This window comes from Christiangramia sp. (assembly GCF_029937855.1).
Lineage (GTDB): Bacteria > Bacteroidota > Bacteroidia > Flavobacteriales > Flavobacteriaceae > Christiangramia.
In genome coordinates, this window is the sequence record NZ_JAPYPC010000006.1 from 1 (window position 1) to 56883 (window position 56883).

The following is a 56883-nucleotide window of genomic DNA, read 5'->3' on the forward strand; positions in this document are numbered from 1 at the left end:
AGGCTGTTTTGATATACAATAAAAATTTTTAGATCTAATTTTTTTGGTTTAACCTGGCAAAAAGATCTATACTTATATATTTTCCGTTTTTCACCTCGCAATCACACATTCTCCCTTCATGTTTAAATCCCATTTTTTTCAAAGCTCTGGAAGAGTTATTATTACCAGTTTCAACATAAGCTTCCAGGCGATGAATTTTTAAATGTTTGAGAAGGTATTCTATCACAGCATCAGCGGCTTCCTTTATATATCCATTTCCCCAGAATTCCGGTAAAAGCCAGAATCCAATTTCGGCTCTTTTGTATTCGTGGTGTAGATCGTTGATTCCTATGGCTCCCATAAATTCACTTTCCTTTTTTGATCGAATAGCCCACCAAATTCCTGAACCTGACTTTTCCAAATTGGAATACCAGTTCATCTGTTCTTCCGTAGCTTTATATGTAGAAAACTGTACGCCATAGTATTTAATAACCTGTGGATGGGATAGCCCAAGAAAGATATTATTTTGATCTTCAGATACTATTCTATTCATGATCAATCTTTCAGTACTTAATAAGGGAAAATTTTCGCTTTTCAAATTGATAAATTTAAAAGTTCATCTATAATTAACGATATATAGATCCTTTTTTCCCAATTCTAAAATTGGGTATTCTAGTTTTCTATTAGCCGTTGAGATATAGATTTATTATTTATGATGAGTATATTATAAGAAATCGATAAACAATTAAGTTTTTATGAAATCCATAAAATCGGCAAAGAATTCTTCTAATTTCATCATATTGGTGGCAAGAAAAGATTTTACTGCCGGCCAGTCTTTTCTATTGTTAATGCTTACATTATCCATTTCTACATAAATCCTGGAAATGATTTTTCCTTCAGGAAGTTCATAATTTTCCTTAAAAATAATGTCAGGCAAATATTCCGATCTTAGAATTTTTTGTAGCGATTGAAGTTTTTCATAATAGTAATCGCGGATCAATTCATCTTCATCGATTACGTCTAATGAGACCTGAGCCATTTTTCTGTCAAAGGTAAATTTAAGCTGAATTTCCTTCATTTTGGTATTGTAAAGTATCCATTTATGTGGATACTGCTTTCCGAAGCTGGTCCAGAATTCCTGTCTTATCTTTTTTGATTCTTCTTTAGAGAACATATCAGATGAAATAAGCTAGGAGAATTCCTAGAATGATCACTCCCAATTTTGACGCGTTGAAGGAATGGTTTTTAGACGATTCGAATAGAATAGTAGTTGAAACATGAAGAAATATTCCTATTACTACCGCATTTACATAGGGTGCATATTCACTGAAAAATGAAATATTATTTTTCAGCCAACTACCCAGCGGAGTCATCAAAGCAAAAAAAGCCAAAAAGAAGAACACTTTAGGTTTATTCATTTTGCTTTGAACAAGAAATACAGAAAGAATAGCGGCCACAGGTATCTTATGTACCACCACTCCGTGTAATAAATGATTGTCATTTTCTAAGGGAAACCCTTCCAGTAACGAGTGTAAACTTAAACTTACCAGTAGCAGTAAGGGGAAAGAATTAGATTTACCGTGAAAATGTAAATGCCCATGTTCTACTCCTTTAGATAGAAATTCCAGTACAATTTGTAGTAGTAGCCCCAGCATGATAAAAACTCCGATTCCGGAATCTGGTTCCCGGTAAACGTCTGGGAGCAATTCCAGAACGGTAACGGCTAAAAGGTAAGCGCCACTAAAAGCCAGAAGAAGTTTAAATCCCGATGAACTTCCAGGTTTTAGAAATAGAGAGATGATAAATCCTGCGACAACTGCAAGTATGGGTAAAATATAAATGTATAGGTCTGTAAGCAAAGTATTTTTGGTTGGTGATTAGTGAGTAGTCCAAAACTAATCCGGAACTATCCCTTAATAATTATACTTTCGGACAAAATTAACTTATTTTTGCGGTTCTATAAAGAAGGAATATGGATAACTATAGAATGATCGCAAAGACCCTCTATGGGTTTGAAACAATCCTTGCAAAAGAATTACTTGATCTAGGAGCGATGGACATTAAAGAAGGTAACCGAATGGTTAGCTTTGTAGGGGATCTGGGCTTTATGTATAAGGCCAATCTTTGTTTAAGAACAGCCATAAAAATCCTTAAACCCTATGAAAGTTTTCGGGTAAATTCTGAACAGGAACTATATGATAATATAAAACGTCTTCCCTGGGAAAAATTCCTTGCTGAAGATGGAAGCCTGGCGATAGATTCAGCAGTACATTCTGATATTTTTACGCATTCTCAATATGTAGCATTAAAAAGTAAGGATGCGATCGTAGACAGATTCAGGGAAAAATTTGGAAAGCGACCGGATGTAGATCTTGATTTTCCAGATTTGAGAATAAATATTCATATTGAAAAGAACTTCTGTAATGTGTCTTTCGATAGTTCTGGAGATTCTCTACACAAGCGTGGCTATCGGTCTGCTACGAATATTGCGCCTATTAATGAGGTTTTAGCCGCCGGCATGTTGCTTATGTCTGGATGGGATGGGCAGTGTGATTTTCTGGATCCTATGTGCGGTAGTGGAACCATTCCTATTGAAGCAGCGATGATCGCGTGTAATATTCCTCCAAATCTGAATAGAAAAGAGTTTGCTTTTGAAAGATGGCAGGACTGGGATGAAGATCTATTTGAAAAAATCGAAGAATCGGCTTTAAAAAAAGTAAGGGATTTTCATTATAAGATCAAAGGTTTCGATAAAGCACCTTCCGCAGTAATGAAAGCGAAAGAAAATGTGAAGAATGCGAATCTTTCAGATTTTATTGAAATAGAACAAAGAAGCTTTTTCGAAAGTGAAAAGCAGAATGAAGGTTACTTGCATATGTTATTTAATCCTCCATATGGAGAACGTTTGGAGATTGATATCGAAGATTTCTACGGGAAAATAGGAGACACCTTAAAGCAAAATTATCCCGGAACTCATGCCTGGTTTATAGCTACCAACTTTGATGCGATTAAAAGCGTTGGTTTAAGGGCATCCAGAAAAATAAAATTATATAATGGCCCGTTGGAAGCAAGACTGCTGAAGTACGTACTTTACGAAGGCTCTAAAAAGAAAAGTAAACAGATTTAATTCCTGGCTTTTTTATAGAAAGGGAGTAAATAGGAGATAGTATATCCAAAACCGGCTCCAAATTCACTACTGTCGTAAGTTCTACCAAATCCGGGGATGGCGAGGTTATCAAAATTCGTTGGGCTATTTTGTCCAATTCTTCTTTTAAGCTGAACATTGGCAGAAAGGAAGAGATTTTTAATCACTTCTACCTTTATTCCTATCATTACTTCAGCCCAACTGGCAGTTAATCCTGTGTTTTCTGTATTGTCCTCTCTAATATCTGGTCCAAAATAGTTTGAAGAAGTATATATTCTATATTGCTCCAGAGTTTGAGAGAAAGTAGCAAACCCATATCGAACGCCCACAAAAATGGCATTCTGCATATCCAGCCAGTTTTCATAAGCATTATAATCTCCTCCCAGCTTTATATAACTTCCGTTGGTGGTGGTAAGAATATTATCTCCTTCAAAAGTGATCTTCTCGGTGCCTAATTCCGCAGCGATATAATAGTTTTTATAAATGCGATAATCTCCAACGATCTGGAATCCGCTGAAATTATCGTCGAGGAGGGTACGAAGGGGTTTACTCAGGTCAATGCCGACTCTAATTCCGTATTTTTCATTATAATTTAGGGTGTCTTTGGCAGATGCCTGCTGTTGTGCGGAAAGAGATAAACCGGCTAGAAGTATAAAAATAAAGCTAGAAAAATATCGATACATGCGCCTGATTTTGATCTTCAACATTTGGTTCTTCAATCTGTACATCCTGTATCCAGTTAGGGCCATCTGCTCCACCTTCAACATTTGTTTTTAATCCCACATAACTCACTTTGTAAGCACAAGCCCTGTTTATATATTCTTCCTCTCTTCCGTAGGTAAAACTGATGGTATCTCTTAAGCCGGTATTGGTGGCTGTGGTATCCCCTTCTTCAGTATTTAAGGTAAATACATATTCGGTTAGATCATTATTGGTTCTTAAAGGGATTGCCAAGCTATCCCGGGTGTATCTAAAATATTCCACAGCATTACCACTTCCGGTATTTATTACGAAATCTGTACTATCACTATTTACAGATCTTATGCTGAGATTTTGAGGAGTTTTAAGCTCATTTGGATCTTCTATGTCGTAAAACCTTATGATAAGAAGAGGTGTGGTCTCGATAGATTCAGCGCAAATGTCATCGCGCTGACAGCCAAACATGGTCAACAGCATTAGAATAAGAAAAAAACTATATTTATTTATTCTCATTTATGTCTATTTTCTTCTTTCCAAACATACTACATTTTCCACGTGATGGGTTTGGGGAAACATATCTACCGCCTGAACAGAGGTTACTTGATAATGCTCATCCAATAATGCCAAATCCCTGGCCTGGGTTGCTGAATTACAGCTAACGTAGACAATACGCTGCGGCAATATACCAATAATTTGAGCCACTACATCTTTGTGCATCCCATCCCTTGGTGGATCTGTAATGATAACGTCTGGATGTCCATGTTTATTGATAAAGCTTTCTGTAAAGACTTTTTTCATATCACCCACATAGAATTCCACATTATCTATCTGGTTTCTTTCAGCGTTTTCTTTAGCATCTTTAATGGCTTCCGGGACTGCCTCTACACCAATAACCTTCTTCGCATTCTTAGCCACAAATTGTGCTATCGTGCCTGTTCCTGTATAAAGATCGTACACCAGTTCATCACCTTTTAAATTCGCGTAATTTCTGGTAATCTTGTATAAATTATAGGCCTGATCTGAATTGGTTTGATAAAAAGATTTGGCGTTGATCTTAAATTTAAGACCTTCCATCTCTTCAAAAATATGATCACGACCTTTAAAACAAATGATCTCCTGGTCGTAAATTGTATCATTTGCTTTACTATTTATTACATATTGCAAAGAGGTAATTTCAGGAAACTTTTCTGCTATTGCATTCAGTAACAATTCTCTTTTATCTTTATTCTCTTGGAAGAATTGAACAAGGATCATAATCTCACCCGTAGAAGTGGTTCTAATCATTAAGGTACGCAACAATCCTTCCTGATTTCGAGTATTAAAAAAAGCCAGGCCGTTTTCTACGGCGAATTCCTTTACAAAATTTCTAATAGCATTACTAGGGTCTGCCTGAAGATGACATTTTTTAATGTCCAAAATTTTGTCCCACATTCCAGGAATATGAAATCCTAAAGCATTTCTGTTCTGAATATCTTCCCCACTTTGAATTTCTTCCTGAGTTAACCAACGACTATCACTAAAGGAAAACTCCATTTTGTTGCGATAGAAGTAAATATCCTCACTTCCAAGAATAGGTGTGATTTCGGGAAGTTCAATCTTACCAAGTCTTCTTAGGTTGTTTTCAACTTCATTTTGCTTATAATTCAGTTGAAACTTATAGTCCATATTTTGCCATTTGCAACCACCGCAGGTTCCAAAATGCTGGCAAACAGGTTCAGTTCTTTTATCAGATAATTTGTGAAAATTGGTAGCTGTTCCCTGATAGTAAGATTTTCTTTTTCTTGTGGTTTGAACATCGGCCACATCTCCAGGAACGGCATTGTCTATAAATATAACCCTTCCGTCTGGCGATTTGGCGATAGCCTTGCCTTTGGCCCCGGCATCTATAACTTCAATTTCAGTAAAAAGCTTGTTTTTATTTCTTCTTGCCATAGCGCAAAAATAGGATAATTAACAAGATTTAAAGAGGAGGCAGTTGAAATTTTCAACAAACATTTAGTAATTTGCAACAATTCAAATTTTGGGGATGATTTCTCTCCCTTTTCGACGCTTTTCAACCGAAAAAAGAAGGAATTGCATAACACTAATTCAAAAACGAAAAACTAACATGCCATTACCTAAGATCAAATCTTCAGAAGAAGCTATAAAACTTGAAGACCAACATGGGGCACATAATTACCATCCTTTACCTGCAGTACTTAGCAGGGGTGAAGGGGTTCATGTTTGGGACGTGGAAGGTAATAAATATTACGATTTTCTTTCGGCGTATTCTGCAGTAAACCAGGGGCATTGTCACCCGAAAATTGTGGGTGCATTACATGAACAGGCTTCTAAACTGGCTTTAACTTCCCGTGCTTTTCATAATGATGTATTGGGTGCATATGAAAAATATGCTACAGAATATTTCGGCTTTGACAAGCTATTACCTATGAATACGGGGGCTGAAGCAGTTGAAACGGCTATTAAAATTGCCAGAAAATGGGCCTATGAAAGAAAAGGAGTTAAGGAAACGGAAGCGCAGATCATAGTTTGTGCAAATAATTTCCACGGAAGAACTACTACTATTATTTCATTTTCCAATGATGAAGAAGCTCGTAGAAACTTTGGACCATACACTCCAGGATTTATAAAAATTAACTATGATGATCCCGAAGCACTGGAAGCGGCTATTGAAGCGAATCCTAATGTTGCAGGTTTTCTGATAGAGCCAATCCAGGGAGAAGCAGGAGTTTATACTCCGGCAGATGATTTTATGATGAGAGCGAAGGAGATCTGTAATAAGCATAATGTGTTATTTATGGCAGATGAAATCCAGACGGGTATTGCAAGAACCGGTGGATTGTTGGCCGTTTGTGGCCATTGTACCTGTGAAGGTCATTGTGAACGTCAGGAAGAAACTTACAGTAAGCCTGATATTCTTATTCTTGGGAAAGCTCTTTCCGGAGGAAATTATCCAGTTTCAGCTGTGCTTGCAGATAATGAAATAATGGATGTGATCCAACCGGGTCAGCACGGATCTACATTTGGTGGAAATCCGGTAGCTGCAGCAGTAGCGGTGGCTGCGTTAGATGTTGTGAAAGATGAACATTTAATTCAGAATGCCAGAAAACTCGGGAAACTTTTCAGAAGGTTACTGGACGATTATATTAGAGAATCTAATATCGTAAATCTTGTTAGAGGACGCGGATTATTGAATGCGATCGTTATCAATGATTCTGAAGAAAGTTCTACTGCCTGGGATATTTGTATGGCACTTAAAGAGAATGGACTTTTAGCTAAACCCACCCATGGTAATATTATTCGTTTTGCACCACCATTGGTAATGAATGAAGAACAATTGAGAGATTGTGTAAATATTATTGTAAAGACTCTAAAGCAGTTTGAAAAATAAATTTCACAGTGAATAAATAAAAAAATCCCGCTTTTTGGCGGGATTTTTTTATTAGAAAAATGATTATCCACCATATTCTCTCAGGATTTCTTCCTGCATCTGCCTCATTTCATCTACGCCACCAAGCATTAGAATACTTATAATTCCAGCTATAATACTTAAACCAAGTAAGACCAATCCAATTATACTAAGGATCCTGCCTGCTTTTACATTTTGATAACCGGTATATAATTCAGGATTTGCACTGTATATTTCTGTGGCTCGTTTTGCCATTACCAGGGCGATAATGCCAAAAACTGCGCCCGGTATGCCATAACAACAACAGCCTATAATTGATAAAATTCCGAAAATTAGAATGAGGGTTGAATTAGGTAGTTCTTTTTTTTCCATAAAAAATGTTTGTTGGTTAGTTGAAAATATGAATCATTTTAAAAATATAAGCCCCTGCGATTACAACCGCATTAAAAATTATAAGTCCCATTTTTATCTGGAAGTCATATTTAAACCTGATAAATAGATTGATGAGCAGGAAGACCATTAAAACCCCTAAACTATAAATGGCGGGATACATAAAGAAAGCTTCCTGAAATTCACCCTGAAATAAAAGCAATGCCGCACGTTGTCCGCCGCAGCCCGTACAATCAATACCTAAAACCGTTTTGTTCAGGCAGGGAAACATGTATTCTTTCAGGTTATTCAATTCTTAACTCCAATTTTCTTCGTGAGCTCTCTATTGTCGGTTGTTTTTACCTTAACAATATAAACAGCATTACTTAAATTTCCAGTTGAAAAATTAAATTCTTTTTCTTTGGACCTAAAATTTTGGTTTAAAAAAAGCTTTCCATTAAGGTCGTAAATTCTAATATTGTTGAATTCCGTAGCGTATAGGATTTTTATTTCCAGTTGCTCTAACTTATTATTTTGAAAAATATCAATGGTATTGAGTAATATGTTAGGAAGCTTTTCAGTGTTTTCTTCTGAAACTGGAGCATCATTTGAAGTATTTTCAACCGTAATTTTTTCGATAAAACTTATATAGAATCTATCATTATAATCACCTGCCGGCAATTTTATTTTCAAAGAGCCTGTTTTTATTCCAAAATACAGATCGTCTTTAGCGTCATATACAAACAAACGGTCTGGATTGAAATTATTAAATTCTGAGACCGAAAATTCAATCGAGGTTTCTTTTGACAGCTTAATTTGAAGCGGAATCAATTCTTCATCCAGCTTAGGCCTAACATTTATAACGAAAGGATTTTCAGAAATTAACCAATTAATATCATCTTCAAAAACATCCATTTTTCGGGCATCAAAGGCATGATCTTCATTTACTGTAGATTTTTCCTGGAAAGCAAGAGCAAGTCGTCTAACGTGAGTTGAATCCATTTCTACATTTAATATAACAGAGGACGGGATAGATTCAGAAGATTTGAATACAGATATACCTGTTTCCTGTTTTTGGTATACTCTCTGAGAATTCTGGAAATGAAGCATTCCGTCTTTACTGCCCGTCACCATAAATCCCTGTGCGACCGGTAGTATTTTTCGGGGATATATAGCCCCGGTTTCCCCGGTTAAGCTTTGGTTATTATATTTTTTGAAAATAGCCGGAAGATAAATACCGGTTCCGGGGGAATAAGTTCCATAGCCGCCTTCATAATCGATTAAATAATGGGAAGCTCCGTCTTTCTTAGAATCCCAAAAATAGGCAATCCCTGTAGTGGCAGTATTTTCAAACAAAAAGGAATTCAGGTCCAATGCAGAAGGATAAGGATTTCCTACGAGTAAAACCTGCTCTTTTTTAATAGGAAGTTCTATTTTTCCGTCATTAGCGGTACCTCTGAAATCATAAGTTTGAGCGGCTCCCGGATTTACCTTTTCTGTCTCAATTTCGGTTAGATTAGTGCCATTGACACCTTTCATGCTAAAACCTTCGCCAGGTAAAAGGTCAAAGTGATCCCCTAAATATTGCCAGTTAGAATAAGAATTTCCGGAATAGGTATAGATCCAGCGGTTAGAAATGTGAAGAGGGGAACTTTTCCCTTCCAGGCTTGAAACCATAGATGCTTTCTGGCTTTCAGTATTTGAAAGAGGATCATTCAGGTAATCCCTTAGTTCTTGTTTGTCTGTAGAAACTTTCACCGGCAATCCCCAGTAATTATAGTCAAAGGCATTGGAAGTTCCTCTTTGAAAAATAGAAATAAAACCATTTCCAGCATTCAAATTCTCCTTTTTATCTCCCTGTAGTAGTTGTGCGTCTTTCCTAAGATATAGATTGGCTTCGGTTTGTTTATTTTTATTTTTTGAGAGGCTTATTCCATTTTTGACAAATACCAATCGATCCCGGGCATAGAGATAGCTATCAGAATTTTCCGAAGGTGTGATATATAGCTGTGCCTGGAGACCAACCGTACTAAAAATCAATAAAAAAAGGATTGTAAGCTTCATGAAAGCCATAAATTTGCATAAATGTAATCAATAAAGCTTTTCAAATCACCAAAGTAAAATATTTAACTTACTGAAAATGAATAATTCACAGCTAATAAATACTGTTCTTATAGTAATTGGTGGAGCGTTCCTTATTTATACAATCTCGGTAGGTGATGTAAGCCCATATTTTAAAATAATCGGCTTAGTTGTTATCATGCTTGGTTTGTACAGGGCGACCAATTTTTGGGTAGCTACAAAGGATGATCATGAAAAAGACAATGAAAATAAAAACTGATGAAAGATTTTAAACCTGGTGATAAAGTCGAATTACTGGATGATGATCTTGGCGGAATTGTTCAGAACATAAAGGGAGACCAAATCGAAATTAAAACCGAAGATGGTTTTATCATGGAATTTCCGTCAGAAGATCTGGTGAAAATTAAGAAGGATATTGAAGAATTAGAGGTTGCCGACTTTAACTTTGAAGAGGTGCTAAAAGATAAAACTCCTAAAAAGAAACCAAACTCCAGTAGGATTAAACCTAAAGAAAGAAATGCGCCTCCAATGGAAGTAGATTTGCATATAAATCAATTGGTGAGATCTGCTAAAAGTATGTCCAATCATGAAATGCTTAATCTCCAATTAGATACCGCACGGCATAAACTGGAATTTGCCATGAGAAAACGTATTCAAAAAATAGTTTTTATCCATGGTGTGGGCGAAGGAGTTTTAAAAATGGAACTGGAATATTTACTGGGAAGATATGCCAATGTAAAATTCTATGACGCCGATTATCAAAAATATGGTTTAGGAGCCACTGAAGTTTATATACTTCAAAATCCTTAATTAGTAGGTTCTTCGGTCTCTTCCTCTGGTTCTTCGGGTTCCCCACAATCAGGGTCCTGGGAAGGGCAGAGTGGAAAATCTATACCAGATTCGCTGTAGGTCCCAAAAGTATAAGATGCATACTGGATGGATTCTCCAGAACCATCCTGTTTAGTAAATTTAATATCTTCCACTACAATACGGAAACCATAATTTCTAGTGATATCATGATTAATATATTCCTCATGCTGAAGTTCTGCTGTTTGTGCAGGATTCAAATAATTGGAGATTCCCTCAGCTGTTTGGAAAGCCCCAGGATTATCCAAATCGTCACCTGATACTTCGAGCCTTGTCAATACTTCATCATTATCATCATCATTATCGAGATAATTTGGAATTCCATCTTCGTCACTATCCCTAAAGCCCGCCTCATTAACCGGGTCATTGCTAGAGTTTGCCAGTTCAGTTCTGGTCTCTACATTATCACCATCATCATCTACGTCCAGATAATTTGGAATTCCATCCTCGTCTGTATCCAGAAGATCTACTCCTTCAGCATTCCAGCCTTCCTCAATATTATCCAGCCCATCCCCATCTGCATCTGCGGTTGCCGTTTCATCTCTAAAATTCCTGGTGATACTAACCAATCCATCAGAACCGGTAATCCATTCTTCCACTACAATTGGCTGGCTTGGTGGAACTACGTTACAAAAGTAATCGTTGGGTATTTCAGATCTGAAGATTCTATACACTATCCTATTATCTCCACTATCACTACCTGTTAAATCGAAAGTTATGAGTTCATCTTCCGGCGGAACAATATTTCCATCTTCATCAATTTCCAGGATATTATTTCGAAACTCCAGAGAAATTGATTCAAAAACATCGCTATTATTTACTGCATAAAAGACATTTTTATTGGAGCCTTCGCAGAATTGAATAGTACTGTCCTCAAAATCGAAAGTAGTCACAATAATCTCCCCGTCATCACAGGAGCTGAGTAGCGCAAGGGAAAATATACCGAACAGTAAACGTTTCATAAGGCTGCTTTTTCAACAAAAATAAAGGAATCAAACTTATAAGGAAGAGAAGTAGGAAATTATTTTATTTCCCTTAATTTTGCGCCCTATGGAAAATGTCTATTTTGATTCAGCAGCTACTACCCGGTTAAGGGAGGAAGTGGTCGATAAAATGACCCGCGTTTTAAAAGAAAATTATGGCAATCCTTCTTCTACCCATAGTTTTGGAAGGTCTTCAAAATCACTGGTAGAACAGGCACGAAAGACTGTAGCAGCGATTTTAAATGTAAAAGCTTCAGAAATAGTATTTACTTCAGGAGGAACCGAAGCTGATAATTTAGCATTGAATTCTGCCGTGCGCGACCTTGGAGTGGAGAGAATCATTACTTCCAGAATTGAACATCATGCCGTTCTTTATACCGTAGAGCAGTTAAAAGAATGTTTTGATATTGAAGTGGAATACGTAAGGCTTGATGCTAAAGGTAATGTTGATCTTTCAGATCTTGAAAACCGATTAAAAAGTTCAGAAAAAAAGACTTTGGTGAGTTTGATGCATGTGAACAATGAGATTGGTAATATGCTTGATCTTAAGAAAACTGCTGAATTGGTTAAATCTTATAATGCATTATTTCATTCAGATACCGTGCAATCTATTGGCCACTTTTCTTTAGATCTCAATGAGATCCCTGTAGATTTTACAGCGGTGAGTGCACACAAATTTCATGGTCCTAAAGGAGTGGGCTTCGCTTTTATTAGAAAAAACTCAGGCTTAAAACCACTTATTTTTGGAGGAGAGCAGGAGAGAGGCCATCGTGCGGGAACCGAAGGGGTGCATAATATTGTGGGCCTTGAAGAGTCCTTAAAGCTGGCATATGAAAAGCTGGAAGAGGAAAAAGAATATACCCTTTCCTTAAAAAAACATTTTATTAAGGGCCTTAAAAAGGAAATTTCTGGAGTAAAATTCAATGGTGAATGTGAAGACCTGGAGAAGAGTACTTATACATTGATCAATATATGCCTGCCGGTAAGTGCAGAAAAAGCCCTGATGTTGTTGTTTCAACTGGACCTAAAAGGAATTGCCTGTTCCAAGGGAAGTGCCTGCCAGAGCGGGAGCGATAAAGGATCTCATGTTTTAAATGCTTTCTTAGCTGAAGAAGACCTGAAAAAACCATCTTTAAGATTCTCTTTTTCGAAATATAATACCAAAGAAGAAATAGATTATGTAGTTAAGACTCTTAAAGAGTTTATAGAAAGCTAAATATGAAATTAACGATCACTCACTATAGAGGTATAGAGGCTTTGCTGTTACTTTCTGCAATTTTATTTGCTTATTTTTCGGAAGGAATGTGGGTGAATTTTTTCGCGGGATTATTTTCTGGAGCCGGCGTACTTCTTATGATCAAGGGTAGTTTGAAGCCAGGGAAGAATTAATTCATTTAAATATTCATATATTTTCGTCAAGCTGAATTAGTTTTTTAGCCTATTCTAATAGTAATTTCTACCGAACAGAGAAATCTCGATCATTAACAGATTTCTCCCTGCGCTACGCTAGGGTTCGAAATGACAGCTCAAAAATGGAAATGTAAATTGCAGAAAATATTAGTGAATTCGTGGCTAGAATTAAATTCTAACAGATCTTCGAAACCTTACTATTAGCCTAATAAAATCTATTTTTTATTTCCTGAAGAATTTAGCAGTATAAGTATTAGTATTTCCTACATTATCGGTTACGATCAATTTTAAATCATTTTCAGTTTCAGTAAGCACATTATCTGAAAAATAGTGCGTGAGCGTATTATTTTTGTACTCATACTCCATCAAAATAAATTTTCCGTTCACCGTGGCTCTGTAAGCGTCAATTCCGGAAAGATCATCTGAAATTTTCACTTTTAAAGTTTCATTAGTTGAAATCCATTGCCCATCATAGAAATTCACTGGTCTAACTTGTGGCGCAGTAGTGTCTTTAACAAGAGTGTATTTTCCAAAAGTGCGAGTGCCGGTGGTAAATCTATTTCCTTTTTTATAAGTAGTGGAATAATTTGGCCTCCCATAATCTGAAAGTCGTGCGATAAATAAATATTCCCTTTCTTCGGCGGGATAATCACTTACATCAAAACCAATAGTGAAATTTTTATGAACCGGAATCTCATCTTTATGAACTTCAACCATATCATCTGTAAAATTTATATCGAGATACGCGTCTTCATATAAACTGCCTCCGGGAATATAAACATCTATCTTTTCTCCTTTAGCTGAAAGTCCGTCGCTGGCACTGGCCAAATAATCAGTTGCTTTCTGCTCTCTTTTTTTAATATTATCGCTGATCTGTCCTTTAATAGGAATTCTTACCGTTCTCTCGTTTCCTTTAAAATCGGTCACTTTAATGGTGTATTGATAATCAAGGCTGTCTTTAATATTTAGCTTTCCTTCTTCGCTTAGGTTTCCGTATATGCTCAGAGGATTATTAGGTGTTTTAAAAAGCTTCTGAACACGACTTCGGTTATTGGCATAATATTCATAATCTATCAACTGATTTAGATGTCGGGTTTCTGCAAAGGAAAATTTATCAAAATCGATTTCAAAAACCTGGTCGCCGTTTAAATTTGCTTCTATTCTGAAAACTCCATTATGATTGTAGGCGCCATCTAGCTGATCTACAGTAGAAATACCAAATCCTATCTCACCGCATGCTTCAACCTGGTTAACCGTATAGGTTCCATCATTTAGTGGTATTAAATTCAGTTTTTGACGTGCCTGGGAATTGTTAACATGAGCATCATCTCCAAGAGGATAGGCAAATAAACCTTGAATGATAGGTTTTCTACTGTCTGGAACTTCCAGCCCGAACATTTGTGCATTCATGGGTCGCTGACTTCCATCACGTATTTCAAAATGCAAATGGGGACCGCCGCTACCGCCAGTATTACCACTATAAGCGATCAATTCTCCCTGTTCAACGCTCAGTTCTCCAGGCTCGGGGAAAAGTTCTATTTCATAAGATTCCTTGGCGTATTGTTGTTTCCGCAGGTACTCCTTGATCTTAGGGGCTAGCTTTTGTAAATGTCCATAAACCGTGGTATAACCATTTGGATGTTGGATATACAAAGCTTTTCCGTAGCCATAATGCTGAAAATTGATTCGGCTAACATATCCTGCTGCGGAAGCTTTAACTTCCAGGCCTTCTCGTTGTTGGGTTTTAATATCCAGACCACTATGAAAATGGTTGGACCTTAATTCTCCAAAAGTTCCGGCGAGCACAATAGGAACGTCTAAAGGATTACTGAAGTAGTCCTGTGGCAGCGAGTTTTGAGCTTGTAATGTGGAAAATAAAATTAGGAATAGTAGGCTTGTGGCTTTCTTCATAAATCTTTGGGTATTCAATTTAAACCTGGCGTAAAGTTAAGGAAAGTTATGGCAAAATTAAACGGCTTGATAACAGAGAATTATCGAAATTGTTGATTATTATTTGAAAACAGCTGAAAAAGAATTGGGATATTTAAAAGCGTATGTTAACTTTGTAGGGGTTCACATCGGTTTTAGCGCTTATGAGTGAAATTACAGAAATAGTTGATAACCTTGAGAATAGAATCAGCAAACTGCTTCATAAATATGATATTATGAGACAGGCTAACGAATCTCTTCAGGAAGAATTGACCTCTGTAAAAGCTGAATATGAAAAACTGGAGGGAGATTTACAATCTTCACAGGAGCAGGTTCAGACTTTAAAAGCTGCGAATGCGATGCTTGGCAGTACCGACCATAAAAGAGAAACGAAGCTCAAGATAAATAGTTTGATCAGGGAGATAGATCAATGTATAGTTCAGTTATCTGAATAATTTAACGTCATGGAAGATAAACTGAAAATTAAAATATCGATTGCAGACCGCGTTTATCCGTTAACCATTCAGCCCAGCCAGGAAGAAGGTTTACGTAAAGCAGCGAAAAAGATCGAAGCGATGATCAAACAGTTTGAGCAAAACTATGCGGTGAGGGATAAACAGGATGTTCTGGCAATGTGCGCATTGCAGTTCGCTGCCCAAACCGAACAAAAGAATATTGATAAATCGAGCGAAATGATTGAAGCAGAAGAGAAGTTAAAGTCCCTTAACGATCTGCTGCAGCAACATTTAGCCTCTTAAGTTCTTTAAATAAAATAAAGGTTACTGCCTGTATTAGTGCTTTTTTGATAAACTCAACACGAATTCTTTAAAAAGGATGAGTCTAAGTTGTAAAAGCGTGCCGTGTCCCTTTTTGGGAGAGCGGATTCTTGATCAACTTGTTAGTCCTAAACTTGATTTTAAGGAGTTTAATGCAAAACACAACTAATACAGGCTTTTTTTATATATACTAAATAGAAACGAATGGAAATTTTAACTATAATCATAGCTGCAGTGGTAGGTCTGGCCCTGGGTTTTGCAATCGCAAAGATGCTGGAAAAAAAACAGGCTTCCAATACTATCGCTACCGCTAAAAAAGAAGCGAACAGTATTGTAAAAGAGGCCAAAGCTGAAGGTGAGAGCATTAAAAAAGATAAAATCCTTCAGGCAAAAGAGAAATTTATCGAATTGAAGTCTGAGCATGAAAAAGTGATCCTTTCCAGGGATAAAAAGATCAATGATGCCGAGAAGAGAATTAAAGATAAAGAATCTCATGTATCCAATGAATTGGGTAAGAATAAAAAGCTAAATAAGGACCTGGAAGAAAAAGTAGCAGACTATAACCACAGACTGGAATTTATTGAAAAGAAACAGGAAGAAATAGACAAGCTGCATAACAGTAAAGTACAGCAACTTGAAGTTATTTCTGGCCTTTCTGCGGAAGATGCCAAGGCGCAGCTTATAGAATCTCTTAAAGATGCCGCTAAGACCGATGCCATGTCCCTAATCCAGGATACGGTAGAGGAGGCCAAGCTTACAGCGCAACAGGAAGCAAGAAAGATCATTATCAATACTATTCAGAGAATTGGAACCGAAGAAGCGATTGAAAATTGTGTTTCGGTATTTAACCTTGAAAGTGATGATGTAAAAGGAAGAATAATTGGTCGTGAAGGTAGAAATATTCGTGCCCTTGAAGCTGCTACCGGTGTAGAGATCATCGTAGATGATACGCCGGAAGCAATTATTTTAAGCTGTTTCGACTCGGTGAGAAGAGAAGTAGCGCGATTATCCCTTCATAAATTAGTGACAGATGGAAGAATTCACCCGGCACGTATTGAAGAGGTAGTTAAAAAGACCAGAAAGCAGATAGAAGAAGAAATTATAGATATAGGTAAAAGAACCGTAATAGACCTTGGAATTCACGGTTTACAGCCGGAATTAATCAAAATGGTGGGTAGAATGAAATATCGTTCTTCTTATGGGCAGAACCTTTTACAACACTCCAGGGAAGTTGCCAAACTTTGCGGCGTAATGGCTGCTGAGTTAGGATTGAATCCTAAGCTGGCTAAAAGAGCAGGTCTACTACACGATATAGGTAAGGTGCCAGAAACTGAAACTGAGGTGCCTCACGCGATCCTCGGGATGCAATGGGCTGAAAAGCATGGAGAGAAACCAGAAGTTTGCAATGCCATTGGTGCTCACCACGATGAAATTGAAATGAATTCATTGCTATCGCCTATTGTCCAGGTTTGTGATGCAATTAGTGGAGCGAGACCAGGGGCAAGAAGACAGGTATTGGATTCGTATATTCAAAGGTTAAAAGATCTGGAAGAAATCGCTTTTGGCTTTGGTGGTGTGAAAAAAGCTTATGCCATCCAGGCAGGTAGGGAATTACGAGTAATTGTAGAAAGTGAAAAAGTTTCTGATGAAAAAGCTTCCAATCTTTCTTTCGAGATTTCCCAGAAAATCCAGACAGATATGACTTATCCCGGGCAGGTGAAGATCACGGTAATTCGTGAAACCAGAGCGGTAAATGTTGCAAAATAGAAATTTTACTATATAGATATTAAAAAGCCCGTTCAGTTTGAACGGGCTTTTTTGATTGCTAAAACTAACTGTGATTTGTGAGTCGGATAGGGTATCTTCTGATAGTAAATGTAGAAGCAAAAACCTCCCAGGTTTTCAAAACCTGGGAGGTTTATTACTACTCTGCTAAGCAAAGTCAAAAAATCTATTAATCGTCAAAAATATTCCTATAAGAATTTCCTTCCAGTTCAAAGAATTTACCATTTACATATCTAAAATGATAATCCAGCTCTGCAATTTCCTCCATATCTTCTTTATCAAGCTGATATCCGGCACTCATTAGATTATCTTTTATACGTCCTTCATTTGTAGACTTCGGAATTACTCCTGTCCCACGTTGTTCACTCCACTTTATCAGTATCTGACCAGGAGAGGCACCATGTTTTTTAGCAATTTTGTTTATTACAGAATTTTCCAGCAGGGAAGGTTCGTCTTCAGCTTTCATTTCATCAGGTCTGTCACCACTTCCTAATGGAGAATAGCCGGTTACATTGATCGCGTTTTTACTGCAAAACTCTAAAAGCTTGTTTTGCTGTAAATAGGGATGAAGTTCCACCTGGTTCATTTCCGGGGTATGATCTGTATCCTGCATGAGTGATTCCAGTTTAGGTATGCTAAAATTGGAAACTCCTATATGCTTTACCAGACCTTGTTTTTTAGCTTCGATCATTGCATTCCAGGTTTCAAATAAAGGGACCTCTTCCAGAGAAAGAAAATCTTCTGCATTATCAGGACCTTTTACATCAGGTTTAAAGGCAACAGGCCAGTGAATTAAATAGAGATCCAGGTAATCCAGCTGTAGATCTTTCAGGGTCTGCTTCAATGCCGGAATCACATCTTCCTTTTTATGAGCATTATTCCATAGCTTGGAGGTAATCCAAACATCCTCACGTTTTACTTTATCATTTTCAAAAACTTCTTTAAAAGCTTCTCCAACTTCAGCTTCATTACCATAGGTTGCTGCACAATCTATATGTTTATAGCCATTATTGAGGGCAATCTTAACTGCTTCGGTAACTTTTCCTTTTTCAGATTTCCAGGTTCCAAGACCTATGGCATCCATGGTATCGCCATTTTCAAATTTTAATTTTTTCATTTCTTACTTTTTTAGGAAGTTAAGGATAATGCCGCGTGGAAGAAAAAATAGGAAATGCTTTAGCAGAATTTTAATACCTATTTCCGGGGATGAAATTCATCCATTACCTGCCTTAGATGCGACCTGTCTACATGAACATAAACTTCGGTAGTAGTAATACTTTCGTGCCCCAGCATCTGCTGAATGGCTCTAAGATCGGCTCCATTCTCAAGCAAATGGGTAGCAAAAGAATGCCTGAAGGTATGCGGACTCACTTTCTTTTTTATTCCTGCCGCTTCAGTAAGATTTCTAACGATGGTAAAAATCATCGCCCTGGTAAGCCGGTTGCCTCTTCGGTTTAAAAAGAGTGTATCTGTGGCTTCAGGTTTTATATCCTGTTGACTCCTAACCTGGTCCTTATAAATACTGATAAATTTCACGGTGTATTCTGAAATAGGCACAAATCGTTGTTTATCGCCCTTACCGGTAACTTTGATGAATCCCTCGTTGAAAAAAAGATCAGAGATCTTGAGGTCAAGTAATTCTGAAACCCTTAATCCGCAGCCATACAGGGTTTCGATGATCGCTCTATTTCGCTCTCCTTCATTTTTACTCAAATCTATAGCGGCAATAATTTTATCTACTTCACCTATAGAAATGGTATCGGGTAATTTTCGGCCAATTTTTGGGGACTCTAAAAGATCTAACGGATTATCTTTTCTATAATCTTCAAATACTAGGAAGCCGAAAAAACTTCTTAAACCTGAAATAAGGCGCGACTGAGATCGGGCATTAAGACTTTTTGAGGCATTATAAACAAATTCCTGAATGCTTTTGTTTGAAATTTTCAACGGACTCACCTCAATTTCATTAACGTCCAGGTAATTTATTAATTTAATGACATCCATACTGTAATTTTCGATGGAGTTTACCGAAAGCCCGCGTTCAAGCCTTAAATAGTGCCGATAATCCTGTAGCGCATGTTGCCATTTCATATGTTAAAGATAATAATTATGCCACTCAGTCTTAGTAATAATTTAGGTTTGGCTAACTTTTTTTTAACAAGTTGTGCTTTACTTTTGGATCAAATAAAAACAAATATGATGAAAAACACATTTTTAATAGTAGCAATTGCGATTTTTGGATTTGGTGCATCTTCTAATGCACAGGAATACTGGAACTTCGGAATAAAAGGAGGAGCGAATTTTACTAATATGACTTCAGATGGTTTTGAAGACAATAACAGTAGAACTGGATTCCATCTTGGTGTTCTTGCTGAAATTCCAGTAAGCGAGCGTTTTTCTATTCAGCCAGAGGTGTTGTATTCTACGCAGGGAACAGAAGAGGAAGGATCAAATTTTACCAATGAATATAAACTGGATTATATTCAATTACCAGTTATCGCCAAATTTTATGTGATTGACGGATTAGCTTTGGAAGCAGGTCCAACCTTTAACTTTCTGGTAAATGAAGAATATGATTTTGAAAGTGGCCTTTTAGATATAATCAGACTCCGAGTTTGCCAGCACATTTGAATTTGGGGGAGCTGTTGGTGCTTCTTATAAATTCAATAATGGATTTTTTCTTAACGGAAGATATGTGGTAGGCTTTACCGATGCATTCGATAGCGATAATTTTGACGATGACGCTATCAAGAACAACGGATTCCAGCTTGGGTTAGGATTCCAATTTTAGAGATAGTAAACACCTATGAAAATAAAAAAGCGGGGAGAAATCTTCGCTTTTTTTATACCCTAGAGTTAGAAATTTATATTGCCATGCTAATTGATTTTTATACTGTTCCGGGTAAGGAAAGACAAAAATCGGCCCTCGCCTTTACTAAATTTTAATATTTTATGATGGGATACTGTATTGAAATGATCTTGCTTTAACATCTATCGTACTTTATTATTTTGATAGTAACTTTAGATCTTTACAGGAATTAATAAAAATTTTTAGGTTCATTTTGCTGATCAAAATCAACTAAATTTTCTGCTCACTCAAAATATATCTTTTTTCAGTGGTGTCCGATAAAAATCTTTTAAGAACGAATCTGAATCCAGTATTTTCACTAGATCAAAGCTTTCATACTCTCTAAACTCTGCTTTTACAAACTTTTGAATTTTGGTATTTTTTGAAAATCACAATTTTAAACTCACTTTGTTTATCAGGTAGTTATGATCAAGTCTGACATCTAATATCTAACAGCGAAACGGCCTAGTTTCTTAACCGAACATGAGTGATCTTTTTTAAAAAAATTATCTTCTGCTTTAGAAAGATAATCCCAGAAAAATGGAGTTAGAATAAGCAATTGCGTAAATTGTAGCTTATACCTACCCATGAATATTATTGAAATAAGGTCAATGTCTGTTAGCAATGTCATTTCTGATATGGCAAAAGCTTTGAATACCGAGTTTAAAGAAAATTGTGAAGAATATACGCTTCACCTTCCTGCTGAGGTGGGATCTGGTTATGTAACGGGTATAGATAGCGAAAGCGGCATGACTGTCCTATTGTACGACTGTACATTTAAAGAAGATATTCAGATATATTTTAATATTGAGGAGGTACATCCTTTGAAGTTTATTTATATACTAGAGGGAGACCTGGAGCACTTTTTTGAAAACAAGCCGGAAGAGGTCCACAATATAGAAGCTTACCAATCGGCCATTATCGCCAGTAAAGTAAAAAATGGTCATGTCCTTACTTTTAAGGCCGGTAACCGTATTAGAATACATAGCCTGGAAATTAATCGTAAAACATTTATGGGGAAAATGGAGTGCGATTTTAAAAAAATGAAAGGCAGCCTTAAATCTCTTTTTGAAGACACAGAGGCACAGAATCATTTTTATTTCATAGATCATTTTAGTTTAGAACTAGCAGATCTTTTTAAGAAGATGTATGAATTTAAGGAAATAGATTATCTGCGAAAAATATATCTTGAGGGTATGGCATACCAGATCCTAATAAAAGAGATCCTACTTTACCGGGATCATCAGGAAGATGAAGATAACCGCAAACTTTTACGAGCTTCTGAAGTGGAACAGATAAAAAAGGCGGTGAATTATATCGAAGAGAACATTACTGAAACTCCAGGAGTAGAAGAAGTAGCTATCGAGGTGGGACTGAATATGAATAAGCTACAATATGGTTTTAAGATGCTTTATGACACCACGGTGAACAAATTCGTGCATAAAACAAGGTTGGATATAGCAAGAAAACTTCTTATCCATACTGATTATAATGTTTCCGAAGTCGCCAATAGAGTAGGCTTATTTAATAAAAGCTATTTCTCAAAAGTTTTTAAGGAATCTTATCATATTACCCCTTCAGAATTTAAACAGAAGAATAAAAGCTGATCTAAACGATAAATAGGAGATATAGAATAAATAAGAAATAAGGTTTTAGTTTAGCAGCAAATTTTTTCAGCGAAAATAAGGGAAGCCTTAATCCTGCTGCCTTTCGGACCCCAGAATAAGAAAATCTGTAGTTCTACGATAAATTTCACTAAGCCTGGCAATGTGGTCTAAAACCAGGTAATTCTTTCCAGTTTCCAGAAGGGAGTATGCTGGCTGACTTATATAAAGCCGATCTGCTATATACTGCTGTGAATATTTTGATTGACATCTTAATGCCTTAATTCTTTCTGCAATTTTAATTTTATCGATCATGCTGCTACTTTTAGAAGTTCTACATAATAACTGTCTGGAAAAACAGCTGAAGCCTTATTTTAAATAAAAAGGGGGATTATCTAAAACAATCTATGAGAATTCCCTTTTTACTACTACCACAATGCCGTAAAAACCTAATACTTTACAAACTATCAAGCGATAAAAAGCTTTCTTGTGAAGAGAGATTATTGATAAAAGACAAATGAATGCAGGAACCTGTCAAAGTTTATATTACAAAGTAGAAGAAAATTCTTTTTAGCCCATGATCTTAAAGCATGGAAAAGCCTTAAGTGTAGGATTTAAAGCTGAATTTTGATTTTTATCCCTTATTATTTCTCCCCTAATTCTGCATTTTCCTATTTTTACAATATGAAGTTACTAATTCTTAACGGCCCCAACCTTAATCTTCTAGGTACACGTGAGCCAGAAAAATACGGAAACAGAAGTTTTGAAGATTACTTTTCAGATTTGCAATTCAAGTTTCGTAATGTGGAGTTATCCTATGACCAAACCAACATTGAAGGTGAATTGATAGATAAAATTCAGAATGCACGCCAGGATTTTGATGGAATCGTGCTTAATGCCGCGGCTTATACCCATACCTCAGTTGGAATCGGGGACGCCGTAGCGGCTATTGATATTCCTGTGGTTGAAGTTCATATTTCCAATACTTTTTCGAGAGAAGAATTTCGTCATAAATCTTTTATTTCTCCAGTTGCAAAAGGTATCATCGTTGGGTTCGGCTTACAAAGCTATGATCTGGCCATACAAAGTTTTTTAAAAGATTAGTATGAAAAAGGCATATCTCAACTGGAGTAGCGGGAAAGATGCAGCACTAGCTCTTTATCATGTGCAAAATAAAAAGGAATATAAAGTAGAAAAATTACTGACTACGGTTAATAGAGATATAGACCGAATTACGATGCACGGTGTTAGAAAAGAATTGCTGATTAGACAAGCAGAAAAACTCGGACTTCCTTTGATGACTTCAGAACTTGGTGCTGAAACCAGTATGGAAGATTATAATGCAGAAATGGAGAAAGCCACCAATGCATTAAAAAATGAAGGTTTTACCCACAGCATATTTGGTGATATTTTTTTGGAGGATTTGAAGAAATACAGGGAAGAACAATTGAATTCTGTTGGTCTGGAAGCTGTTTTTCCTTTATGGAAAAGGAATACTCAGGAGCTTATCCGGGAATTTATAGAATTTGGGTTTAAAGCAATTATTGTTTGTACTAATTCCAAGTACCTGGACGATTCTTTCTGCGGAAGGCTTATCGATAAAGATTTTGTAAAAGATTTACCTGAAAATGTGGATCCTTGTGGAGAAAATGGTGAATTTCATACGTTTGTATTTGATGGACCTATTTTTAATTCTCCAGTTAATTTTGAAATAGGAGAGAAGGTAAAAAGATCTTATAAGCCGGCTAAAGAAGAAAAAGATAACTGCTTTCAGGATGATAAAAATTCCTGGGATACCGAATTTTGTTTTTGTGATCTAATTCCGAAATTATAGAATTTATTTCGAGTTGTCTTCTCGAAGGAACACGGCGATTGAGAAATATCATTGCAGTTCAATATAATTTTAAACTCAATTCAAAAAAGATTTCTCCCTACGGTCGAAATGACAAAAATAAAAAATCTCGATTTTGAAATCCTGATACAAGTTACCATTAACATATTTCTGAAATTAGTAATCATAAAGTTAAAAACTTAATTCTTAGAGCCTCCATTTCCCCGGCTTATCGAAAAACTAGGATGATGGAATTCTTACCGAACTATTTGTCATTTCGAAGGAGGGAAGTGACTGAGAAATCTCATAGTTGTCATGCTTTGATTTTACCTGATACAAATGCTCGCGTTTAAAAGAGATTTCTCGCTTTGGTCGAAATGACAAAAAATAAAAATCCCGCACTCAGAAGAATGCGGGTTTTTTTATCAATGGAAAAAATGAACAAGTATCTTAATAAAATATGTCAATTTCCCACGCAAGAAAATTTTTAATCATGGGTCTCAGGAAAACGAAGCACTTATCGAAAATATTTGTCATTTCGAAGGAGGGAAGTGACTGAGAAATCTCATAGTTGTCATACTTTGATTTTACCTGATACAAATGCTCGTGCTAATGAGATTTCTCGCTTTGGTCGAAATGACAAAAAATAAAAATCCCGCACTCAGAAGAATGCGGGATTTTTTAATTTTGTCTAAAGTCTAAAGTCTAAAGTCTAAAGTCTAAAGTCTAAAGTCTTATAGGTGTATCACTTCATCATAAGCAGCTGCTACTGCTTCCATTACGGCTTCACTCATCGTTGGATGTGGGTGAACAGCTTTTAAAACTTCGTGTCCTGTAGTTTCCAGTTTTCTACCTAAAACGGCTTCAGCAATCATATCGGTCACGCCGGCTCCAATCATATGGCAACCTAACCATTCACCGTATTTAGCATCGAAGATCACTTTTACAAATCCGTCAGATTTCCCGGCCGCTTTAGCTTTACCAGAAGCGGAGAACGGGAATTTTCCAACTTTTAGCTCATACCCGGCTTCTTTTGCCTGCTTTTCAGTCATTCCTACGGAAGCAATTTCCGGAGTAGCATAAGTACAACCAGGAATGTTTCCGTAATCCAATGGCTGAACATCCATTCCTTTGATCTTTTCAACACAAAGAATCCCTTCCGCAGAAGCTACGTGAGCTAAAGCAGGACCATGAACTACATCTCCAATAGCATACACTCCGGAAACATTGGTCTGGTAAAAATCATTTACTACGATCTTATCTTTATCGGTCTTGATTCCAAGATCTTCAAGTCCGATATTTTCAATATTTGTTTTAATACCTACAGCAGAAAGTACTACATCTGCCTCAAGTTTTTCTTCGCCTTTCTTGGTTTTTACCTTTGCTATTACCTTACCATCTTTCTTCTCTACACTTTCTACTGAAGAATTGGTCATTACCTTAATACCCGCCTTTTTGATGCTTCTTTCAAATTGTTTTGAAACTTCTTCATCTTCCAGTGGCACTACATTTGGAAGAAATTCTACCACGGTTACTTCAGTTCCCATAGCGTTATAGAAATGAGCGAACTCAACTCCAATAGCTCCCGAACCAACCACGATCATTTTCTTCGGTTGTTTTTCCAGCGTCATTGCCTCACGGTAACCAATTACAGTCTTTCCATCCTGCTTAAGATTTGGTAATTCTCGAGATCGTGCACCTGTGGCAATAATGATGTTATCTGCCTGGTATTCAGTTTTCTTATCTTTCTTATCGGTAACTTCTACTTTTTTACCAGACTTCAATTTTCCAAAACCTTCAAGAACATCAATTTTATTCTTTTTCATAAGGAATTGAACTCCTTTGCTCATTCCATCGGCCACATCTCGACTTCTTTTAACTACAGCCCCAAAGTCTTTATCAGCTTTTTCAAGCTTTAGACCATAGTCTTCAGCATGTTTCAGGTAATCAAAGACCTCAGCACTTTTTAAAAGGGCTTTTGTTGGAATACATCCCCAGTTAAGGCAAACTCCTCCAAGGCTTTCTTTTTCTACAATAGCGGTCTTAAAACCTAATTGAGAAGCACGGATCGCGGTTACATAACCTCCCGGGCCACTACCTAAAACAATAATATCATATTTACTCATATTCGGAATATTTTGAATCTGGTTATAGAGTTTGCGAATTTAAGGAATAAAACCCTAAACTGAAAGCCATACCTTTGCGATAAGGGCATAAAAAAAGCCCGTAGTTTATACAGGCTTTCATAAGATTAAATCTTTTAATTATTTATAAGCTTTTGTTGTGAAATTAGATTCTTTAATATCTATAGTTTTTTTCAGGTTCTGGAAACTGCTAATATCAAGGTTGGCTTCAGCAGCATAATCTACAGGCAGTATCACCACCTTAAAAACCTGATCCTGGGCATAGCGATCACCAAGGGTAGCAAGATCTATATTACCTTGCAAAAAGATATTTACATCAAAATCTGTATGATTATAAGTGTATTGGAATTGACCATCATCAAAATATATAGTTTGTGGAATCAAACTCCAAATATCGTTGCCATCGTCATCTACATCTTCCAGCCAGTATACAAGAACACTGTCGCTGGGAAGCACTTCTATATTCGCAGGTATTTCAGCAAAAATCGAATAATCCGGAGCATTAAAATCTACATCGGTTACTTCAAAGGCCTGTCCCACGATATTAACTCCATCTTCTCCGGGAGGACCTTGTGGCCCCTGATCACCGTCAGAAGAACAGGAAACAAAAAACAAGTTTGTTAGTACTATAAGGGATAATATTTTTTTCATGATAATTTAGATTAAGTTATTTATTAAATTCTATACTGGCCGAATTTACACAATAGCGTTGGCCGGTTTCTGTAGGACCATCATCAAAAACATGGCCAAGATGGCTGCCACAGTTAGAACAAAGGATTTCTGTACGAATCATTCCAAAGGTTTTATCCTGTACGTACTCAACTTTTCCTTCTATAGCATCGTCAAAACTGGGCCAACCACAACCACTTTCAAATTTGGAATCACTTTCAAAAAGCTTTTCCCCACACGCAGCACATTTATATTCACCTTCGTCAAAATGCAAATTATATTTCCCGGAGTGTGGAGCTTCAGTTCCTTTTTCTCGAAGTATTCTGTATTGTTCAGAAGAAAGTTGCTTTTTCCAATCCTCTTCGGTCTTTTCTACATTATATTTTTTCATACTTATTTTTCTTTAGGAACAAAATCCATCGCCACTCCATTTATACAATGTCTTTTCCCGGTAGTTTCCTGAGGCCCATCGTTAAATACATGGCCTAAATGTCCTCCACATCTGGCACAATGCACTTCGTCTCGTTGATAGCCTAATTTGGTGTCACTACCGTAGGCCACGCCACCTTCAATGGCCCTGTCAAAACTAGGCCATCCGGTACCGCTCATAAATTTATGTTCGGTTTCATATAGTTCATTTCCACAAGCAGCACAAACAAAGGTGCCTGGTTTTTTTATATCGTTCAGTGGACTAGAAAAGGGACGTTCGGTTCCGGCTTTTCTTAGAATTTCAAATTCTTGTGAAGTGAGTTCTTCTTTCCATTCTTCCTCCGTTTTATTTACTTCATAATTTTCCGCAGTTTCTTTATCAGAATTTTTCTGAGCATTTCCATTACAGCTAATTAAAAAAACCGAGAGCATGGTAAGTATTAAAATTTTTTTCATAGTAATATTTTCAATAAAATTACAAATATTGTGCCGCTATAAAAGTTGTTATTTTGTTAATTACTTCAGCATCTCCTAAAATTCGTCGATGCCCCAGATCTTCAGTAATAATTAATTGGCTGTTTGCCAGAGCTTCATGTATTTCATAAGCAGAATTCACTTTAACGTCCACATCCTTGTTGTCATGGATAACGAGTGTAGGAACTTTTACATTCTTTGCAGATACTGCACCAGATAAGCTATCCATGTCCTCATTGAACTTTTCGTCCAGATACTTTTTCATTTTTGCCGCCACTTTATTGTTCATTTTCATATTTTCAGCAAAATGACGGGTAATCTCGGTAATATTATTCGCCGTACCAATAATCACCAGTTTTTTGGTTTGTAAACCGTCACTTATTGCTTTTAGTGCAGACATGCCACCAAGGCTATGCCCAACAATTGCCTCAAAAGGACCATATTGGTCATGAAGAAAATGAACGGCCTTGATGAAAAATGGCATCATACTCATTTTGCCTTCGGCCTTTCCATGTCCCGGAGCATCAAAACTAATGATCATATATCCCTGGGATTTTAATGCTTCCGCTATTTTTGCCAGTTGTGTGCCTCTTCCGCTCCAGCCGTGCACCAGCAAGATTTTTTTCTCAGCGTGCCCGTACTCATAAGTCACAATCTCGCGATTCATAGCTGGCACGATTACTTTTTTCTGAATAGAAGCAGTATCCATGGCTTTTTCCCTTTCTGGTAAGGTATATCTAAAAGGAGTAAGAAAAAGTTTAGCTGCAAATCTACTGGCTAAAAAAGGGGATATAGAAGTTAGAAATTTTGAGATCATCAATATATAAGACGGTACTAGAAGTCGTTGAACCGGGATGTTATCCTTAATTTTTTTTGTCATATTTAAGAAATTCCTAAACTATTATAATTTTTATAACATTTCTATTGAATGCTCTTTAAAGGCTTGTGAGAACTGCAAATATCAATAATGGTATTGTTTTTGAAACTCTATATACTGTTAAATCATACTTAAACCATCAGCAGCTATACTTCCTGCTTTTGTACTTTTAGGTATCTAAAAACCAAAAATCATGAAGTTTAAAAATACCTTTTTATGGTTAAGTGCACTGTTATTAATAATATCGTGTAAAACCAATCCTTTTACAGGAGAAAAGAACCTAAATTTTGTATCTAACGATCAATTGTTCCCTGCCTCCTTCGAACAATACAATCAGTTTCTTAATGAAGCTGAAGTAGTTCGTGGAACTGAAGATGCGAGAATGGTAAAGAAACTGGGAGAAGATATTGTTGTTGCAGCGGAGCGTTATCTGAATGCAAATGGTTACCAGGGATTTATGAGTGATTTTGAATGGGAGTTTAATTTGGTGCAAAATGATCAGGCCAATGCTTTTGCCATGCCCGGAGGAAAAGTAGTTGTGTACACGGGTATTCTTGATGAAGCTAAAAATACCAATGGTCTTGCAACAATTATGGCTCATGAGATCGCCCACGCTCTGGCAGATCACGGCGCACAGCGAATGAGTGCTGCTCAACTCCAGCAATTAGGAGCTGTTGCGGGATCTGTAGCAGTGAGCGGAAGAAGTCAACAAACTCAACAAATTTTTGCCCAGGCTTATGGATTAGGAACGCAAGTTGGAGTAATGTTGCCATTTAGCAGGAGCCATGAGGCGGAAGCAGATAGAATTGGACTTACCATGATGGCCATTGCAGGCTACGATCCTCGTGAAGCCCCCGAATTATGGAAGAGAATGCAGGCCAACAGCAGCGGACAGGCTCCGCCGGAATTTTTGAGTACACACCCACACCCTCAAACAAGAATAAATAATTTAACCGAGTGGGTACCAGAAGCCATAGCTGAGGCTCGAAAATATGGAACTACCAGTTTTAAGTAAGATAAGCTAAAAATAAAATTGAAAAGTCACCGATTTCGGTGGCTTTTCCTATTTTTAGAGTATGAAGCAACTACCAAAAGGAAGTAAAAAGCTTATTCATGCCTGGGCTTTTTACGATTGGGCGAACTCTGTTTATAGCCTGGTAATATCATCTGCAATTTTCCCCATTTTTTATGGAACACTTACTATAGTAAAGGATGCACAGGGAAATAAAATTAACGATACAGTAAGCTTCCTGGGTGTTGAATATAATAACGATACCCTAATTAGCTATGTAACGGCAGCTGCTTTTTTAGTAGTGAGTATCCTAAGTCCTTTTCTTTCTGGTATTGCAGATTATATTGGAAATAAGAAAAATTTTTTAAAATTCTTTTGTTATCTGGGAGCAGTATCCTGTATCGGGTTATTCTGGTTTAGTCTGGACTTTTTGTGGTTCGGACTTCTCTGCTATTTTCTCGCCCTCATTGGTTTCTGGTCAAGTCTTGTTTTCTATAATTCATACTTACCCGATATTGCTTTTCCTGAACAACAGGATAAAGCCAGTGCAAAGGGTTTCTCCCTGGGTTATGTAGGAAGTGTGATCTTATTGATTTTGTGCCTTCTAATGATCTTAAAATATGACTGGTTTGGATTTGAAGATGAAGGTTTGCCCACAAGACTTTCCTTCGTTTTAACCGGAGTTTGGTGGATCGGCTTTAGCCAGTATACTTATTATTACCTGCCAAAAGGAAATAAGAAAGCCAGGTTTACCCATGATGTTTTATTCAATGGATTTAGAGAGCTGAAAGGAATATGGAAATCCCTTAAGCATAATAAATCATTGAAACGCTACCTAATTGCCTTCTTTGTTTATAGCATGGCCGTACAAACAATAATGCTCGTGGCGACTTATTTTGGAATTGAAGAGTTGGAGTGGGGAGACCAGGATCCAACCACCGGACTTATAGTAAGTATTTTGCTTATTCAACTGGTGGCCGTGGCCGGGGCAATCTTAACTTCCAGGCTGGCGATCAAATATGGCGATGTGAAAATCCTGATTTTTATTAATTTAATCTGGATTGCGATTTGTGGATATGCATATTTTATTACCACTCCTATTCAGTTTTATTTTGCGGCGGCTTCCGTAGGGCTGGTTATGGGAGGGATACAATCCCTTTCCCGTTCCACGTATTCCAAAATGCTTCCTGAAAATGCGCTGGATACGGCAAGTTATTTCAGCTTTTATGATGTTTCTGAGAAAATTGGAATTGTAATAGGAATGTCTTTATATGGCTATGTAGCCCAGGAAACGGGAAGCGTAAGGAATGCGATCTTATTCTTAGCGGTTTTCTTTATTGCCGGAGTGATCCTTTTGATGAGAGTGCCGAAAAAAACTATTATGGAATAATAAACATATCTGAAATGTAATTAAAATCATGTATGTCCAGCTAAAGAGATTAGACCGCTTCGCTTTTAGATATTGGAAGTTAGACCTGGACTTAACTAACTGATAAAGAAAGTAAGTTCAAAATTATTCTTTCAAAGAATGGCACTATTCGAAAATTTGTAGAAGCAGGGTATAGATAATAATAAAAGGCTTTGAGCTATTAAAAATACTGGGTTCAGGTTCATTCTTTAAAATTTTTATTGAACACCACTGAATTAAATGTCAAACTGAGCGGAGTCGAAGATTCTGTTTTCTCTATTTCAACAGAGGTTTCGACTGCGCTCAACCTGACGTTATTATTTTTTAGTCTTACAAATTTCCCGACGGCTCTGTCTCGGGGTTTCCGCTTCACCTCTCCCAAGGGGAGAGGTCGGAACTTCTTTTCGCAGTTCCGGGTGAGGGAAATAAAAAATTTCGGTTTTTGGCAGGGAGGGCAAAATGAAACCTGGGAAATATCCCAATGGCTTGCCTTTGCAATAGTCGGTTTCAAGAAATTTTTTCTTAATGCGAAGATACACTTCCGGAACCATTGGTTTTAAAATCCTGTTGAGCAGGATTTCCTTTATAAATAATGTCGCCAGATCCTGAAACAGATGCTTTTAAAGATCTGCTGGCATTCACCATAATATCTCCTGAACCTGAGACCCTGGCTTCTACATTTTCTGCCTGTAGATCATAGGCTTCAAAATCACCACTACCGGTGACAGTACAATCAAAATTCTGACTTTTCCCTTTAAGCTTCACATCACCAGATCCGGTTACCATACCTTTAAGATCTTTAACTTCAAGATCAAGTACCAGATCTCCAGATCCTGTGACCTGCACTTTCATCTTAGAAGCTTTGAGCTTGTCTTTTGTCCAGATATCTCCTGAACCGGTTACAGAAACTTCCTCTATACTTTCAACAGGGACGGTAATTAAGATATCATCTTTAGGGTGAATGTTAAAACCTTCCTTCGTGGAGATTTTAAGTTTCCCATTCTTTACTTCCGTGGTGATATACTCCTGAAGGTTGCTTTCCGCCTGGACCTTTATATTTCCCTCATTACCTGAAACCAGTTCTACATTCATGGAACCTACCAGTTGTACGCCATCATAGGATCCTACATTTCTGGACTTTGTGACCATATTGCCGTTACCCCTTACTTTTTGGCCTCCCCATTGGCCGCAGGCAGTGGTGATAAATAGGAGAGAAGCTGCTAGAAATAAAAATGATTTTTTCATGATTTAGTTTTTTGAAAGATGATTATTGTTTATTAAAATTCACACTACCATAACTGGTAGTAATATTTATTTGTGTATCGCTATTTTGAGAACCGTAAAATCCGGAAACTGAACTACTGCTATTTTGTTGATCCCTCTTTTGAACCTGTAATTCCTCAAGTCCGCTTATACCTCCATAAGAAGTTTTCACTTCAAACTCGAAGCTCATTTCTCTGTCAAAACCAAGTTTAACCCCGGCGTAGTCGGTATTGATCTCTACTTTTCTGGCTCCTTTAATGATTTTTTCTATTGAAAGTGATCCGTAGTCTAAGTTAACATCTAAAGCTGTAAAAACTCGATTTATTTTGGTTGTAAGATAATCTCCGTTGCCTTCCAGAACTTTTACTTTATCGACCTCCACACTGCCGTAATCACAGTTAAAGGTCATTTTTGAAACTTTTCCGACCTTAGAATTGCTGTAATCGGCACTTATAATTAACAGCCCGGCTTCCTCCACCTCATAATCGGAATAATCTGCATTGATTTCAGCATTGGTCACGTACCCAATTCTACTTTTTCTGGTATAATCAAAATTGAGATAATTTGACTTTCCTCGTAATTCACCAAGATCCATTTTTCCGTAGTCACAGGAAATTTTAGTGTTTCCAGTTGTTTTATCTATATAGATGCCGCCGTAATCATTACTTATATCCAGATGATTTCCTTCAGGTGCCCTGATGATGTAGTTCACCTCCATATTCACATTATCAAATCCACCTACCAGGCTTTTCCACCAGGATTTATTTTCTCTCGAAAACTGAGTCTCGGCACTTACGCCGCTGGCAGATTGATCAAAATCTATATTGATCTCCTCCAGTTTCTCCTGAACTTTTTCTTCATCATTTCCGTTGGTTTTGATGATCACCTCAATCACAACGCGGTTTTCATTCCAGGTAGTAATATCTACGTTGCCGTAAGAATTATCTATATTAAGGTTTGAATTCGCGCTTACATTGAATTCCTTTTTTATCTTCTTCTCTTTGGTATGTTTTCCTTTAAATTCTTTTTTTTCAAGCACACAGGTTTCCGGGCCCTTTATAGCATCAAAATAGGGTAATCCTGGTGCAAGCACTGCGAAGATTAAGATACTAGATAATATTGTTTTCATGATTTTGGTTCTTTAATGTTTTAATACTCTCTATTTGGGACAATACATTATTTAATAAGTCAATTCGTTGTTGGAAATTCTGGATCATTGCCTGGACCACCCGCTTATCCTTTCCGCTGTTTAGTAGATCTTCACGCAGTGATTCATATCTTTTTTCCAGTTTTTCCATTTGCAAGAGAGCATCATTGATTATAGCCTCTGTTTCAGGGGTCTTTTCTTCATCCAGCGCATTTAGTTCCCTTGATATCAGGCTAGTGTAGAATTCCTGCGTTTGCTTCATTTCCGGAGAAATACTTGACAGATCTGAATTTTTAGCAATTCTGCCATCACCAATAAAGTCACCCAGTAAAAAGAACGCCAGCAAAAAACTCGCTGCCATCGCAAGCACAGGCGGCCATAAGCTGCGGGTTTTATTTTTGTCTTTTTTATCAGACTTACTAAGAGTATCAAGCTTTTTAAAAAAACGTTCTTTATGTCCTGTATGAGGCTCTTCCAGATCGAAATTCAATTCTTCAAAAAGCTTATCCAAGTCATTATTTTTCATAATCCTGTAATTTTTTTCTTAGGCTCTCTTTCGCTCTTGAAATCATCGTTCTGCAATTGGCGTAAGAAATATCCATTATTTCACAAATTTCTTCATAGTCGTATCCTTCAATAAGATGCAGGGTTAAACCAAGTCTATAATTATCTTTCAGTGAACTGATCTTTTTCAGGATTAAACGAACTTTAGCATTGTTTTTATCATCTTCATGCAAAGCAACTTCGCCATCATCTGCTTCATTTTTTAACTCGTCATTATAGCTTACCTCGCCAAGCTTTGCAATTTTCTTATAGGCAGTAAGACTTTCGTTTACTACAATTCGCTTTAGCCAGGCGCCGAAAGTGGAATTTTCTTTAAAGCTTTCAATTTTGGTGAAAGCATTTAAAAAAGCTTCCTGCATAATGTCTTCCGCTTCAGCAGAATGACCGGTAATACGATACGCCGTATTATACATCGCTTTATAATATCGATCATAAATTTTCATTTGAGCACGTTTGTCGCCATGACGACAACGCTCTACCAGGTCTTTAATATGTGTGATGGTTGGTGTCAATTAAAACTTGGTTCTGTAATAAAGATGGACTTATTTTTCATTTGTTACACTTTCTGAATAAATCTTTGCAATCAGCGTGGCATAAGAATTGAATAATTGAAATAGAAAATCTGAAATATAATTGAAAGTCTTATCTATCAGGGCTTTTAAACAACTTTCACAAAATTAAGTAATATTGGTTTTGGTGACAGTTTGACTTAAATATAATTATGACGAAAACAAAGTTTAGTAATATTGACAGTTTGTCATTGCAGGGAATCGATGAGGATGCTGAATTGATTCCTTTAATGACGCCGGAAGATGAAGAGGAAATAAATAGAGAAAATCTCCCCGAAACCCTACCTATATTACCACTTCGGAATACGGTATTATTCCCGGGTGTTGTGATCCCTATTACTGCAGGACGCGATGCTTCTATAAAGTTAATCAATGAAGCCAACAATGGTAGTAAGATCATTGGGGTGGTTTCGCAGAAAGATGAAGAAGTAGAGAACCCAACCTCCAAAGATATCAATAAAGTTGGGGTGGTGGCCAGGATTCTTAGGGTGTTAAAGATGCCCGACGGAAATACCACGGTTATCATTCAGGGTAAAAAGCGATTTCAAATTACCGAGGTTGTTACCGAACAACCTTATATGAACGCAACAATTACCGAAGTTCCGGATAATAGACCAGAAAAAGATAATGCAGAGTTTTCTGCAATTATCGAATCTATTAAAGACCTTGCTTTACAGATCATTAAGAGTAGTCCCAATATTCCTTCTGAAGCTTCTTTTGCGATTAAGAATATTGAGAGTAACTCATTTCTGATCAATTTTGTTTCTTCCAATATGACACTAACGGTGGAGGAGAAGCAGAAGCTATTGGAAATGAACGATCTTAAAGAACGCGCGCTTGCCACCTTAAAACATATGAATACCGAGAACCAGAAACTGGAGCTCAAGAACGATATTCAGAGTAAGGTGCAGAGTGATATGAGTCAGCAGCAACGTGAATATTTCCTTCATCAGCAAATGAAGACCATCCAGGAAGAACTTGGAGGTGTTTCACATGAGGGGGAAATCGTGGAAATGCGGGAACGTGCCAAGGATAAAAAATGGGATGAAGATGTTCAGAATCATTTTGAGAAAGAGCTTTCCAAAATGCAACGTATGAATCCTCAGGTTGCTGAATATTCCATCCAAAGAAACTATTTAGATCTATTTCTAGATCTTCCCTGGAATGAATTCAGTAAGGATAAATTCGACCTGAAGAGAGCTAAAAAAATATTAGACCGCGACCATTATGGTTTGGACGATGTAAAGAGAAGGATTATCGAATATCTCGCTGTTTTGAAGTTGAGAAACGATATGAAATCACCAATCCTTTGTCTATATGGACCTCCCGGAGTTGGTAAAACATCCCTGGGAAGATCTGTAGCCGAAGCTCTAGGGCGGGAATATGTTAGAATCTCTTTGGGAGGTCTTCGTGATGAAGCAGAGATACGCGGACACAGGAAAACTTATATTGGTGCCATGCCGGGTAGGATTATTCAGAGTCTTAAAAAAGCAGGTACCAGTAATCCGGTTTTTGTACTGGATGAAATTGATAAATTAAGTATGGGTAATGCTGGAGATCCATCTTCAGCATTATTAGAAGTACTTGACCCCGAGCAAAATTCTGAATTTCATGATAATTTTCTGGAAATGGGATTTGACCTTTCCAAAGTGATGTTTATCGCTACCTGTAACTCATTGAGCACGATCCAACCTGCTTTAAGGGATAGAATGGAAATTATCAATGTTACCGGTTATACTATCGAAGAAAAAGTTCAGATTGCCAAAAGGCATTTATTGCCAAAGCAGTTGCAGGAACACGGACTAAATTCAGACCATCTTAAAATAGGCAAGAAACAACTAGAGAAAATAGTTGAAGGATATACGCGGGAATCAGGGGTTCGGGCACTGGAAAAACAAATCGCGAAAGTGGTAAGATATGCCGCTAAAAATATTGCGATGGAAGAGGAGTATAAAGTTAAAGTAACCGATGAGGATATCATTGAGATTCTTGGTAGCCCGAAGATGGAAAGGGATAAATATGAGAATAATGATGTTGCCGGAGTTGTTACCGGTCTTGCCTGGACACAGGTAGGAGGGGATATTCTGTTCATTGAATCTATACTTTCTAAAGGAAAAGGAAATCTTAGCATTACCGGTAATCTTGGTAAAGTAATGAAAGAGTCGGCTACCATTGCAATGGAATATATAAAAGCAAACGCCGAAAGATTAGGAATAACACCTTCTATTTTTGATCAGTACAACGTGCACATTCACGTTCCGGAAGGCGCTACTCCTAAAGATGGGCCCAGTGCCGGTATCACCATGCTTACCTCTTTAGTTTCGTTATTTACTCAGAAGAAAGTGAAGAAAAGCATTGCCATGACCGGGGAAATTACCTTGAGAGGAAAGGTATTGCCGGTTGGTGGTATTAAGGAAAAGATATTAGCGGCGAAAAGAGCAAGGATTAAAGAGATCATTCTTTGTGAAGACAATAAACGTGATATAGATGAGATTAAGGAAGAGTATGTTAAAGGCCTCACCTTTCATTATGTGAAGGAAATGAGCGATGTGATTGAGATTGCCATTACTAATCAAAATGTTAGGAACGCTAAAAAGCTGTAAAGAAAGAGCCCCGGAAAGGGGCTTTTTTTATGGATACAAGCAATAGAACTTATAAAAAATTACCTTTGCACTAAGAAAAAGGATTTGATGGATAAAAAAATTACGATAGCTATAGATGGTTTTTCTTCCACTGGAAAAAGTACGGTGGCAAAACGGTTGGCAAAGGAGCTGGGATATGTATATGTAGATACAGGAGCGATGTACAGAGCCGTAACTTTATATATGATGCGCAAGGTTTTTGTTTCTGAAGGAAATTTTGATCAGGAAGCCATTGTTCGGCATTTACCATTTGTCAGTTTGAATTTTGTTTTCAATGATGATTTGGGATATGGAGAAATTTACCTGAACAATGAAAATGTGGAAAAAGAGATACGATATTTAGAAGTTTCTCAACAGGTTAGTAGAGTTTCAGCCATTTCCGAAGTAAGAAAAATGCTGGTAGAAGAACAGCAGCAAATGGGAAAAGAAAAAGGAGTGGTCATGGACGGTCGGGATATTGGAACCGTTGTTTTTCCTAATGCTGAATTGAAAATTTTTATGACTGCTTCCACAGAACAAAGAGCCCAAAGAAGGTATGATGAGCTTAAGGGAAGGGGAGATGACATCAGCTATGAAGATGTGCTTCAAAATGTGAAAGATCGCGATTTTATGGATTCTACAAGAGAAGATTCTCCTTTGATTATGGCTGATGATGCCGTGGAATTTAATAATTCCAGAATGGGGTTAGATGAGCAATTTGAAAAAATACTGAAGATCGCAAAAGAAAAGATTGCTGCAGCGAATTCATAGTATTCTATTTAATGAGAAATTACTCCGCAATTAATTGAATAATTAGTTGTGGATTTTTGTTTAGTTATGTATTTTTGCACTCCTTTTTGGCAAATGATCGGAAATCCAAAAAGGCTTGATAATCAAAATTATAAACAACTTCTGAAGTTTTTAATTTGCCGCAATGATTTCCGAAGAAACTCAGAATACAAATTTAATAGTCAGTAATGGCTGAAGAAAACACAAACAAAGAAACTCAGGAAATTGAAGTACAGGATGTTGCCGGAATGGAAACAGCCTCTCAACCTGAAGCAGAAAAGCAACAGGAAAATCCTGAAAAATTCCTTAAAGAATTTAACTGGCACAATTACGAAGAAGGAATCGATCCTATCGACGATGAGAAGCTGGAAGAATTTGAAAAGCTGGTTGAAGAAAATTTCGTAGACACTTTAGATGATGAAGTTGTAACAGGAAAAGTAATCAATATTACAGATCGTGATGCAATTATAGATATCAATGCAAAAAGTGAAGGTGTAATTTCACTTAACGAATTTCGTTATAATCCAGACCTTAAAGAAGGAGATGAAGTTGAGGTATTAATCGACGTTCGCGAAGATTCTACCGGCCAATTAATTCTTTCTCACCGTAAGGCGAGAGTGATCAAGGCTTGGGAAAGAGTAAACAAAGCGCATGACGAAAGTCTTGTGGTAAATGGATTCATCAAATGTCGTACTAAAGGTGGTATGATCGTAGATGTATTTGGAATCGAAGCATTCTTACCTGGTTCACAAATTGATGTGAAGCCAATTAGAGACTACGATGCTTACGTTGGTAAGAACATGGAATTTAAAGTGGTTAAAATTAACCATGAATTCAAAAACGTTGTAGTTTCTCACAAAGCGCTTATCGAAGCAGATATCGAAGAGCAGAAGAAAGAGATCATCGGTCAGCTTGAAAAAGGTCAGGTACTTGAGGGTACGGTTAAGAACATTACTTCTTACGGTGTATTCGTTGATCTTGGAGGTGTTGACGGACTTGTACATATTACAGATCTAAGCTGGTCTAGAATCAACCATCCAAATGAGATCGTTGAGCTTGATCAGAAACTTAACGTGGTAATTCTTGACTTTGATGAGTCTAAGTCCAGAATTCAGTTAGGTCTTAAGCAATTAAGCCAGCACCCATGGGATGCTCTTAGCGAGGATCTTAAAGTTGGTGACAATGTAAAAGGTAAAGTGGTTGTAATTGCAGATTACGGTGCATTTATCGAGGTTGCTGAAGGTGTTGAAGGTCTTATCCACGTTTCTGAAATGTCATGGAGCACGCACTTGCGTTCAGCTCAGGATTTCGTAAATGTTGGTGATGAGGTAGAAGCGCAGATTCTTACTTTAGATAGAGATGATAGAAAAATGTCTCTTGGTATCAAGCAATTAAGCCAGGATCCATGGACAGATATCACTTCTAAATATCCTGTAGGTTCAAGACATAAAGGTATTGTTCGTAACTTCACTAACTTCGGAGTATTCGTGGAGTTAGAAGAAGGAATTGACGGACTTATCTATATCTCTGATCTTTCATGGACTAAGAAAATCAAGCACCCATCAGAATTTACAAATGTAGGTGATGAGCTTGAAGTAGTGGTTCTTGAATTGGATGTTGAAGGTAGAAAACTTTCTCTTGGACATAAACAAATCGAGGATAATCCCTGGGATAAATATGAAAAAGACTTTGGAGTTGGAACCAAGCATACTGCTGCGATCACTGAGATTGTAGATAAAGGTGCTACTATCGACTTCAATGAAGATATTACTGCATTTGTTCCGCAGAGACATCTTGAGAAAGAAGACGGAAGTAAACTTAAGCAGGGTGAAGAGGCAGAATTCCAAATTATTGAATTCAATAAAGAATTCAAGAGAGTGGTAGCTTCTCACATGGTTATTCACAAAGAAGAAGAGCAAAAAATTGTTAAGCAGGCTGCTAAAAAATCAGCTTCGCAAGGCAAGGATAACGCCACTACAATTGGTGATGTTAATGCTGATCTTCAGGCGTTGAAAGACAAAATGGAAGGTAAGAAGTAATCTTTCCTGATATTTATAATAAAAACCTCCTTGGGCAACTAAGGAGGTTTTTTTTGGCTAAGTCAGAACTAATCTTGTTACAAAAGAAATTGTATTCGGTTTCAGTGATACCTGATAAAACTATTAAAGATTGAACCTGAACCTAAAAATTTCAAAAGTTCAAAGCATTTTACTACTATCTATTCCCTGCTATTTTACAAAGTTGAATATTCGCTGAAAAATATATTTCATACTTACTAGGTTTATCGAGTAGTAAATTTCAAATCGAACTTCTTATACCTAAAAGAAAAGCGGCCTAATTTTTTTAAACGGTCATGAATAATTTATAAAACTATAAGCTACCAATTAGGTAATTCTTTTACCGGAGCAATGGTAACATCATTTATTTTCCAGTGGTACTCCATTAATTCCTGATATGATTTTTCCAGCTGTTCTACATCTACCTGGCCTTTTGGAATAACGGCAATCTCACCTATAAGTACCTGACCGTTTTCCCTGAACCGGATCCTACAATCTTCCACCCATTCCCAGGAAGAAACTAGCTGATGAATATCATCGATTAGAGGATCTTTTTGTTGTTCTTTAAGGCTAACCGGGTAGCGATCCATTAAATCTTTTATTGCGGTAGAGATATGTTTAAATCCATCTTTGGTTACCGAAAATGATATAAATAATGCAGCAGCAGCATCTGCCCACCACAATCCAGCGCCCACTCCTAATATACCCAGAATGGCGGCAAAAGCAGTCATATAATCTGCCTTTTGGGCTTCGGCATCTATATACAGAACTTTGTTATGTAATTTCGTTGCTTTCGGAAGTTTTTTAATTCCTATTATCATAGCTGGAATAGAACTATATAGAAGTGCTAAAATCATGATCCATCCCATCCATATCTGATGTCCAAATAAAATTTTATTGTTAATGGTTGGATGTTCAGCTTTAAAAAGTGACATGGAAGAATCGAAAACTAAAAATAATCCCATTCCAAGCAAGGCTGTTGCTCCAATTAAAAAGGCTATTGTAAACACACGGTGATAACCATAACGAAATTTTTCATTAGGTGATTTGGTGTTAATTTTAGTCGCTATTAAAAACACGATAGACGGGACAATAGAAAGTAAATCCTCTAACCAGGCAGTTTTCATGGCCTGCGAAGTGCCCATTGTTAGGTACATTGCTAAAACCACGCTAATAAGGTAAAAAAGTGTTAACCATTCCAATTTTATGGCAGAATGTAACTCTTTTCTTAATTCCGCTGGAAGTTCAAAAGACTTTATCCCTTTCATTTTTTCGTGTTTTGGTAAATGTAGGTTTCCAGCTGCTGCAATAATTTATTTTCTCCCTTCGGAATAAGAAATAAATGTTTAGAGTCGTAAGTGGCAGAAGTCCCGGCATGTTTCTTCCAGATCGTCTTTTTATCAAAGCCTCCCGCAACTATATGGAGTCGATAGTTTTTAAGCTTATCGACCAATACACTTTCTGAACCTTCTATAAATGAGATATTTATTTTATTTGACCTGGCAAATTCTTTTAAAAATTCAATTTCGGTGCCACTGGCTTCTCCATTATCAAAATAGGTGTATGGTAGGTTGTTTACAACACCTACTTTTAGCGAGTCCCGGGTCGCTTTTTCCAGGGATTCTTCAGGATCCTTCGGAAAATTACAACCGGCCAGAACTAAGAAGAAAAAAATTATCACCGGTTTCATGAAATTAAATTAGAAAAATCGGGATCATCTGCTATCAGGATTAAGTATAAATTAAGATTATAAGCTGTCTCTTGTCAAAAACAAGCAAGGAATCATACTGAATGAATTTTGCGGGTTATTCAGCATTAGAATCTTTCTTTTTTGAAGAAATTTATCACAGGATCATAGGGAATGCGGTTCTTGTTTTTATCCAGATCCCAGATTCCACATTTAGAATAGAAGTTCAAATTATCCCAATCTGGCCTGTCTATAACGGGATAAATACATATTCCCCTCAAATCCACTTGTAGAGAAAGAGCCTGTGCACACTGCTGTGTTACTTCTTCCAGCCATTGAGCCCTATGCCTCCCGAAGTGTCCTGTTTCTGTAAGAACGATTGGTTTCTGGTAGCGTTGATAGGCTTCCTTTAATAATTTAGACAAGGGAATTCTAATATTTTCTGAAGTAGGCCACGGCAATTTTTCTCCATCATGTATCCACTGATTATCATAATAGTAATTCAGGCCCATATAGTCACAGAGATGAACAGAACCTCCTAATTCCGGACATTCAATTCCAATAATTATATCCATCACCTGAAACTGGTTGGAATTCATTTGTATAATGTCTTCTTCTGTAGTCTCTGCAGCAGGATGAATTCTAATCAAGGGTTCAACTATAAAAATATAGGTCTCGGGTATGGTTTGTTTCAAGATGGAAATCCCCTCAATAGCCGCTTTACATAAATGATATTTTATATCAAAACCCGAATTGACGGCAAAGGGAACCGTACCTCGAACATCACCAGAATGCCAGGAGAGAAAACTTATTTCATTTATGGGAACTACCCATAAAGGTTCATTGCAAATGCTTTTATAAAATAACCCAAAGGCCCTGCAAAGGGCATTAAAGCGTTCTGTGAATTTTGGATGCGTTGGTATTAGATCATTGGGATATCCAAAATGGCATAAATCCCAAATTATTTGAATTTTCAACTTTGAAGCTGCTGCTATCCTTGATCTTAAGGAGCTAAAATTAAACCTGTAAGGAGCTGTTTCTACCACACTCCAGCATATTCCTTCCCTTACCACCTTTATTCCAATAGATTGAAGTAAAACATAATCTTCTTCGCACCTGGATATATGTGCTGTTTCTTTAAGTAGGTTCACCCTGTTTCCTGAACGGTTTATATGATCAGCGCATTCAAAGCCTCCCCAGAAAAAACTATTAAATTCAGTTTGTGGGAAGTTTTTCATTTCGCTTATTTCGTTTTCGTTCCTTTCTTTTTATTTCTAATTCGTGGAAAAGATCCAGCGCATTTTTAAAAGCCTGATCCATATTGAAATACTTGTAATTAGCCAGCCTTCCCACAAAATAAATATTCTTTAGCTGCTCGGCATCTTTTCTGTAGCGCTCATAAATCTCCTGATTTCGCTGGTTTGGAACAGGATAAAAAGGTTCCCCGGAATCTACGGTATATTCTTTTACTATAACTGTATTAGGAGCTTTTTGATGGCCGAAATGTTTATATTCAATGATCCTTGTAAAATCTACCTCGGTCCCTGGATAGTTAACTACTGAATTTTCCTGAAAATATTCCTGATCTATTGTTTCTTTTACAAAATTGATGGACCTGTATTCCAGCTTTTCTTTTATGCTGTATTTAAAATCAAAATATCGGTCAATAGGGCCGGTATAGAAGAGTTTTGAACAATCGCCAATTTCATCCTGAATGTCAAAATAATCTGTATTTAGCCTTACCTCAATATTCGGGTGGGCCAGTATTTTTTCAAACATTTGAGTATATCCTCCCGAGGGCAGCGCCTGGTATTTATCTGAAAAATACCGATCATCCTTATTTGTTCTCACCGGGATTCTGTTTAAAACAGAGGCATGCAGTTCTTCAGGAAATTTATCCCATTGTTTTTTGGTATAATGCCGAAACATCTTTTCATATAATTCCGGGCCTACTTTTGCCAGTACAGCTTCCTTCCCGTTTTGCGGATTTTCAATGGGTAATCGGTGATCTTCCAGCCACTTTTTCATTTCGGCTTCAGAAGAAATAGATTGGTTAAATAGTAAATTAACGGTATCAATATTTACCGGTATCGGCACAAGTTTTTCATCTACCCGGGCCAGTACTTTATGTTCCCACTTGTACCATTCACTAAACCTGTTTACATACTCCCATACGCTTTCATCATTAGTATGAAAAAGATGAGCTCCATATTTTGACATTAAAATCCCATTTTCGTCCACATAATCATAACAGTAGCCAGCAATGTGCGGTCTTTTATCTATTACAAGTACTTTTTTTCCTAAGGAGGCATATCTTTCAGCAATTACAGCGCCGGAAATTCCCGCTCCTACTACAAGAATATCTGTTTTCATTTAACGGTTTCTTTTAAAATTTGAATCATACTATTCGCTGTGTTATCCCAGGAGGTTCTATCTAAAATTTTATTATAGTCCTGCTGGTATTCCTGGTTGTTAGTGTTCAATAGCTCTTTTATTGCTGCAGCAAATTCTTCGGCAGTAGAAATTATTGGGATACAATGGCTGTAATCTCTTTCAACATCTTTTATAGCTGTTGAAATAATTGGTTTTCCGGCGGCCATATATTCTAAAGTTTTAGTTGGACTTATATATTTTGTAGAATCATTTAAGGCAAAAGGCATCATGGCAATATTGAAAGCAGCTAAATATTGCGGCAGGCTTTCGTAAGATTTCATCCCTAAGTAAAAAATATTTGGTGCCCTGGCTAATTCACTATCGTCTATTTTGGCCAGCGGTCCTATCATCACAAAAGAAACCCCAGGTAAGAGCAAAGCGGTATTCTGCAGCAAATCCATATCTATCCTTTCATCTATTACACCGCAATAGCCAACGATGAGAGATGGGATGTGTTTGAGATCTTCGGGTAGTGATAAGTGGTATCTGGCTTTTTCAAAATGTTCACGTTCTACAGAACTTGGAAAACAAAAAGTATTGGGATGTCTTTGGCTTTTAGATTCGTATAAGGATTTTCCACCGGTAAAAACAATATCGGCTTCAGAGATTAGAAATTTTTCCTGTTCAATAAGTTCAGCTGGGGCTCCTTTGAACAGTGAAAGCTCATCCATACAATCATATATAATGAAATTGACATCTATATAAGCTAGGAGGGAACTGAAGGATGGAGAATAGAACCAGGCATATTCAACCTGGGTAGATTGGAGAAATGCTAAAAGAACAGATGGAATAGCTTCCATGTCTTTTACTCTAGGTTTAAAAACATGGAGATTTTTATGAATAATATTTAGTTCATATCCATCTTCAATTTCATCAGCAATGGGTTCTTCAATAAAAAGGATTTTATAATGCCTGGATATCCTGCTTATTAGATGTTGCGGACGTTGATAAACAAAATTCCATCTAAGGTGTGAGAACACCATTAAATCGTATTCATTTTCAGCAGAAGCTAATGTCTTATTTCTTTTACTGTCACTTACAGATTTGCTTAATTGAAAATTATTTTTTCCCATAGAGCGGTAGTTAAGAATGATTAAATATCATTCCATCAGATTAATAAATATGGGGATTAGGAATTGGAAAAGTATTGTTTAAAGTAGCAGATAATACTGCTGTTATGAATTTATTGGGTATGATTTATAGCAAAATTAACGATGTATAAGTATTACTAATATTTTGGGGGTAAGCTCTGATTTTGGATTTTTTCAAAATGAAAATGTTCATCTAAGAATCAAAAATTAAGAAAGCTTTAGTCTCTTCTTAGTACAATTTAGTACGTCCCTATTCTAATTTTAATAACAGTAAAATTCCCCGATATAAATTTATTAAGCTGGAGCCGGTAGATCGCGCCATTGCAATTTAACTTGAAGGTTTTCTAAATTTTGAGATAGAAATTGTTGACCTCCAACCTGGATTACTGAATAAATGAAACATGATATAAGTAGAAGAAGATGAAAATGAAACACTTTATATTGGGAGGTGCTGTAGTAGGGGGGTTATTAACCGCCAGAAAGCAAAACAAACAAAAACGATTTCTTGAGCTCCATAATCGGGTGGTTTTGATAACCGGGGGAACCAGGGGATTAGGTTTGGTCATGGCCCGGCAGTTATCTAAAGCAGGAGCGAAATTGGTGATTTGTGGTCGAGATCAAGGTGATCTAGATGGGGCTTCAAAAGAATTAGGCAAATTGACATCAGATTTTCTAGGCATCAAATGTGATGTGACCCAGAATCCTGAGGTTAAGGAGATGGTGGAACAAATTCGTCAGCACTGGGGCGAGGTGGAAGTTCTTATTAATAATGCCGGGATCATTCAGGTTGGGCCTATGGAGAACATGCAGGAAAAAGATTATCAGCAGGCTATAGATGTACATTTCTGGGGAGCCTATAATCTTATTCAGGAAGTTTTACCTGGAATGAAAACTGCCGGGGCGGGACGTATAGTAAATATTGCTTCCATAAACGCGAAAGTTAGTTTTCCTCACCTGCTGCCCTATACAGTAGGTAAATATGCATTGGCAGGATTTTCTGAAGGGATTACTGCAGAACTGGCTAACTGCGGCATTAGGGTCACTTCTGTTTATCCGGGCTTAATGCGTACAGGAAGTCCCAGGAATATAGATGTAAAAGCACAACATTCAAAAGAATATGCCTGGTTCAAAATTTCAGACTCCCTGCCCGGCCTTTCCATGAATGCAGAAAAGGCTGCTTCTAAGATCATAGAGGCAATGCAATATGGCAATAAGATGTTAAGATTAGGCTGGCCCACCAAACTAGCTACAGCTATTGAAGGCATAGCACCGGGACTGAATATAAGTTTTTTCAAACTCGCTAATAAGTTTTTACCAGATCCAATAGACTCAGATTACTCAGAGCGAAAAGGCTATGAAAGTGAGTCTGGTATCACAAAGTCGGTACTTACCAGGGAAACAGAAGAAGCTGAAGAAAAAAACAACCAGGTTTAAAAAAATCAGGGTTATGCTAAGAATAATTCTATCCAGTATAATTGGTACGAGTTTAATGACTATTTATAGTTATTGGGAAGCAGAAAGACAGCGCGAGCAGTTTGAAGAACCTATGATGCTCAATAAACTCATACATCGAGCGACATCCAAAACCTTCATGCTAAAACCTTCTATTCTTCCAGGATGGATTCTGCATTATAGCATAGGAGGGCTTTTTAATATAGTATATGACCAATTCTGGAAATATTCCTCGCTTCAACCAGGAGTACCTGGTGGTTTTTTGTTGGGGGTGCCCAGTGGTCTGCTTGGTATGGCAGCCTGGGCAAGTGTTCTTCATCTTCATCCTGATCCTCCTAAAACTCATTTAGCCAATCATCTAAAACAGCTTTTTACAGCACATCTTATTTTTGGGATAACCTCTGCATTAACCTATCGCCTGGTACATAATATAAATCGACCAGGGACTTATGAAGTATAATTGGATAAAAAATATCGACTTTGATCTGCCGGATCTGCTATCTATTTTCAGGATTATTTTAGCCGTAATACTGGTAATATTAGCTTTTTTCCATTTAAGAACTTTTTTCTCCTGGCTTCTATTAGTGGGTTTGATAACAGATTGGCTGGATGGTTTTTTGGCAAGAAAAAATAAGCAGACCTCCAAACACGGTGCCCAATTAGATTCCATGGGTGATGCAAGTATATTTTTAGGTGCGGTAATTGGAATATTTTTATTTTTTGAAACTGATTTTTTTCTAAATTATAAATGGCTTTTGGTAGGTGCCATGGCTTTGTACTTTTTTCAGTTAGGCTATGCCTATTGGAAGTTTGGTAAATCAAGTAGTTTTCATACCTATTCTGCTAAAGTCGCTGCTTTTGTCCAGGGAGCTTTTCTGGTTTGTACAAGTTTTTTTAGTCCCTGGGAATGGCTTTTCTTTATCACCCTTTCTATGTCTATCCTGGAAACCCTCGAGGAAATAAGTTTATTATTTATATTTAAAAAACCTGTTACTAATGTAAAGGGTATTTATTGGGTTTTGAAAAATGGTAAAGAAAATTATAGCTAGCTAACATTTAATCTTATTCTTTTAAGATTTTTATTTCATAGACCTCGAAAAATTCATCATCGTATTTTTTGATATTATCCTTTAGATAGGTAATAATCCTCGCTTCAAGAATATTATCATCCATTGAAGTGTCTTTCTTAATCACTGTTGCTGAAAATCTGACTACAGGCAGGTTATTTATTTTTTCACCGGTAAAATTCACCGTTTCCTCAATAAGATGAAAATCACTTAGTTGGGATAATTGCTGCTGAACGTCTTCAGTAAGTTCAGTATTCATACTTGCTTTTCTTAAAAAAGGCGGATTTGAAAACTGCCAGATACCCAATCCTACGAAAATTATTACTGCTGCAATGTTAGAGAAGATAGAGATGTTTTTATTTCCACCATAAAATCGTACTCCTTTTGTATCTACTTTCCCATAATACCTAAAAACCAGGGTAGCAGAAAGGTGAATGCCTACGAGTTGAAGGAGAATCCTGAAAATACTGCTCCAGATCACATCACTATTCCCCAGATAAATTCCGCAGCCCAGTAAGCCTACAGGGGGAGCCAATGAGGCAGCGACTAAGATTCCAACGGCAGCACCAGAAACCAGGCTGTCTCTTTCGCTCTGGCATATATTTATCCCCCCGGCGAAACCTGAGATTAAAGGAAGTAAAATAGCAACTTTAGAAACATGGCTTATTTCTATCATTAACGGAGTCATGATCTTTAATGAAAATATCACCGAAAGCAGGAAGCTACTGATTATTCCCGCGGCAATGGCCAGGAAATAGCGCTTCACACTGTTCTTTAAAAGATTCATATTTCCCGAAGCTGTCGCCAGGGCCGAATTCATTGCAGGACCTGCAAGCGGAGCCACCAACATCGCAGCAACAAGCAAGTAAATGGTGGTAGTATAAAGACCAATCCATACAATAATCCCGGCGGCAATGGAATAGCCAATTAATCCGAAGAGCGATCCCACACTTTGTATTCCTGCCAGATATATTTCCAGGGCACTTTTGGGTTTTACATCGGCTACCTGGTCGGGTGTTTCTGAAGCAGGCGGATAAAACGGAATTACTCCACGTGGATTCAGGGAAATTTCGATATCCTCAATATGGTCAATTCTTTCAATGAATTCATTCACTTTATCATTTGGAAAATGGGTGATGAAATTATCTTTTTTATTGGAATGGAATTGAATGGTCACCTTCCCCTTGCAATCTTCTATAGCTTCGGTTATTTCAGATTTATGGCCTTCTGGTATTTTTAAAATTAGCTGCCGCATACGATTTGAATAAATTCAGAATTAAAGAGAATTCTAACATTTCCTGAAGATAATTAGAGCATTTATCCAAAAGCGTTAAATGAACGATAAATAGTTTTAAAAGCACTATAAAATAACTGGCATTTAGGCAATTAGGTGGTAGCTTTAAGTTGAAAAAAATTATTTAACCAAATAATTAGCAAAAAAATTGAAGTATGAAATCGAATGAAAGAACCGTTCTAATTACTGGCATGACGAGTGGAATTGGAAGAGCGCTGGCACATGAATTTGCCAAAAATGCATATGCAGTAATTGGGGTGGCCAGAAATGAAGAAAAATTAAAAGAAGTTAGTTCTGAACTCCAGAACACCTATGGCGTGGATGTTTTTACCATTAGTAAAGATCTTTCCCGGGATACTGCGGAAGAAGTCTATCAGGAAGTGAAAGGTATGAATAAAAAAGTGGATATCCTGGTGAACGACGCAGGGATCGGACAACGAGGGAATTTCAGCGAAGTGGCTTACGAAAAATATGAAGATTTAATAAACCTAAATATAAAAAGCCTTACCAAACTAACACATCTTTTCCTGGGAGATATGATCCAAAGGGATGAGGGGAAGATACTACAACTTGGCTCGATCGCAGGATTTCAGCCGGGACCATTGTTAGCAGTATACCATGCTTCCAAAGCCTATGTAGTTTCTTTATCTGAAGCGCTGGCAACCGAATTGGAAGATATGGGAAGTAACGTAACAGTAACCTGTCTATGTCCCGGTCCCACAGACACTGCGTTCTTTTCCAGGGCAGATATGGAAGAAACTAATGTGGTTGCTAATAAAGACAAACTTATGGCGCCTCCTGAAGAGGTTGCTGAAGGAGCTTATAAGGCGCTTATGGATGGTGAAAGGATCTATATTCCTGGAGCTGCCAATAAGGTAATGACTTTTATACGAAGGGCTATTCCTAAAAGTCTTCAATCCAAAATGCAGAAGAAATTCTATGAAACCAATGAAGAAAAGGCATAATAGTTATTAAATAAATCGCAGTAATATCCAATTTTGAACATACATACCTGAATTTTTTTATTCTCCTGAAATTTTCAGAAAAAATTATTGTTCGAAAAGTTTCCCAAACTGAAAATTGACGTCATTCCGCTCCGATAGTTATCGGAATTGTTTGAGAATATTATTTCAATGTAAAACAAGGTCTCATTAAGACTGAAATAAATTAAGGGTGACGAAAGGATTTATGACAGGATATACATAAAACTAATATCACAAGCATGAAACAGCAATCAATATGGAAAAGTTTTAGCTCATCAAAATTATTTCCTTCCCTGGAAGAGGATCTTAAAGTAGACGTTGCCATTATTGGTGGCGGTATTACCGGCATTAGTGCGGCTGAAATGCTTCACAAGAATGGCCTGAGTGTCACCGTTTTAGAGGCCAGAAGAATAGGGAAGGGGAGTACAGGGCAAAGCACCGGAAATTTGTATGCAATTACAGATCAGTTATTACATAATCTGGAGTCTAAGTATGATAAAGATAAGTTGAAGAAAATTGTTGAATCGAGACAGGCGGCAATGGATAAGATCAAATCTAATGTAATGGAATACGATCTGGATTGCGATTATGGGTTCCAGCAGATGTTTTTATTTCAGAATGGTGGTTCTTCAAAAATCGATGCGGAGCGAAACACTTGGGGAAATCTGGAAATGAAATTCGGTGAAATTTCAGAAATAAATTTTCCTTTTAAATTTTCAGCGGGAATAAGGCTTGCCGAACAGGCACAGCTAAACCCGCTTTTATACGTTCAGCAATTAGCGCAGAATATTAATATAGATGCCAGCTTTATTTTTGAAAATTCCCCGGTTCAAAAAATTGAGGAGCAAAATGATGAGGTCGTTCTATATTGTAATGGAAAAAAAGTGATCGCTAAGTATGTTGTTCATGCAACGCACACACCAAAAGGCCTGAACATCCAGTACGATACAACACTTGGGCCCTACCGGGAATATGGAATAGCTGCCAAACTCGAAAATGAGGATTATCCCCAAGGCATCTTCTGGGGATATTTTTCTGATAGTAAATTTTCTATAAGATCGTATAAAAGAGGAAATACAAAATATTTACTCTGTGTGGGTCAGCCGCATAAGGTAGGACAGGCGAAAAGTAATCAGGATCATGTGGAAGGTTTAATAGAATTCCTTCGGAAAAACTTTGAAATTAAAGAAGTAACGCATGTTTGGGGCGGCCAGAATTATAAACCTGCAGACCTTCTTCCTTATATAGGCCGCCAAAGTAGTGGTTCCAACCAGTTTGTAGCCACTGGTTTTTCTACCGATGGGCTGGTGTATGGGACGCTGGCTGCCATGATTATTAGCAATGAAATAAGCGGAGAAAAAGACGATTATTATGAAATTTTTAAAGCCAGCAGGCATCAACCGCTTAAATCGGCTAAGAAATTTATACAGGAAAATCTAAATGTTGGGAAACAGTTTTTGAAAGATCTTCCTTTCCTGCTGAAGAAAGAGGGAAAAGAATTATTGCCTGATGAGGGTATGGTAACTAAAAAGGACGGGCAAAGAATTGCTGTTTACAGGAATAGGGATGGGGAATATAAAGTACATTCTGCAGTTTGCCCACACTTTGGTTGTGTGGTTCACTGGAATAATGTGGAAAAAAGCTGGGACTGCCCCTGCCATGGAAGCCGATTTGATGTTTGTGGAAAAGTGATTGAAGGTCCTTCTTTGGAAGGGTTAGAAGAAGTAAACTAGCTTTTAACTCCAATTTAGTCACTAGATGCGTAAACAATATTAAACCTAAACAAGAGAGGAAAGTTAAACTTTAAAGTATTAAAACGTTTTGAATATGAAAAGGATACAACAATTAACTTTCTATTTTACCGCTTTTGTTTTAGCTACATACTTTTTATTCTTGGGCCTGGTAGAGGCAAAAGCGTTTCTAGCACCTTTTTTTACTGCCATTATTTTAAGCCTGCTTATGTTGCCGCTTGCCCGAAAGATGGAAAGGAAGATAAGCCGATCCCTGGCAGCCTTTCTAAGTAGTTTTTTACTCTTTCTGCTTTCCGTTGTATTTATAGGTTTAGTCTCCATACAAATGAAACAGTTCGTCGAAGACTGGCCTCAGATAAAAGAAAAAATGCAGCCAAAAATTGAGAAATTAAAGAATTTTGCTGTTGAAAAAACTCCTTTAAAGGAGGATCAACTTAAAACCAGTAAATTACTGAAGAAGTCCTCTTCTACTGGTTCTAAGAAATCTTCGATCAAAGCTTCTAAAGCCAGCGAAAACCCACTGTCAAAGATATTCGGCTTACTTGGAAATTATCTTTTAACCTTCATCTATATTTTTTTCATGCTTACTTACAGGCGAAGATTAAAAATTTTCCTTCTTAAAATCTTTCCACCTCATAAGGAAAAAAGGGTTAATATCACCATAAATAAGTCGGCTCAAGTGGCGCCTAATTACCTAATTGGTAAGCTTATATTAATGGGTGTTCTGGCAATTCTATATTCAGTGGGATTAGGAATTTCAGGCGTGAACAATTATATCTTAATAAGTCTTTTAGCTGCTTTATTATCCATCATACCCTACATTGGTAATATCATAGGTTTTGCCATTGCAGTCGCTTTTGGCTTTCTATCTTCCGGTAATGCAGGTACACTAATAGGAATAACCCTGACTTTTGCTATAGCACAATTTGTAGAGAGTTATGTTATGGAACCATATGTTATAGGAGATAAGGTAGATGTGCATCCATTTATTGTAATTCTCGTTGTGGTGATAGGTAACCTGGTATGGGGGGTCATAGGAATGATACTGGCCATTCCATTAATGGGAATATTGACCGTAATTTTATTACATATAAAAGAGCTCCATCCTTTAGGAGAATTTTTTAGTAAGGAAAAACTAGATACTGAGAAGAATAGCTGAGAACTGAATTTTTACACATGTAATATTAAAAATGAACGAAAGATGGCAGATTTAAAAGATTTAGTAGTTGTTCTAACCGGAGCAACAAGTGGAATAGGAAGAGCAACGGCCTTCAAATTTGCGCAGAATAATGCAAAAATGCTACTCGCTGCCAGAAGCGAAAAGGATTTGGAAGAACTGTCGAAAGAACTAGGTTTACCAGAGGAAAGACTAAGAACAATACCCGCAGATGTTTCCAATCTGGATCAGGTGGAATCATTGGCTAAAGCAGCAGTCAATCATTTTGGGCGTATAGATGTGTGGATCAATAATGCTGCAGTAACTGCTTTTGGACAATTTGAAGATATCCCCATACATGATATGAAGAGAATTCTGGAAGTGAATTTATGGGGCTGTATATATGGAGCAAGAGTAGCTGTTAGACAGTTCAGAAAGCAGGGACAGGGAACCCTTATTAATATAGCTTCGGTTGCCGGAGTAGTAGGTCAGCCGTTTTCGGTGCCATACAGCATCAGTAAATTTGGCATACGAGGTCTTAGCATCTCCCTGGAACAGGAATTAAAAGCCGAAAAAGATATTCATGTTTGTACCGTGATACCTTCTACCATAGATACTCCAATTTATGCTCATGCTGCGAATTATACAGGAAAAAGGATAATTCCGCCGGTTAAAGTTTCCCCAGCGGAAAAGGTAGCAGAGGTGCTTCTTGATTTAAGCCAAAATCCAGAGAAGAAGACTTATGTTGGAAAATCTACCAACTTAATGAGATTAGGAAAATCTTTATTTCCGAACCTGTTTGATAAATATGTTTATTATACCACGCGAAAAAAGGAAATTGGAGATGAACAGGTAGAAGATAATACAGGAAACTTATATGAACCTTCTAAAGAAAAACCAAGGATAGATGGCGGTTGGGCAGCCGGTAAAAAGAACCGGTCGCTACTGCCCTTAACAATTGGAATAGGCTTAATAATGGGAGTTGCCATGATTTATACGGCAAAAAAATAATTGCAATAAAAATAATTTCCTTTGAAATAGCTTTCCTCTTTTAAGGAAAAAACTGAAATAAAAAATTTTTGAATTGAACATGTAATCGTATTAAAATAAAAATATTTTCTATCGTATCAATAAAAAATCATCATATGAAACATGCAATCTGCTATGTTAGTAATGCTAATAAAGACTTAAGTCAGCAACAAATAAAAAGCTTATTAGACTTCTGCCAGGAAAGCAATGAACAATTAAGTATTAAAGGAATATTACTTTATTCTGAAGGTAATTTTTTTCAAATTCTGGAGGGGGAAAAAGAAGTTGTCTTACCGGTATTTCATAAAATACAAAAAGACTCTCGTCACTTTGGACTCATACAAATAATGGGACAGGATATTGCAGAAGGTGCATTTGATGGTTACAAAGCAGATATCTTAGAAGACTCTAAACATTCATTTCAGGTTCCTAAGAAGTATATAGATGTCTTACATGGGATGTCTCCTGAAGCGAAGAGGCCAATGGAAAGAATGCTTGAGAATTTTATAGCTACTCGATAGATCCTTATGGTTTTGCATTATTTAAACTTAAACAAAAAATATTTTCGTCTAGCGGTTAGTTGTAGCACTGAAGCGAGAGTAGGAGGTGGCTTCTTTCCCGTAGAGCATTGCTTCTATCAACGCCATATCCAGTAGCATTTCAGGAATGAATTTCTGCTTAAAAGCAAATAAAATCAACCTGATTTCTTCGTTTTTATCTTTATCTGATATTAGATGCTTTTGCTTAATTGGCAGAGGCAAATTTTTTAATGCCAGATTAGTCTGCTCCACTAATTTTTGCTTTCGTTTTTCGTAGGCAGCGGAACCAACTAAGGGTTTAATTGGGTTCCAGGTTTTTTCCAGAAAATCCGGCCAATCAGCAACCCCCCGATAATAGGAAGGAATTAATGGAAAATTATGAACTTCCTTGATAGAGTCAAAAATTTGGTTGACCCGCACAGATGCTTTTTCCGGATCCACCATTTGCACCTTCGCCATTCCCTCTAAGATACCAACAGAAATTTTAGAAAAATCATTGTCTTTATTATTCTTCAAGCCAATTTGCTGCTTTTTTCCATAGCTAAGCTCGTAAAATAAGCTGGTGACTAATAATAGTTTTGGAAGAACATAATAAATGGTATCATTAAAATCTTTCAATTTTTTTGTCTCCCTCAGCTTATCCAAATCTAATCCTGACACATCTGGAATCTCCTCTGGAATAGCCGTTTTTCTTATAGCATCAGCTTGTTCTTCAAATGCTTCCGCGCGAAAATAAGGGCTTAATTCCTGCCACACAGGCTCCAGATAATCTGGATAATTAGCTAAAGTCCTAAAAATTTGATTTACCAGCGGAACACGTAGACTTTGCTGAATATCCTCGTAAATAGGGCGAAGCCGTTCACTAATCGCATCGGGCGTTAAATCTGGTTTACGGGCAGCTAGTTGCATGCCTTGTTCGATTTCTTTATTTGGATTCATATACTTTTTAATTGAAATTATAATTTATCAATCCGTAGAAAGACTCACTTATTGCGATACTTTTCATATACTAATTTCCTGGTCAAATAATTTTACAGCCTTAATATCTTAGGGTGTACGAGTGGGCAGGTTTATAAACCAGGCACTTGTAAGGAGTAAGCACCATATTCACATTCTTTCTAAATTATGATTTTTTTACAAGAGTTTATTTTTAGTAAGTTAGAATAAAGAGGCTGTCTAAAAATTCATGAAAAACGTCATCCTGTCCCCATAGCTATTGGGATATTTCAGGATCTTACCTAATTGAAATTCAAAATCAACTAGAAGCTGAATCAATCCCGAAAGCTTTCGGGACAGCCTGACGAGATATGGACTTTCTAGACAGCCTCCTTATAATTTTAAGGATGCATAATCACTTTGATACAATTATCCTCTTTCTTTTTAAAGATATCGTAAGCATGAGGTGCATCCTCTAATTTAAGCCTGTGTGTGATCACAAAGGAAGGATCTATTTCTCCTTTTTCAATTTTTTCAATCAGAGTGGGAAGATAGCGTTGGACATGGGTTTGTCCCATATTGAATTTCAGGGCTTTATTCATAGCAGCCCCAAAAGGTAATTCATTTACCATTCCCAAATAAACTCCTGGAATTGATACTGTTCCTGCTTTTTTACAACTCATAAAGATCTGCTGAAGTACATAAGGCCGGGACATGGGTAGTTGTAAGACCTCTTTTGTTTTATCAACTACTTTTCCGAACATGGTATCTCCATGTGCTTCTGCTCCCACTGCATCAATACAGGAATCGGGACCTTTACCATTGGTCATTTCCATGAGTTTCTCATAGACATCATCGCGATCTGTAGTGCTAATGATTTCAGCATTGCCCTGATTTTTAGCCATTTCCAGCCTTTCCGGCACATTATCTATGGCAATTACCCGTCCTGCACCCATCATCCAGGCACTTTTTATACAAAATTGACCCACAGGTCCGCATCCCCAGATCGCAACCGTATCGCCATCCCTAATATTGGCATTTTCTGCCGCCATATATCCGGTTGGAAATATATCTGAAAGAAATAAAGCCTGTTCATCGCTAAGGGCATCTGGAACTTTGGCCGGCCCCACATCTGCGTACGGCACCCTTACATATTCTGCCTGCCCACCGGGAAACCCACCGAGGATATGGGAATATCCAAAAACTCCTGAAATAGTATGCCCAAGATTTTTCTTAGCCAGATCTGGATTGGGGTTTGAATTATCACAAAGCGAATATAGATCATCATTACAATAGCTACAGTGTCCGCAAGCAATTGTAAAAGGGACCACCACGCGATCTCCTTTTTCGAATTTCTTTACGTCCTTTCCCAATTCCACTACTTCCCCCATAAATTCATGGCCCAGGATATCCCCTGATTCCATATTGGGCACCATTCCATCTACCAGATGCAGATCTGAACCGCAGATTGCCGTTGAACTTACTTTTAGAATTATGTCTCCGGGATCCTGAATTTTTGGATCCGGGACATTATCTATTCTTACATCGTTTCTTCCATGCCACACTAATGCCTTCATAATTTTTTGATTTTATTGGTTAATAAATAACATATCCATCTATAAATATGTGTAACAGTAAGTTAGAGAAATGAAAATCTACTCACCGTTAAGTATATCATAAGTTGTGTTACAGGAGATATAAAAATGAGAGCATAATTGGAGCTGAA

General features: G+C 37.1%; 57 protein-coding genes, 1 other RNA gene and 1 pseudogene. 28 read left to right on the forward strand and 31 right to left on the reverse strand.

Annotated elements, in window-relative coordinates:
- Positions 1 to 34 precede the first annotated feature (34 nt).
- The 3 genes from Q1K34_RS04790 to Q1K34_RS04800 all read right to left on the reverse strand — a co-directional run bounded on the left by Q1K34_RS04790 (position 35) and on the right by Q1K34_RS04800 (position 1838).
- Complete coding sequence (locus Q1K34_RS04790; RefSeq protein WP_300435243.1) at positions 35 to 532, reverse strand: GNAT family N-acetyltransferase; 498 nt, start codon at positions 530 to 532, stop codon at positions 35 to 37.
- A gap of 192 nt (positions 533 to 724) precedes the next feature.
- Positions 725 to 1153 (reverse strand): DUF4268 domain-containing protein, encoded by a 429-nt coding sequence (locus Q1K34_RS04795; protein ID WP_300435245.1) that lies wholly within the window; start codon positions 1151 to 1153, stop codon positions 725 to 727.
- Position 1154: 1 nt separating this feature from the next.
- On the reverse strand, positions 1155 to 1838 hold the full coding sequence (locus Q1K34_RS04800) for a ZIP family metal transporter (protein WP_300435248.1): 684 nt from the start codon (positions 1836 to 1838) through the stop codon (positions 1155 to 1157).
- Between the two features lie 113 nt (positions 1839 to 1951).
- Between Q1K34_RS04800 and Q1K34_RS04805 the strand changes: the two genes are divergently transcribed.
- Positions 1952 to 3106: a THUMP domain-containing protein gene (locus Q1K34_RS04805; RefSeq protein ID WP_300435250.1), complete on the forward strand. Its 1155-nt coding sequence runs from the start codon at positions 1952 to 1954 to the stop codon at positions 3104 to 3106.
- On the opposite strand, the gene Q1K34_RS04810 is transcribed toward Q1K34_RS04805, so the two are convergent.
- Genes Q1K34_RS04810 through rlmD form a run of 3 tightly spaced genes read right to left on the reverse strand, consistent with a single transcriptional unit; the run spans position 3103 to position 5755 of the window.
- Positions 3103 to 3807: a DUF6048 family protein gene (locus Q1K34_RS04810; RefSeq protein WP_300435252.1), complete on the reverse strand. Its 705-nt coding sequence runs from the start codon at positions 3805 to 3807 to the stop codon at positions 3103 to 3105. The genes Q1K34_RS04805 and Q1K34_RS04810 overlap by 4 nt on opposite strands.
- Positions 3788 to 4336 carry a DUF6452 family protein gene (locus Q1K34_RS04815; RefSeq protein WP_300435254.1) on the reverse strand — a complete coding sequence of 183 codons (549 nt, stop codon included), beginning with the start codon at positions 4334 to 4336 and terminating at the stop codon, positions 3788 to 3790. Before Q1K34_RS04815 ends, Q1K34_RS04810 begins: the two co-directional genes overlap by 20 nt.
- Positions 4337 to 4342: 6 nt before the next feature.
- Entirely contained in the window at positions 4343 to 5755 is a 1413-nt protein-coding gene (gene rlmD / locus Q1K34_RS04820; RefSeq protein ID WP_300435256.1) for a 23S rRNA (uracil(1939)-C(5))-methyltransferase RlmD, read from the reverse strand.
- 175 nt (positions 5756 to 5930) lie between these two features.
- Here rlmD and rocD point away from each other — a divergent pair, with 175 nt between their 5' ends.
- The gene (gene rocD, locus Q1K34_RS04825) at positions 5931 to 7214 is read left to right on the forward strand and encodes an ornithine--oxo-acid transaminase (protein WP_300435258.1); all 1284 of its coding nucleotides are present in this window, start codon (positions 5931 to 5933) and stop codon (positions 7212 to 7214) included.
- Between the two features lie 63 nt (positions 7215 to 7277).
- Here the strand turns inward: rocD and Q1K34_RS04830 are convergent, their stop codons facing one another.
- From Q1K34_RS04830 to Q1K34_RS04840, 3 genes are read right to left on the reverse strand one after another with little or no spacing between them, the layout of a single operon-like run.
- Positions 7278 to 7604 carry a CCC motif membrane protein gene (locus Q1K34_RS04830; RefSeq protein WP_300435261.1) on the reverse strand — a complete coding sequence of 109 codons (327 nt, stop codon included), beginning with the start codon at positions 7602 to 7604 and terminating at the stop codon, positions 7278 to 7280.
- A 16-nt stretch (positions 7605 to 7620) separates the two neighbouring features.
- A complete protein-coding gene (locus tag Q1K34_RS04835) occupies positions 7621 to 7914 on the reverse strand; it encodes a DUF2752 domain-containing protein (RefSeq protein WP_300435263.1) in 294 nt (97 codons plus the stop codon).
- On the reverse strand, positions 7911 to 9665 hold the full coding sequence (locus Q1K34_RS04840) for a T9SS type A sorting domain-containing protein (protein ID WP_300435265.1): 1755 nt from the start codon (positions 9663 to 9665) through the stop codon (positions 7911 to 7913). Before Q1K34_RS04840 ends, Q1K34_RS04835 begins: the two co-directional genes overlap by 4 nt.
- A gap of 76 nt (positions 9666 to 9741) precedes the next feature.
- On the opposite strand from Q1K34_RS04840, the gene Q1K34_RS04845 reads away from it, so the two are divergent.
- Both Q1K34_RS04845 and Q1K34_RS04850 read left to right on the forward strand, forming a co-directional pair.
- Complete coding sequence (locus tag Q1K34_RS04845; RefSeq protein ID WP_300435267.1) at positions 9742 to 9942, forward strand: hypothetical protein; 201 nt, start codon at positions 9742 to 9744, stop codon at positions 9940 to 9942.
- The gene (locus Q1K34_RS04850; RefSeq protein ID WP_300435269.1) at positions 9942 to 10493 is read left to right on the forward strand and encodes a Smr/MutS family protein; all 552 of its coding nucleotides are present in this window, start codon (positions 9942 to 9944) and stop codon (positions 10491 to 10493) included. Before Q1K34_RS04845 ends, Q1K34_RS04850 begins: the two co-directional genes overlap by 1 nt.
- Here Q1K34_RS04850 and Q1K34_RS04855 read toward each other — a convergent pair.
- Positions 10490 to 11512: a hypothetical protein gene (locus Q1K34_RS04855; protein WP_300435271.1), complete on the reverse strand. Its 1023-nt coding sequence runs from the start codon at positions 11510 to 11512 to the stop codon at positions 10490 to 10492. The genes Q1K34_RS04850 and Q1K34_RS04855 overlap by 4 nt on opposite strands.
- A gap of 88 nt (positions 11513 to 11600) precedes the next feature.
- Between Q1K34_RS04855 and Q1K34_RS04860 the strand changes: the two genes are divergently transcribed.
- The gene (locus Q1K34_RS04860) at positions 11601 to 12749 is read left to right on the forward strand and encodes a cysteine desulfurase family protein (RefSeq protein ID WP_300435273.1); all 1149 of its coding nucleotides are present in this window, start codon (positions 11601 to 11603) and stop codon (positions 12747 to 12749) included.
- Positions 12750 to 12751: 2 nt separating this feature from the next.
- Positions 12752 to 12922: a hypothetical protein gene (locus Q1K34_RS04865; protein ID WP_300435275.1), complete on the forward strand. Its 171-nt coding sequence runs from the start codon at positions 12752 to 12754 to the stop codon at positions 12920 to 12922.
- A 243-nt stretch (positions 12923 to 13165) separates the two neighbouring features.
- On the opposite strand, the gene Q1K34_RS04870 is transcribed toward Q1K34_RS04865, so the two are convergent.
- Complete coding sequence (locus Q1K34_RS04870) at positions 13166 to 14854, reverse strand: M23 family metallopeptidase (RefSeq protein WP_300435277.1); 1689 nt, start codon at positions 14852 to 14854, stop codon at positions 13166 to 13168.
- Positions 14855 to 15036: 182 nt separating this feature from the next.
- Here Q1K34_RS04870 and Q1K34_RS04875 point away from each other — a divergent pair, with 182 nt between their 5' ends.
- The 4 genes from Q1K34_RS04875 to rny all read left to right on the forward strand — a co-directional run bounded on the left by Q1K34_RS04875 (position 15037) and on the right by rny (position 17415).
- Positions 15037 to 15327, forward strand: coding sequence for a hypothetical protein (locus Q1K34_RS04875; RefSeq protein WP_300435279.1), 291 nt, complete (start codon positions 15037 to 15039; stop codon positions 15325 to 15327).
- A gap of 9 nt (positions 15328 to 15336) precedes the next feature.
- Positions 15337 to 15630: a cell division protein ZapA gene (locus tag Q1K34_RS04880; RefSeq protein ID WP_300435282.1), complete on the forward strand. Its 294-nt coding sequence runs from the start codon at positions 15337 to 15339 to the stop codon at positions 15628 to 15630.
- Between the two features lie 51 nt (positions 15631 to 15681).
- A non-coding RNA gene (ssrS, locus tag Q1K34_RS04885) (6S RNA) lies at positions 15682 to 15799 on the forward strand.
- A 53-nt stretch (positions 15800 to 15852) separates the two neighbouring features.
- Positions 15853 to 17415 carry a ribonuclease Y gene (gene rny / locus Q1K34_RS04890; RefSeq protein ID WP_300435285.1) on the forward strand — a complete coding sequence of 521 codons (1563 nt, stop codon included), beginning with the start codon at positions 15853 to 15855 and terminating at the stop codon, positions 17413 to 17415.
- 187 nt (positions 17416 to 17602) lie between these two features.
- Here rny and Q1K34_RS04895 read toward each other — a convergent pair whose 3' ends face one another.
- Both Q1K34_RS04895 and xerD read right to left on the reverse strand, forming a co-directional pair.
- Entirely contained in the window at positions 17603 to 18550 is a 948-nt protein-coding gene (locus Q1K34_RS04895) for an aldo/keto reductase (RefSeq protein WP_300435287.1), read from the reverse strand.
- A gap of 77 nt (positions 18551 to 18627) precedes the next feature.
- On the reverse strand, positions 18628 to 19524 hold the full coding sequence (gene xerD / locus Q1K34_RS04900; RefSeq protein ID WP_300435289.1) for a site-specific tyrosine recombinase XerD: 897 nt from the start codon (positions 19522 to 19524) through the stop codon (positions 18628 to 18630).
- Between the two features lie 105 nt (positions 19525 to 19629).
- On the opposite strand from xerD, the gene Q1K34_RS04905 reads away from it, so the two are divergent.
- The 3 genes and pseudogenes from Q1K34_RS04905 (at position 19630) to Q1K34_RS04915 (ending at position 21888) form a co-directional block, all read left to right on the forward strand.
- Positions 19630 to 20064, forward strand: a complete 435-nt coding sequence (locus Q1K34_RS04905; RefSeq protein ID WP_300435291.1) for a porin family protein — start codon at positions 19630 to 19632, stop codon at positions 20062 to 20064.
- Between the two features lie 40 nt (positions 20065 to 20104).
- Positions 20105 to 20224, forward strand: a pseudogene (locus Q1K34_RS04910) (PorT family protein); the annotation flags it as partial.
- Between the two features lie 668 nt (positions 20225 to 20892).
- Positions 20893 to 21888 (forward strand): AraC family transcriptional regulator, encoded by a 996-nt coding sequence (locus Q1K34_RS04915; protein WP_300435294.1) that lies wholly within the window; start codon positions 20893 to 20895, stop codon positions 21886 to 21888.
- An 87-nt stretch (positions 21889 to 21975) separates the two neighbouring features.
- On the opposite strand, the gene Q1K34_RS04920 is transcribed toward Q1K34_RS04915, so the two are convergent.
- Positions 21976 to 22200: a helix-turn-helix transcriptional regulator gene (locus Q1K34_RS04920; RefSeq protein WP_300435297.1), complete on the reverse strand. Its 225-nt coding sequence runs from the start codon at positions 22198 to 22200 to the stop codon at positions 21976 to 21978.
- A gap of 369 nt (positions 22201 to 22569) precedes the next feature.
- On the opposite strand from Q1K34_RS04920, the gene aroQ reads away from it, so the two are divergent.
- Complete coding sequence (gene aroQ, locus Q1K34_RS04925) at positions 22570 to 22989, forward strand: type II 3-dehydroquinate dehydratase (RefSeq protein WP_300435299.1); 420 nt, start codon at positions 22570 to 22572, stop codon at positions 22987 to 22989.
- 1 nt (position 22990) lies between these two features.
- Positions 22991 to 23719, forward strand: a complete 729-nt coding sequence (locus Q1K34_RS04930) for a diphthine--ammonia ligase (RefSeq protein ID WP_300435301.1) — start codon at positions 22991 to 22993, stop codon at positions 23717 to 23719.
- A gap of 731 nt (positions 23720 to 24450) precedes the next feature.
- Here Q1K34_RS04930 and lpdA read toward each other — a convergent pair.
- The 5 genes from lpdA to Q1K34_RS04955 form a co-directional block, all read right to left on the reverse strand.
- Positions 24451 to 25842 carry a dihydrolipoyl dehydrogenase gene (lpdA, locus tag Q1K34_RS04935; RefSeq protein ID WP_300435304.1) on the reverse strand — a complete coding sequence of 464 codons (1392 nt, stop codon included), beginning with the start codon at positions 25840 to 25842 and terminating at the stop codon, positions 24451 to 24453.
- Between the two features lie 138 nt (positions 25843 to 25980).
- A complete protein-coding gene (locus tag Q1K34_RS04940; RefSeq protein ID WP_300435307.1) occupies positions 25981 to 26511 on the reverse strand; it encodes a hypothetical protein in 531 nt (176 codons plus the stop codon).
- 16 nt (positions 26512 to 26527) lie between these two features.
- The gene (msrB, locus tag Q1K34_RS04945) at positions 26528 to 26920 is read right to left on the reverse strand and encodes a peptide-methionine (R)-S-oxide reductase MsrB (RefSeq protein WP_300435309.1); all 393 of its coding nucleotides are present in this window, start codon (positions 26918 to 26920) and stop codon (positions 26528 to 26530) included.
- Positions 26921 to 26922: 2 nt separating this feature from the next.
- On the reverse strand, positions 26923 to 27414 hold the full coding sequence (msrB, locus tag Q1K34_RS04950; protein WP_300435311.1) for a peptide-methionine (R)-S-oxide reductase MsrB: 492 nt from the start codon (positions 27412 to 27414) through the stop codon (positions 26923 to 26925).
- Between the two features lie 19 nt (positions 27415 to 27433).
- Positions 27434 to 28312: an alpha/beta hydrolase gene (locus Q1K34_RS04955; RefSeq protein WP_300435313.1), complete on the reverse strand. Its 879-nt coding sequence runs from the start codon at positions 28310 to 28312 to the stop codon at positions 27434 to 27436.
- A 190-nt stretch (positions 28313 to 28502) separates the two neighbouring features.
- Here Q1K34_RS04955 and Q1K34_RS04960 point away from each other — a divergent pair, with 190 nt between their 5' ends.
- Both Q1K34_RS04960 and Q1K34_RS04965 read left to right on the forward strand, forming a co-directional pair.
- Entirely contained in the window at positions 28503 to 29324 is an 822-nt protein-coding gene (locus tag Q1K34_RS04960; protein ID WP_300435316.1) for a M48 family metallopeptidase, read from the forward strand.
- 61 nt (positions 29325 to 29385) lie between these two features.
- Positions 29386 to 30711 (forward strand): MFS transporter, encoded by a 1326-nt coding sequence (locus Q1K34_RS04965; protein ID WP_300435319.1) that lies wholly within the window; start codon positions 29386 to 29388, stop codon positions 30709 to 30711.
- 540 nt (positions 30712 to 31251) lie between these two features.
- Here Q1K34_RS04965 and Q1K34_RS04970 read toward each other — a convergent pair.
- The 4 genes from Q1K34_RS04970 to Q1K34_RS04985 are packed head-to-tail and all read right to left on the reverse strand — an operon-like array spanning position 31252 to position 34215.
- Positions 31252 to 31974 (reverse strand): head GIN domain-containing protein, encoded by a 723-nt coding sequence (locus tag Q1K34_RS04970; protein WP_300435321.1) that lies wholly within the window; start codon positions 31972 to 31974, stop codon positions 31252 to 31254.
- Between the two features lie 22 nt (positions 31975 to 31996).
- Positions 31997 to 33121, reverse strand: a complete 1125-nt coding sequence (locus tag Q1K34_RS04975; RefSeq protein WP_300435324.1) for a hypothetical protein — start codon at positions 33119 to 33121, stop codon at positions 31997 to 31999.
- Positions 33102 to 33665 (reverse strand): DUF4179 domain-containing protein, encoded by a 564-nt coding sequence (locus Q1K34_RS04980; protein ID WP_300435327.1) that lies wholly within the window; start codon positions 33663 to 33665, stop codon positions 33102 to 33104. Before Q1K34_RS04980 ends, Q1K34_RS04975 begins: the two co-directional genes overlap by 20 nt.
- Positions 33655 to 34215: an RNA polymerase sigma factor gene (locus Q1K34_RS04985; RefSeq protein WP_300435330.1), complete on the reverse strand. Its 561-nt coding sequence runs from the start codon at positions 34213 to 34215 to the stop codon at positions 33655 to 33657. The genes Q1K34_RS04980 and Q1K34_RS04985 overlap by 11 nt, the downstream gene beginning before the upstream one ends.
- Positions 34216 to 34424: 209 nt before the next feature.
- Between Q1K34_RS04985 and lon the strand changes: the two genes are divergently transcribed.
- From lon to rpsA, 3 genes are all read left to right on the forward strand, one after another.
- Positions 34425 to 36875, forward strand: coding sequence for an endopeptidase La (gene lon / locus Q1K34_RS04990; RefSeq protein WP_300435333.1), 2451 nt, complete (start codon positions 34425 to 34427; stop codon positions 36873 to 36875).
- An 87-nt stretch (positions 36876 to 36962) separates the two neighbouring features.
- Positions 36963 to 37664, forward strand: coding sequence for a (d)CMP kinase (gene cmk / locus Q1K34_RS04995; protein WP_300435335.1), 702 nt, complete (start codon positions 36963 to 36965; stop codon positions 37662 to 37664).
- 206 nt (positions 37665 to 37870) lie between these two features.
- Positions 37871 to 39721 (forward strand): 30S ribosomal protein S1, encoded by a 1851-nt coding sequence (gene rpsA, locus Q1K34_RS05000; protein ID WP_300435338.1) that lies wholly within the window; start codon positions 37871 to 37873, stop codon positions 39719 to 39721.
- Positions 39722 to 40059: 338 nt separating this feature from the next.
- Here the strand turns inward: rpsA and Q1K34_RS05005 are convergent, their stop codons facing one another.
- From Q1K34_RS05005 to Q1K34_RS05025, 5 genes are all read right to left on the reverse strand, one after another.
- On the reverse strand, positions 40060 to 41007 hold the full coding sequence (locus Q1K34_RS05005) for a cation diffusion facilitator family transporter (protein WP_300435340.1): 948 nt from the start codon (positions 41005 to 41007) through the stop codon (positions 40060 to 40062).
- Complete coding sequence (locus tag Q1K34_RS05010; protein WP_300435343.1) at positions 41004 to 41429, reverse strand: transporter substrate-binding domain-containing protein; 426 nt, start codon at positions 41427 to 41429, stop codon at positions 41004 to 41006. Before Q1K34_RS05010 ends, Q1K34_RS05005 begins: the two co-directional genes overlap by 4 nt.
- Positions 41430 to 41554: 125 nt before the next feature.
- Positions 41555 to 42664 carry a hypothetical protein gene (locus Q1K34_RS05015; RefSeq protein ID WP_300435345.1) on the reverse strand — a complete coding sequence of 370 codons (1110 nt, stop codon included), beginning with the start codon at positions 42662 to 42664 and terminating at the stop codon, positions 41555 to 41557.
- Positions 42642 to 43799, reverse strand: a complete 1158-nt coding sequence (glf, locus tag Q1K34_RS05020; RefSeq protein WP_300435347.1) for a UDP-galactopyranose mutase — start codon at positions 43797 to 43799, stop codon at positions 42642 to 42644. Before glf ends, Q1K34_RS05015 begins: the two co-directional genes overlap by 23 nt.
- Entirely contained in the window at positions 43796 to 44932 is a 1137-nt protein-coding gene (locus Q1K34_RS05025) for a glycosyltransferase (protein WP_300435350.1), read from the reverse strand. Before Q1K34_RS05025 ends, glf begins: the two co-directional genes overlap by 4 nt.
- Positions 44933 to 45376: 444 nt before the next feature.
- On the opposite strand from Q1K34_RS05025, the gene Q1K34_RS05030 reads away from it, so the two are divergent.
- From Q1K34_RS05030 to Q1K34_RS05040, 3 genes are read left to right on the forward strand one after another with little or no spacing between them, the layout of a single operon-like run.
- Positions 45377 to 46384 carry an SDR family oxidoreductase gene (locus tag Q1K34_RS05030; RefSeq protein WP_300435353.1) on the forward strand — a complete coding sequence of 336 codons (1008 nt, stop codon included), beginning with the start codon at positions 45377 to 45379 and terminating at the stop codon, positions 46382 to 46384.
- Positions 46385 to 46397: 13 nt separating this feature from the next.
- Positions 46398 to 46862 (forward strand): hypothetical protein, encoded by a 465-nt coding sequence (locus Q1K34_RS05035; RefSeq protein ID WP_300435355.1) that lies wholly within the window; start codon positions 46398 to 46400, stop codon positions 46860 to 46862.
- Positions 46852 to 47451 (forward strand): CDP-alcohol phosphatidyltransferase family protein, encoded by a 600-nt coding sequence (locus Q1K34_RS05040; protein ID WP_300435357.1) that lies wholly within the window; start codon positions 46852 to 46854, stop codon positions 47449 to 47451. Before Q1K34_RS05035 ends, Q1K34_RS05040 begins: the two co-directional genes overlap by 11 nt.
- Positions 47452 to 47464: 13 nt before the next feature.
- On the opposite strand, the gene Q1K34_RS05045 is transcribed toward Q1K34_RS05040, so the two are convergent.
- Positions 47465 to 48724 carry a DUF389 domain-containing protein gene (locus Q1K34_RS05045; protein WP_300435359.1) on the reverse strand — a complete coding sequence of 420 codons (1260 nt, stop codon included), beginning with the start codon at positions 48722 to 48724 and terminating at the stop codon, positions 47465 to 47467.
- 194 nt (positions 48725 to 48918) lie between these two features.
- Between Q1K34_RS05045 and Q1K34_RS05050 the strand changes: the two genes are divergently transcribed.
- The 5 genes from Q1K34_RS05050 to Q1K34_RS05070 all read left to right on the forward strand — a co-directional run bounded on the left by Q1K34_RS05050 (position 48919) and on the right by Q1K34_RS05070 (position 54203).
- Positions 48919 to 49728: an SDR family oxidoreductase gene (locus Q1K34_RS05050; protein ID WP_300435361.1), complete on the forward strand. Its 810-nt coding sequence runs from the start codon at positions 48919 to 48921 to the stop codon at positions 49726 to 49728.
- A gap of 257 nt (positions 49729 to 49985) precedes the next feature.
- Positions 49986 to 51479, forward strand: a complete 1494-nt coding sequence (locus Q1K34_RS05055; RefSeq protein WP_300435364.1) for an FAD-dependent oxidoreductase — start codon at positions 49986 to 49988, stop codon at positions 51477 to 51479.
- Between the two features lie 94 nt (positions 51480 to 51573).
- Positions 51574 to 52656 (forward strand): AI-2E family transporter, encoded by a 1083-nt coding sequence (locus tag Q1K34_RS05060; protein ID WP_300435367.1) that lies wholly within the window; start codon positions 51574 to 51576, stop codon positions 52654 to 52656.
- 42 nt (positions 52657 to 52698) lie between these two features.
- On the forward strand, positions 52699 to 53664 hold the full coding sequence (locus Q1K34_RS05065) for an SDR family NAD(P)-dependent oxidoreductase (RefSeq protein WP_300435369.1): 966 nt from the start codon (positions 52699 to 52701) through the stop codon (positions 53662 to 53664).
- 134 nt (positions 53665 to 53798) lie between these two features.
- Entirely contained in the window at positions 53799 to 54203 is a 405-nt protein-coding gene (locus Q1K34_RS05070) for a BLUF domain-containing protein (RefSeq protein WP_300435372.1), read from the forward strand.
- Between the two features lie 48 nt (positions 54204 to 54251).
- Here Q1K34_RS05070 and Q1K34_RS05075 read toward each other — a convergent pair whose 3' ends face one another.
- Positions 54252 to 55160 carry a halocarboxylic acid dehydrogenase DehI family protein gene (locus tag Q1K34_RS05075; protein WP_300435375.1) on the reverse strand — a complete coding sequence of 303 codons (909 nt, stop codon included), beginning with the start codon at positions 55158 to 55160 and terminating at the stop codon, positions 54252 to 54254.
- Between the two features lie 398 nt (positions 55161 to 55558).
- Positions 55559 to 56734, reverse strand: coding sequence for a zinc-dependent alcohol dehydrogenase (locus tag Q1K34_RS05080; RefSeq protein ID WP_300435378.1), 1176 nt, complete (start codon positions 56732 to 56734; stop codon positions 55559 to 55561).
- Positions 56735 to 56883 lie beyond the last annotated feature (149 nt).

Coding starts and splice junctions, on each gene's coding strand:
- Q1K34_RS04790 (WP_300435243.1), bottom strand. CDS start 532: ATGAATAGAATAGTATCTGAAGATCAAAATAATATCTTTCTTGGGCTA.
- Q1K34_RS04795 (WP_300435245.1), bottom strand. CDS start 1,153: ATGTTCTCTAAAGAAGAATCAAAAAAGATAAGACAGGAATTCTGGACC.
- Q1K34_RS04805 (WP_300435250.1), top strand. CDS start 1,952: ATGGATAACTATAGAATGATCGCAAAGACCCTCTATGGGTTTGAAACA.
- Q1K34_RS04810 (WP_300435252.1), bottom strand. CDS start 3,807: ATGTATCGATATTTTTCTAGCTTTATTTTTATACTTCTAGCCGGTTTA.
- Q1K34_RS04815 (WP_300435254.1), bottom strand. CDS start 4,336: ATGAGAATAAATAAATATAGTTTTTTTCTTATTCTAATGCTGTTGACC.
- rlmD (WP_300435256.1), bottom strand. CDS start 5,755: ATGGCAAGAAGAAATAAAAACAAGCTTTTTACTGAAATTGAAGTTATA.
- rocD (WP_300435258.1), top strand. CDS start 5,931: ATGCCATTACCTAAGATCAAATCTTCAGAAGAAGCTATAAAACTTGAA.
- Q1K34_RS04830 (WP_300435261.1), bottom strand. CDS start 7,604: ATGGAAAAAAAAGAACTACCTAATTCAACCCTCATTCTAATTTTCGGA.
- Q1K34_RS04840 (WP_300435265.1), bottom strand. CDS start 9,665: ATGAAGCTTACAATCCTTTTTTTATTGATTTTTAGTACGGTTGGTCTC.
- Q1K34_RS04845 (WP_300435267.1), top strand. CDS start 9,742: ATGAATAATTCACAGCTAATAAATACTGTTCTTATAGTAATTGGTGGA.
- Q1K34_RS04850 (WP_300435269.1), top strand. CDS start 9,942: ATGAAAGATTTTAAACCTGGTGATAAAGTCGAATTACTGGATGATGAT.
- Q1K34_RS04855 (WP_300435271.1), bottom strand. CDS start 11,512: ATGAAACGTTTACTGTTCGGTATATTTTCCCTTGCGCTACTCAGCTCC.
- Q1K34_RS04860 (WP_300435273.1), top strand. CDS start 11,601: ATGGAAAATGTCTATTTTGATTCAGCAGCTACTACCCGGTTAAGGGAG.
- Q1K34_RS04865 (WP_300435275.1), top strand. CDS start 12,752: ATGAAATTAACGATCACTCACTATAGAGGTATAGAGGCTTTGCTGTTA.
- Q1K34_RS04870 (WP_300435277.1), bottom strand. CDS start 14,854: ATGAAGAAAGCCACAAGCCTACTATTCCTAATTTTATTTTCCACATTA.
- Q1K34_RS04875 (WP_300435279.1), top strand. CDS start 15,037: ATGAGTGAAATTACAGAAATAGTTGATAACCTTGAGAATAGAATCAGC.
- Q1K34_RS04880 (WP_300435282.1), top strand. CDS start 15,337: ATGGAAGATAAACTGAAAATTAAAATATCGATTGCAGACCGCGTTTAT.
- rny (WP_300435285.1), top strand. CDS start 15,853: ATGGAAATTTTAACTATAATCATAGCTGCAGTGGTAGGTCTGGCCCTG.
- Q1K34_RS04895 (WP_300435287.1), bottom strand. CDS start 18,550: ATGAAAAAATTAAAATTTGAAAATGGCGATACCATGGATGCCATAGGT.
- xerD (WP_300435289.1), bottom strand. CDS start 19,524: ATGAAATGGCAACATGCGCTACAGGATTATCGGCACTATTTAAGGCTT.
- Q1K34_RS04905 (WP_300435291.1), top strand. CDS start 19,630: ATGATGAAAAACACATTTTTAATAGTAGCAATTGCGATTTTTGGATTT.
- Q1K34_RS04915 (WP_300435294.1), top strand. CDS start 20,893: ATGTCTGTTAGCAATGTCATTTCTGATATGGCAAAAGCTTTGAATACC.
- Q1K34_RS04920 (WP_300435297.1), bottom strand. CDS start 22,200: ATGATCGATAAAATTAAAATTGCAGAAAGAATTAAGGCATTAAGATGT.
- aroQ (WP_300435299.1), top strand. CDS start 22,570: ATGAAGTTACTAATTCTTAACGGCCCCAACCTTAATCTTCTAGGTACA.
- Q1K34_RS04930 (WP_300435301.1), top strand. CDS start 22,991: ATGAAAAAGGCATATCTCAACTGGAGTAGCGGGAAAGATGCAGCACTA.
- lpdA (WP_300435304.1), bottom strand. CDS start 25,842: ATGAGTAAATATGATATTATTGTTTTAGGTAGTGGCCCGGGAGGTTAT.
- Q1K34_RS04940 (WP_300435307.1), bottom strand. CDS start 26,511: ATGAAAAAAATATTATCCCTTATAGTACTAACAAACTTGTTTTTTGTT.
- msrB (WP_300435309.1), bottom strand. CDS start 26,920: ATGAAAAAATATAATGTAGAAAAGACCGAAGAGGATTGGAAAAAGCAA.
- msrB (WP_300435311.1), bottom strand. CDS start 27,414: ATGAAAAAAATTTTAATACTTACCATGCTCTCGGTTTTTTTAATTAGC.
- Q1K34_RS04955 (WP_300435313.1), bottom strand. CDS start 28,312: ATGACAAAAAAAATTAAGGATAACATCCCGGTTCAACGACTTCTAGTA.
- Q1K34_RS04960 (WP_300435316.1), top strand. CDS start 28,503: ATGAAGTTTAAAAATACCTTTTTATGGTTAAGTGCACTGTTATTAATA.
- Q1K34_RS04965 (WP_300435319.1), top strand. CDS start 29,386: ATGAAGCAACTACCAAAAGGAAGTAAAAAGCTTATTCATGCCTGGGCT.
- Q1K34_RS04970 (WP_300435321.1), bottom strand. CDS start 31,974: ATGAAAAAATCATTTTTATTTCTAGCAGCTTCTCTCCTATTTATCACC.
- Q1K34_RS04975 (WP_300435324.1), bottom strand. CDS start 33,121: ATGAAAACAATATTATCTAGTATCTTAATCTTCGCAGTGCTTGCACCA.
- Q1K34_RS04980 (WP_300435327.1), bottom strand. CDS start 33,665: ATGAAAAATAATGACTTGGATAAGCTTTTTGAAGAATTGAATTTCGAT.
- lon (WP_300435333.1), top strand. CDS start 34,425: ATGACGAAAACAAAGTTTAGTAATATTGACAGTTTGTCATTGCAGGGA.
- cmk (WP_300435335.1), top strand. CDS start 36,963: ATGGATAAAAAAATTACGATAGCTATAGATGGTTTTTCTTCCACTGGA.
- rpsA (WP_300435338.1), top strand. CDS start 37,871: ATGGCTGAAGAAAACACAAACAAAGAAACTCAGGAAATTGAAGTACAG.
- Q1K34_RS05005 (WP_300435340.1), bottom strand. CDS start 41,007: ATGAAAGGGATAAAGTCTTTTGAACTTCCAGCGGAATTAAGAAAAGAG.
- Q1K34_RS05010 (WP_300435343.1), bottom strand. CDS start 41,429: ATGAAACCGGTGATAATTTTTTTCTTCTTAGTTCTGGCCGGTTGTAAT.
- Q1K34_RS05015 (WP_300435345.1), bottom strand. CDS start 42,664: ATGAAAAACTTCCCACAAACTGAATTTAATAGTTTTTTCTGGGGAGGC.
- glf (WP_300435347.1), bottom strand. CDS start 43,799: ATGAAAACAGATATTCTTGTAGTAGGAGCGGGAATTTCCGGCGCTGTA.
- Q1K34_RS05025 (WP_300435350.1), bottom strand. CDS start 44,932: ATGGGAAAAAATAATTTTCAATTAAGCAAATCTGTAAGTGACAGTAAA.
- Q1K34_RS05030 (WP_300435353.1), top strand. CDS start 45,377: ATGAAACACTTTATATTGGGAGGTGCTGTAGTAGGGGGGTTATTAACC.
- Q1K34_RS05035 (WP_300435355.1), top strand. CDS start 46,398: ATGCTAAGAATAATTCTATCCAGTATAATTGGTACGAGTTTAATGACT.
- Q1K34_RS05040 (WP_300435357.1), top strand. CDS start 46,852: ATGAAGTATAATTGGATAAAAAATATCGACTTTGATCTGCCGGATCTG.
- Q1K34_RS05045 (WP_300435359.1), bottom strand. CDS start 48,724: ATGCGGCAGCTAATTTTAAAAATACCAGAAGGCCATAAATCTGAAATA.
- Q1K34_RS05050 (WP_300435361.1), top strand. CDS start 48,919: ATGAAATCGAATGAAAGAACCGTTCTAATTACTGGCATGACGAGTGGA.
- Q1K34_RS05055 (WP_300435364.1), top strand. CDS start 49,986: ATGAAACAGCAATCAATATGGAAAAGTTTTAGCTCATCAAAATTATTT.
- Q1K34_RS05060 (WP_300435367.1), top strand. CDS start 51,574: ATGAAAAGGATACAACAATTAACTTTCTATTTTACCGCTTTTGTTTTA.
- Q1K34_RS05065 (WP_300435369.1), top strand. CDS start 52,699: ATGGCAGATTTAAAAGATTTAGTAGTTGTTCTAACCGGAGCAACAAGT.
- Q1K34_RS05070 (WP_300435372.1), top strand. CDS start 53,799: ATGAAACATGCAATCTGCTATGTTAGTAATGCTAATAAAGACTTAAGT.
- Q1K34_RS05075 (WP_300435375.1), bottom strand. CDS start 55,160: ATGAATCCAAATAAAGAAATCGAACAAGGCATGCAACTAGCTGCCCGT.
- Q1K34_RS05080 (WP_300435378.1), bottom strand. CDS start 56,734: ATGAAGGCATTAGTGTGGCATGGAAGAAACGATGTAAGAATAGATAAT.